Source organism: Pseudoalteromonas sp. DSM 26666 (assembly GCF_900116475.1).
GTDB classification, from domain to species: Bacteria; Pseudomonadota; Gammaproteobacteria; order Enterobacterales; family Alteromonadaceae; genus Pseudoalteromonas; species Pseudoalteromonas tetraodonis.
Genome location: NZ_FPAR01000011.1, coordinates 1 through 57,671, shown reverse-complemented (window position 1 = coordinate 57,671; position 57,671 = coordinate 1). Strand labels below are relative to the sequence as shown.

Below are 57,671 nucleotides of genomic sequence, written 5' to 3'. Positions count from 1 at the left end.
TGAATAAAATTATGGTCAGTGAAGCCGGCGCTTCGGTGTATTCTGCGTCTGAATTTGCCGCTAATGAGTTCCCAGATTTAGATGTATCTTTACGCGGTGCAGTATCTATTGCACGTCGCCTACAAGATCCATTAGCTGAACTAGTTAAAATAGAGCCTAAGTCTATCGGTGTAGGCCAATATCAACACGATGTATCACAAAGCCAACTTGGGCAAAGCCTAATTTCTGTAGTAGAAGACTGTGTAAACAGTGTGGGGGTTGATTTAAATATGGCCTCAGTGCCTTTGCTTGCACGTGTTTCTGGCTTAAACAAAACGTTGGCTCAAAACATTGTAAACTACCGTGACACGAATGGGTCATTTACAAAACGTAGTCAGTTGAAAAAAGTAGAACGCTTAGGGCCAAAAGCATTCGAACAAGCGGCCGGGTTTTTACGAATTAATAATGGCAGCGATCCGCTAGATAACTCATCAGTTCACCCTGAAGCATACCCAATCGTTAAGCGTATTTGTGAACATAATCAGGTAGACGTAAATAACTTAATTGGTAACAGTGAATTTTTAAGTAAACTCGCTGCAAACGACTATATTGACGATAGATTTGGCTTACCAACCGTGACTGACATCATTAGCGAGCTTGATAAACCAGGTCGCGATCCACGTCCTGAATTCAAAACCGCGGAGTTTAAAGCCGGTGTTGAAAAAATTAGTGACCTTAAGCCTGGTATGATTTTAGAAGGTGTGGTTTCTAACGTTGCTAATTTTGGTGCATTTGTTGATGTGGGTGTTCATCAAGATGGACTCGTGCATATTTCAGCTATTACTAACAAGTTTATTTCAGACCCACGCGAAGTGGTTAAAGCAGGTGACATTGTTAAAGTAAAAGTGGTTGAAGTCGATGCTGCCCGTAAACGCATTAGTTTTACTATGCGCCTAGATGACGACATAGACACCAGCAATAAAGCAGCTGCTGCGGCACAGCAAAAGCCTCGCAGCAATAATACCAACCAAGCACGAGCGCCTAAGCCTAAACGCGATACAGGCAATGCGATGATGGGGAATGCCTTTGCTGACGCCTTTGCTAACGCAAAAGTGAAAAAGTAATTTAAACGATATATTTAAAAATAAAAAAACCGCCTAGGCGGTTTTTTTTATGCATTTTAAATAAGCTAAATTTGCGCTGAAAATTCGCTCTGAATCGCGGGTGATGTCGCCAGTTGATAAAAGCTAGCAATGCGTCCTGCACGCGCTTCAACTTCAATATCACGCGATTGTTCTTCGCTTTTAGCGGTTTTTACTTCTGAACTTTCACTATTAGAAAACGACGCACTGACTCTACTTTTATCTTCGCTGCTGTCTTCGTCATCAGCTGAAGCTAACTCAGCTTGTGCGGCAGCCATTTTCTGTGTGGCGTCTGCCGCAATCGCTCTGTCGGCACCTGAGGGTTCTGCTGGTGCTAGTGCAGCAGCACGTACCGTTTGCATTTTATCGATGGTTGCTTGCGGATCGCCATTGATAATCCCAACATCAATCGGTACTTCACCACCTACGGCATAATTAGTGCCATCGGGGCCTCTTTGGTATTCGTAACTGGGTGAACCGGCATATTGTCCACCAACAGCGGCATGCGCTTGCTCGTGGGTTCGCACTTCGGTATCGCGAGCTTTTAGCTCTTTAATTTGTTGCTGTTCTTGCTCAAGTTGAAGCTCTTCTTGCTCACTAACTTCTTCGGCAGCTTGCTGTTTTTCTTGCTCGGCATCATCTTGATCACTATCAGCATTGTCTTCGCGTTGTTCAATAGTTTTGTTGTCTGCAATTTTGCCGCTTGCAGTATAAGTTGAACTATCGCTGTTACCAGGTAGTTTGGCTTTTTCTGCATCACTTTGAGCTTTGTTTTCAGTACTACTGGCGGTGTTTGCAGCGGCTGGGGGAATGACTTCACGTAACTGATTGTCACGCCGAGCAGTCTCCGTATAAACATTTGCAGTGTTTATATTGATAGACGGAAACGGCGTGACGATATTCATGAGGAATTACACTTTAATATCAACTAAAGTGCCTAGTACATCATCTGCAGTTTGAATTGATTGCGTGTTAGCCTTGGCATTAAACTCTTCAACTTTTAAGTTTACTAATGCATCATCAATTCGTGCAGGTTGAGATACCGGCGCGGTTACGGCTTCTTCAGGGCGAGCAGCCGTTAATTGACGTTGCTGCGCTAATTGAGAATCATCTTGCTGCTCTATGCTGGCACGGTTAATCTCAGCGCTGGCCTTTTCAATACCTTGGCTGGCTCTATTAAACCCTTCAACACCGCTATTAAATACAGATCCAATCGGCATAATAATAAACCTCCACCAAATAAATATTGTTTAATTATCGCTCAAAAATCACGCAAAATAAAGCTTTAAACCGCTGTATTCATGGCTTTGCTTCAAAGCATTGATTTAACGGCAGATAAAAATTCGTTTTTATGAGAAATAAATGGCGCATGGGATGCTTTGTCTAACACTTCGTACTCAAAGTCAGAATTAAGTGCGACCATTTTTTCAATTGCTCGATAAGGAACGAGAGAGTCTAAACGCCCAAAAATTCCACTAATCGCGACGGGACAGTGAGAAAATAATTCACGTAAGTCTTCACTTTGCAGTATATCTAACCCCGCACTTAATGCTTGATTACTCGGCGGCGGTGACTGACTCAATAGTTGTTTTAGCTGTTTTACATCATCTCGCGCCGACTCACTGCCCATCGCTTGAATCGCCAAAAAGCGCTCTATCGTTTTTGAACGCTCTTGCAATAGCTGTTCTTTAAACTGTGTGAGCACTTTAGGTTTAATACCTTCCCAGGGCAATTGCTCTACAAAAAAAGGAGTGGAGGCAACTAAAATAACTTTTGACACTTTTTCTGGCCAATGTTTGGCAATATAAATGGCAAACAAACCGCCTAAAGACCATCCCATCAAAACAGATTTTGGTTTTAATTGCTGACTCACCAACTGAGCTGCATCATGCAAAGTATACGGATCCAAAGAGACATCATGACCACCGTAACCAGGTAAGTCTAAACAACGTACTTTATCAGAATATAAAAATTCTAATTCTGGTTTTATTAACTGCCACACGCCTTGGTTCATTCCCCAACCATGCAACAACACACATTCATTTTGCATATTTGCCTAACCTTAACCAAACTTAAATCTATGATAGCGTTTTAGGGGGAGTTTGTAATGAGGAGAATCAGCGAATGAAACTTAGCCTAACTGATTGGCTGTTTCCCTCGTATTGCGTGTTGTGTCAGAATCAGATACACAGCTCAATGGGACTATGTCAGTTTTGTTTAGATGACCTGCCTTTGCTAGATTTGGCTGAGTATGACAATTTATTTTACCGCCCAGATATTGTAGAAATGTTTCCTAACTGCAGCTTTGAGAAACTATTTGCCTGTGCTTTTTATCAACCCCCTTTTGATTTATGGCTAAAACAACTCAAATTTAATAATCAAATTCATTACAAAAAAGCACTGCAGCAAGTCATCAAAAAACAACTTACTATTTTTACTAATAAACAGCATTTAGCTGCTGCTGTATTTATTATTTTACCTTTGCACAAGTCGCGTTTTTTTAGTCGAGGATTTAATCAGGTTACCCAAGTATGGCAGCCTTGTTTGTCATCCTTTAAGGTCTTGAATAATGTTTTAATACGCAATAAAAACACCTCGGCACAGTCACAACTGAGCAAAACAAAGCGGATAAAAAATTTACAGCAGGCTTTTTCATGTACTGCCAATTTAGAGGGTAAAACGGTGGTCATTATTGATGATATTATGACCACAGGTGCAACACTCAATGCAGCCACCTTGTCGCTAAAAGAAGCGGGCGCTAAACAAGTCTGGGCATTTACGACCTGTTTAACGCCACTTTAGATTTAGTTACCACTGACACGAAAGGTATGACCGAAAAATAAAGCGTTACTTAATAATCGGCTGGTGCCATACCAGTAACCTCTAAATACAGGGTTGTCTGTCATCGCAATCACACTACCTCGACCATAAGAGTGAGCCATTAGCGCAGCACCGCCGGCCACTTGCTCTACATTAACTGCATCAGTAAAACCAGCAAGTAACGGCTGTTGTGTATAGGTGAGTATATTTACAAACGGCGCTTGAGAGGCTTCAAGTAACCAGGTACTGTTTTTAAATACTGGCAGTGTGTCACGCTTAAATGAAAACGTCAGTGGGTGCGTTGTATCTACATCAGTATTAAATATAGCGCCTGCAATACGCTGGCGACCCGCTAGATGGTCTTTGTCTGCATATTTTAAACCTTGAGTATCAAATGCGCTTGCAACATCTTTACGTGATAAGTAGTTTGCTTTTAATAACTGCTGATCAGCTAAGAACTTTGCCCCGCCTTTATGACCCCAAATAACGCCGCCTTTTCTCACCCAGCTTTTAATTGCCACTTTGTCGGTATCAGATAACGTCGAATAATCGCCATGCGCCAAAACAATATGGCTGTAATTACTGAGATCTAAAGACGCTAAACGATTCATTTCAACAATGGTTGGCGCTACGCCTACAAAGCGATCTAGGTAATACCACACTTCACCTGCTTCATATTGGCTAACCCCTTTACCGCCAACTAATAACACCTTAGGCGCAGAAACAACCGCCATAGAGCGCGAGCCTAAGTCGGCACCTTTACTGGTTAAGCCTGTGGTAATTGGCTTAATTTCAATATCAAATTGGCTTTGTGCTTGATTTAGCTTTGCCACCCAATCAGTCTCTGTTTGCAGTCCTGCAGGGATAATAATACTGCCAGCATCAAAATTTATCTCATTACTCGTTAATGTTGCGGTTAATGGTTTTAATGCAACACGTGCTTTAATACCTTGCTGTAACAGACTATTGAGCATTTTTGGGGCAAGCATGTCGTCCCAAGCAAATCCGTAGGCATAGTTTTTAGTTAGCGGCGTTAAAACAGGCTGTTTTGCTTTTTGCCAAGCCGTAGTATCAACCTCTAATCCCCAGCGGCTGTTTACTTTAGCAAATGGTAAATTAAACGCATGCGCTAATGTCCAACCTGATACATCGTAAAAAGTGTTATCGGCAAAGTTTTGCTGTTCACTAAAAATAGCTTTAACTAATCGGTATTGTGGTTGCGCAAGCGGCACAAAATAGCTATTAGCGGTAAAGTTTTTACCTTCAGCTTTTAGTCCCTCTTTAACTGGATAAGCATTAATTTGGTGCTGTTTAAGTATGCTTAAAAAATCGTTAGTACGTGTTTTGTCTTCCCCACCTTGAACAATATAACCTTGATAGTCTTCATCTTTGGCAAGCTCAACCGCTTTGTTATAAAAGTTAGCCTGATACTCAAGTAAAGCTTGGCGGTTATCAATCGCCGCTTTAAACGTTGATAAGCTCGTTAAAAGTTGGTTTTTAATCGTAAACGCAAAAGTTAGCGGGCCATTGATCGTTTCTTGAATATGGCCACGAGAACTTGCTTGTTCAAATAAAATACCGACACCACCATTTACATCAGGGTAAGTTGAACCTTTGCCATAATAAAAGTCATCAAAGCTTTCTTCTGTAAAATACAGTGCGTTGTTTTCATCTAAAGTTTTTGCATGATAATTTGCAATTGCTTTTGTTAAGCTAACATTTTCTTCAGGGGTAATGGGGTGTTTACGACTTGGGATCCCTGGTTGAAAAAAGTAGCTACTGTTTGGTCCCATTTCATGAAAGTCAGTTAAAATATTAGGTTTCCAATAATGAAACTTGGCTATACGCGCTCGCGACTCAGGGTGCTGCAGTAAAAGCCAATCACGATTTAAATCAAACCAGTAATGATTGGTACGGCTACTTGGCCAGTTCTCTACATGCTCACGCGTTTGCGGATCTGACGATAAGTTCATTCCACGATTACTATTAGCCCAATTAGCAAAACGTGCTAAGCCGTCTGGGTTAAGCGACGGGTCGAGTAAAATCACCGTGTTGTTAAGTAGCTCATTTATTTCATCACCTTGCGCGGCTGCTAAATAATAAGCCACTAGCAAGGCAGCATTACTCCCTGACGATTCGTTACCATGAACGCTATAACCCATCCACACAACGCTTGGCTGCTCTGCTAATTTATTGTTTGAGTTATTTAGGCGAGCTAAGTGTGCTTGGCGAGTTTGTTTTATATTTTTTAGTTTGTTAGCTGCGGTAATAGTGAGCATAACTAGTGGGCGCTGCTCGTGGGTACGACCTATTACTTCAAAATTAACTCGATCGCTTTTTTGAGCCAAAATTTCCATATAGCGTACAAGCTGATCATGCCTTACATGCCATTCACCCACTTGATAACCAAGTACTTTTTCAGGTGTTGGAATGCTGGGATCAAATTCAACCTGTTGCTCAAAATAATACGACAGGGGCTTTGCCACACTTGAAAAACTGGCTAGTATCACCACTACTGTTAATATAAACCGCATATAAATCACTCTAAAAATGTTTGTTAATTGCACGCTACCATTGCTTAAAATAGATGCCAACTTTTTACGTTCAACACTAGCCGCAACACGATGAGCGGAGTATGATATGCAGTATCCGAGTAATTTAGTCAAGTATAGACGGTTTTATGATTTCAATTTCCGAAACAGCGCAAGCGCATTTTGCTAAGCTATTAGCAGATCAATCTCAACAAACGAATATTCGTGTGTTTGTTGTTAATCCTGGTACATCACAAGCTGAATGTGGTGTTTCTTATTGTCCAGAAGACGCGGTAGAAGAGAGCGATATTCGCCTAAACTTTAACGGTTTTGACGCTGTTGTTGATGCCGAAAGCGCGCCTTTTTTAGCCGAAGCTGAAATTGATTTTGTTACTGACAAAATGGGCACGCAGCTAACTCTAAAAGCGCCTAATGCTAAAGCACGTAAGCTAGGTGAAGACGCAAGCCTAAATGAACGCGTTCAACACATGTTAGAAACAGAAGTTAACCCACAACTTGCAAATCATGGCGGCCAAGTAAGCTTAGTAGAGATCACCGCTGCTGGTATTGCTGTGCTTCAATTTGGTGGTGGTTGTAATGGTTGCTCTATGATTGATGTCACACTAAAAGAAGGCATTGAAAAAGAAATGATTGCTAAGTTTGATGAGATCACCGGTGTGGCTGACATAACCGATCACGAAGCTGGCGAGCACTCTTATTACTAAGTATTAATCCACTATGCTAAAGCCACTCATTTACCGCTTAGGGAGCGACCCTAAGTTGAGTCTAAAGCGCTTTTTTCGCGGCCTAGCACTGTTTGTGCTGGCCGTGATATTTATCACTTTGGGTTATTACAGTCATTATAGTTTACAAGTCATTGGTATAGTAATTTTAGCGCCGGCATTGTTTTTTGCATTCTGGGGCTACGCGGGTATTTTTGCCAATCGTTTTTCGCAAGTATTGAAAAACATCCCTGCCAAAAATAACGACCCCGATCTGTGGAAATAACGGTTTAATCAAGTAATTGATTATTATTTTTTAGCTGCTGATATTTAATTATAAGTGTTACACCCCGCATTAGCATAAAGCAACTCATTGCCAACCATAAGCCATTATTTTGCCATTCCTTAAATAGCCAAAACACCCCAAAAAAACCTATTGTCGCCGATAACAGCATACTATTTCGCATTGCTTTAGCACGTGTTAAACCAACGAATATACCATCAAACAAAAAACAACTCATCGCTAAAATTGGCAGCACAATTACCCACGGTAAGTAATGAGTAGCTTCTTCAATAACCTCAGGTACATTAGTCAACAGCTTTATAATAGAGCTGCCAAATAATATAAAAAATACACTATACAAAATGCCAAACAACATGCCCCAAAATACGCTTATTTTTACCCATAGCCTTATCTTTTCAACACTTTGTTGACCTTTCGCTTGGCCTACTTTTGCCTCGCTCGCATAAGCAATTCCATCAAGCGCAAAGCTGACCAACATTAAAAAGTTGAGTAGTACCGCATTGGCTGCCAATGTAGTTTCACCTATACGTGCAGCATAAAAGGTCATAAAGCTAAAACATAACTGCAATACTAAAGAGCGAATAAAAATATCGCGATTTAAACTTAATAATCCTGCCATTTTTTCTATGCTAAACCAATTTGCAACCGCTAAACTTATGCCCTGTTTTTTAGCTAGCTGAACCACTAACAGCAAAGCAAAAATTAAAGCCGTGTAATCCGCTATTAATGATGCCCAAGCCGCCCCTGCAACCGCCCAATCAAGATAAACTACAAAATAAATGTCGAGTACAATATTGGTAATATTAGTGACTAACAATAAATAAAATGGCCCTCGCCCATAATGAACGCCGAGCATCCAGCCTAATAATACTAAGTTACATAGCGCTGCTGGGGCGCTAAAAATACGAATACTAAAATACCGATAGGCCTCATTGAGCACATCACTATTGGCAGCAGATAAATACGCAATGGCATGTTTTATAAGGGGGGATAATAAAATCAGAATTAAAGCTACGCTGCTGGCCAATAACAAACTGCGCTTAAGTAAAGCTGCAAGCTGAGTTAAATCATTTTTACCGTAAGCCTGTGCCACCAGCCCAGTGGTGCTCATTCTTAAAAAACCAGCAAGCCAAAATAAAATGGAGATCACGGTAGAACCTAAGGCAATTCCCGCTAAATAATGCGCACTCCCCAGGTGACCAATCACTGCCGTATCAACAATTCCTAACAACGGCACAGTAATATTTGATAATATCATTGGACCGGCTAACAACAACAAGCTTTTATGGTGTGCTTTATTATGTATAAGAAATTGTTTCATTTAGTATTATTGTTCCTGATTTGTGGTTCTTTACGTGCGCAAGCAGCTGTTATTCTACAGTATCATCACGTCAGTGAAACCCTTCCCGCGGTGACCAGTGTAAGCGCCAACACTTTTACTAAACACTTAAATTATTTAAAAGAGCATAACTTTAACGTTATTCCACTAAATGAGCTGATTAGCGCATTAAAACAAGGTAAGGCTTTAGACGATAAAACGCTCGCGATTACTTTTGATGATGGATACAACAATAACTACGAACAAGCTGCGCCTATTCTTGAGAAATTTGGCTATCCGTACACTATTTTTGTAAACCCAAAACTCATTGATGAACAAGCGGGTTATGTGATGGGATGGGATAAGCTCAGAGAGCTGGCAAAAAAAGGCGCCCTTATTGCCAACCATAGTGCCGAGCATAACTATCTGCATAAAAAGCGCGAAAATGAAACACAAAGCCAATGGCGTGAACGCACTAAAAACGACATTCTTAGTTCACAGCAGCGTATTAAAGAAGAAATAGGCCACGATTATAAATACCTTGCCTATCCATACGGAGAGTTTAACAATCAGCTACAAGCTCTCGTTACTGAACTAGGCTTTATTGGCATTGGTCAGCACTCTGGTGCAGTTAATCAACATTCTAATTTTAGCCGTTTACCACGTTTTCCCGCATCTGGTTTTTATAGCAAATTAGATACGTTAATTACCAAGCTCAATTCAACTGCTTTTACTATTAATAAACTAACCTATAAAGATAGTGTAACCACACAAAATCCACCGTCGTTAACTATAAATCTAGAGACTGATGACTTTCATAAAAGCCAATTTGCCTGTTATGTATCAAGCATTGGACAAGCTAATTTAAATTGGTTAAACGATAATACGGTTGAGGTGACCTCGCCAAAGCAGCTTAATAAAGGACGCTCTCGCTTTAACTGCACCGCCCCATCAATAAAAAAAGCAGGCAGTTATTATTGGTTTTCACAGCCTTGGGTGATCAATTAAATTCTATTTTTTAATCACTTGATTTAATAACCGCTGGGTCATTTTATCCAGCGGTACGACCTCATTTGCAGCCCCGAGATCAATAGCAGCCTTGGGCATTCCCCATACCACAGACGAAAACTCATCTTGTGCCAATGTATAAGCCCCTTGTTGTTTTAACGCCAGTAAACCTTTCGCGCCATCACTTCCCATACCGGTTAATAGTGTGGCAACAATATACTTAGCACCAATTTCAAGTAATGAGTTAAACAGTACATCTACTGCGGGCTTATGCCTATTTACAGGTTCACCATCATCAAGCTGACAATATAATGCACTACCTTGTTTGCTAATGCGTAAATGTAGCCCGCCAGGAGCTATATAAGCGCATCCTGCTACCAGCTTATCGCCTTGTTGTGCCTCTTTTACGTTAATGGTACAGGTGCGCTGCATTCGCTCTGCAAATGAGGTACTAAATACAGGAGGAATATGCTGCGTTATTACAATGGGTGGGCAGTTTTTTGGCATGCGTATAAGTACTTCTTTTATCGCCTCCGTGCCTCCGGTTGACGCACCAATCGCAATCACTTTATTTACTAAAAATTCGGCATTAGTGGGGATGGGTTCTGCTACAGCACTATTTTTTTTATAGCCTCGAACCCGTGCACTGGCTGCCACTCTGACTTTTTGCTGAACAATATCAGCATATTGACTCATTTGCTCCTTAACATTAACTGTTGGCTTAGCAATAAAGTCAACTGCACCAATCTCAAGCGCTTCAAGCGTAATGGGTGAACCTTTTTGTGTGAGTGTAGAAATCATCACAACCGGCATAGGACGTAAGCGCATCAGGTTTTTTAAAAAACTAATGCCGTCCATTTTTGGCATTTCAACATCCAACGTTAGTACATCCGGATTATATTTTTTGATCATCTCTCGGGCTTCGTATGGGTCTTGTGCACCCCCTACTACCACAATATCTTTTGCCTGTTGCAGTATCTCTGTTAGCAATTGTCTGATCAGTGCCGAGTCATCAATTATTAATACTTTAATCATAGCCATCCTTAAAACAGCTCTATATCAGTGGCTTTTGTTTGTTGCTCAAGATTATGTAAGTAACGCACTTCACGTTTTTCAATCGTATTATTGTGTAAGTTACGTAGCTTTTTAACTTGTACTTTTCCATTATGAGGATTAAAAAATATTTTTCGTGGCCAAGGCCCGCCCATATCATGCGCCACTAAATTTAGCGCTTCTTCTGCTATATATGCATTGGCAAAACTGATATTGCCAATACCAATATCTGTCATGGCGCTAATTATTTTGCCTCCCCCAAACAGTTTTACTTTTAAGTTTGCCCGGGATGCGCCATTTTTAAGCACTTCATTAATTAAATATTCCATAGCCCAATTACCGTAACGACAACTTAAACTATGCGCTTGCTCAATTCGCTCACCTTTTTGAATTGGTAGCATAAAGTGGTTAATCCCGCCTATGCCTAGCTTATCGTCGTAAACACAGGCAGCAATACACGATCCTAGGACGGTGGTGATTAGCTCATCATTTTTAGAAACATAAAACTCACCTGGTAATACCTTAGCGACCACACGATCTCGCGAGGCGTCCCAATAGCGTTTAATATGCTCAAAACCCGCTAATACTGGCTTAAATTGCGTGTGCATGGGCTACTTTTTGATACATGGTTTTCCCTAAGTTTTTAAATAAAACATGCTCTTTACCCATGGTTTCTGAATGCCCTAAAAATAAATAACCTTGGTCATTAAGAATATCGGCATAACGGTTAAAAAGCTGATCCTTTGTCTCTTTATCAAAGTAAATCACTACATTTCGGCACAAAATTAGGTCAAACGGCCCTTTCATTGGCCAGTCTTGTAATAAGTTTAAACGCTTAAATGAAATACATTGCTGCAGCTTAGGTTTAACCTTATAACTTTGCCCATCTTTACTGGTTAAAAACCAGCGTTTTAGTAAAGCATCATCAAGACCATTTACGTTCGCTGCGGTATAAATACCACTTTGCGCCTTCGCCAGTACATTAGAGTCAAGATCAGTGGCTAATATCTTCACATCCCAATCACTTGGAAAAGCGCCTTGCAGCGTCATTGCTAAACTATAGGGCTCTTCACCGGTAGAGCAGCCTGCAGACCAAATTCGAACGCGCTTAGTCTGTTTATTTGTCTTTAACAGGGTTGGTATTAACTGATCTTTTATAAACTCAAAGTGATGCATTTCACGAAAAAAAGAGGTTAGATTAGTGGTAATGGCATTGATAAATGCATCAAACTCCTGATCTTTATGATTTTTTAAGTAATCGAGGTAGCTTGAAAAGTTTGTTAATTTTCGCTCACGAATTCGTCTTGCCAAGCGTGAGTAGACCATCTCTCGCTTATGCTCTCCTAGTACAATACCGCAGGCGTTATAAACTAAATGAGCCACTTCCTTAAAATCACTATCCGTTAATAAAAACTCTTTCATTATTTGCTCTCATTTAAAAATAAAGCGAGGTTCACGCATACATTGCAGGTGAACCTAACTAAAGTGAGTTTAAAACTCCTCCCACTCTTCAGCCGAGTCTACAAAATTTTCACCTTTGCTTTTATTACTAACGAAGCTATTTTGTTGCTGATGAGATATTTCAGGTGTGCGAATAACAGGCGATACCACTGCCATATCTTGCTGGCCTAATGAGAAAAAGTGCAGTAAACGGCGCATTTCATTGGCTTGTTCCGCCATTGATTCACCTGCAGCCGATGCTTGTTCAACTAATGCCGCATTTTGCTGGGTCATTTCATCCATTTGCGATACAGCTTTATTTACTTGCTCAATACCTGCACTTTGCTCTTCAGAGGCTTGGGTAATATCGGCTATCATTTGTGTTACGCGTTTCACCGATACCACAATCTCTTGTAACGTCACACCTGACTCATTCACAAGCGCGCTACCGTCAGCAACTTTGCCAACACTGTCTCTAATTAGCTCTTTAATTTCTTTCGCTGCCCCTGCCGAGCGCTGCGCTAAGTTACGTACTTCACCTGCAACAACCGCAAAACCTCGGCCTTGCTCACCGGCTCTAGCAGCCTCTACGGCAGCATTAAGTGCAAGCAAATTGGTTTGGAATGCTATTTCGTCTATCACTCCAATGATGTCGGCAATTTTCTTACTCGATTCATTAATCGCAGACATGCTGGTTACCGCTTTATTAACCACTTCTCCACCCTGAATCGCCTTATCACAGGTTTCTTCAGCTAAGTCATTTGCCACTTTAGCATTATCGGCGTTTTGGCGAACCGTACTGGTCATTTCTTCCATGCTAGAGGCTGTTTCCTCTAACGATGACGCTTGCTCTTCTGTGCGCTGGCTTAAATCAGCATTGCCTTGTGAAATTTCTTCAGCTCCACTGGCCACCAAAGTGGCTGATGTATTAATTCGGTTAATAACCTCAGTTAGTTTATCTGCTGTCGCATTTGCATCTGTTTTCAGTTTTTCAAACGAGCCTTGGTATTCTTTTTCAATCCGTTTAGATAAATCACCAGTGGCCATGGCATCGAGCATATTGCCAGTATCAGTTACCGCATCGTCAACCACTTTAACTAAACTATTAAGACCCTGAGCTAAACGTAAGAAAAAGCCATCTTTACCTTGCTCAGCTACTCGTGCATTTAAATCACCTTTGCTTGCTGCGCCGACTAATTGAGCAATTTCTTTTTCAATAGCAACTTCTGCGGTTCTGTCTTCCCACTCAACTACCGTCCCAATACGCTCATTGTCTGTGGTGATTATAGGGTTTGCCACTAAACCAAAGGTTCTGCCGCCCACTTTAATTTCTGTACTGTAAGTATCCGTTAACTTAGCCAACATATTTTGCTGATGGGCTGGATTTTTATGAAATATATCAATACTTTGATTAAGTAAGTTTTTGCTATCAAAGTTAGGTAAGTCAGTGCGTATATCATTTTGCGCAACACTCATCATATTTCTCACTGCGCTATTCATATACACAATGACATTCGAGGCATCAGCAATCATGGTATTGGTTGCCACGGTATCTAATGCTTGGCGAACACGTAAGTTTTCTTGTGCTCTAGCACGTTCAGCATCCGCTTTAGACACCTCATCAGTAATATCTTGCCATTCAACAATAGTACCTAAGCACTTGCCATCTTGATTAGTCCAAGGAGAAGCAATGATGTCAAAAATAAGACCAGCTAAATTCAACGTAGTTTTATAAGGAGCATCTAAGTTTTTTAGTCGCTCTTGCTGATTAGCTAGTTCCTGATGAAACTCATCAACACGGATATCCATTAACCCAGCGACTGAAAAACTAGGTAAAACAGTTTGCAACTCTTTTTCACGTGCTTTAAACATTTTCTTGATGCAGTCATTCACAAAAATAATGTTTAAATTTTTATCAGCAATCATCACACTTGCTTGGCATACTTTTAATGCGTTAGCCAAGTCGGCCGCTTTTTTAGAGGTTTTTTCTAGCTCTTTTTGCGCTGTGATATCGGTGGCGTACTTAATCACTTTAAATGGCTTACCATTCATATCGTAAATAGGATTATAAGAGGCATATATCCAAATTTCCTCGCCTTGTTTACCTATTCTTAAATACTCACCACTGTCATACTCGCCACGCCCAAGTTTATCCCAAAACGCTTGATATTCTTGGCTGTTTGCATATTCAGAAGTAACAAACAATCTATGATGCTGCCCTTGTATTTCATTTGCCTGATAACCAAATGTTTTTAAAAAATTATCATTAGCGCCAATAATGGTTCCATCTAAATTAAACTCAATAACCGCTTGTGACTTACTGATTGCGGTAATTTGGCCTGCAGCTTCAACCGCTTTTAACTTTTGCTCAGTAATGTCTGTTGCAAATTTAACGACTTTAAGTACTTGCCCTTGCGAGTCTATAACAGGATTGTATGTTGCTTGGATCCAGACTTCTTTGCCATTTTTTCCAATACGCTTAAATTCATCTGAAATAAATTCACCCGCGTTCAAACGCTGCCAAAATTGACGATATTCATCACTTTGCGTTTCGCTAGGGCTTACAAATAAAGAATGGTGCTGGCCTTGAATCTCAGCGAGTGAGTAGCCCATTACACGAAGAAAATTAACATTGGCAGTAATGATTCTTCCATTAGGCTCAAATTCAATTATTGCTAATGATTTATGCAATGCATTTATGATCAAATCATTGCTTGATTTAGACTGTTTTGAATTACTAAACCATCCCATGCTTATCACCACCTTTAAGTTATTTGCTTTATTTAGTTACTATTACCGCTAAATATTCATGGTTGCCTGCAGGTTAATTAGCGCGACCATTTTATCACCCACATTCACTAGCCCTGCGACATATTCACTTTCATTTGTTTGGGTTAAACTCGGCACTGCTTTAGCGTCTTGCTCAGCAATACTGTAAACATCCGCTACGGCGTCTACCGTGATCCCCATCACTTTACTTTCTTGCTCAAACTCAACTTTTACAATAATGACTACCGTTAACGGTCCATACTCAATGGTGGGTAAACCAAAGCGCAATCGTAAATCAATAATTGGCACAATGGTGCCGCGTAAATTAATCACGCCTTTTACGTACTCAGGGGCATTTGGCAGTGCGGTTATATCTTCCCAGCTACGAATTTCTTGCACCGTTAATATATCTACTCCGTACTCTTCTTCAGCCATAATAAAGGTGAGAAACTGCTTAATGCCCTCTTTGCGCTGTAGTTCAATATTGCTATTTAATGCTATTGATTCAGAGAACATGAATCCTCCAAGATGGTCGATGGCTCAATACTCAATGCTTGGCTACCTGGCTTTTTTAACCCTGAAAGCTTTATCAAGCCGCTAATATCTAAAATTAACGAAACACGCCCATCACCTAAAATCGTTGCCCCCGACACACCATCCACTTTATGGTAATTAGCCTCTAAGCTTTTTATAACCACCTGCTGTTGTGAAAGTAAATCGTCGACAAGTAACCCTACTTTTTGATTATCGTTTTCCACGACAACTAGTAAGGTTTTATCTAACGATTCAATGGCATTTTGGTGATTAAAAATGTCGTATAAACGTAAAATAGGAATGTATTCATCACGTAATCTGAGTACATCTAGGTCTTTACCAACACGGCTTACTTTTGCAATATCAATTTGCAACGATTCTACAATCGAGATCAGTGGAATAATGTAAGTATGCTTGGCTACTTTGACTAATTGCCCATCTAAAATAGCTAAAGTGAGCGGTAGCCGAATAGTAAAAGTAGAACCAATTCCAGCAGCAGATGTCACTTCTACCGAGCCATTTAATGATTGAATATTACGCTTAACCACATCCATACCCACACCACGGCCAGATAAGTCACTGACCTCATCAGCGGTAGAAAATCCTGGCATAAAAATGAGTTCGTTAATTTCATCATCTGTTAGCTCACTGTCAGCGGCGATCACTTCATTGGTAATCGCTTTTTCTTTGATCTTTTGAGTGTTAAGACCTTGGCCATCATCCATAATTTCAATGACGATATTGCCGCCTTGATGAAAGGCATTTAATGTAACCTTACCCACAGGATCTTTTCCTGCTGCAATACGTTTTTCTACCGTTTCAATACCATGATCCAATGAGTTTCTTACTAAATGCACCATAGGATCGGATATTTTTTCCATAACGGTTTTATCTAATTCTGTTTGTTCTCCTATCAGCTTTAACTCCACCTCTTTATTAAGCTTTTGGGCAATATCACGTACTAAACGCGGAAAACGACTGAACACAAAGTTAATTGGCAACATGCGAATACGCATCACGTTTTCTTGTAAGTCGCGGGTGTTATGCGCTAATTGCGCAAGCCCCTCTTGAAGCGAGGTCACCGTGGTAGGCGTCATTTCTTGTTCGCTAAGCTGATTTAGCATCGCTTGGGTAATGACCAACTCTCCAACCATATTAATCAGTGAGTCGACCTTATCAATGCCAACACGAATGGAAGTTGACTCAGGCGCTGCTTTTGCACTGGTTGGTGCTTTTGGTTTATTGGTTTTGGGTTCAATAACCGCTTTTGGTGTTTCAATAACAGGTTCGTTGACCACTGCAGCTTCTGCTGCTTTACCATCATTAAATAAGCCACCACAAAGCTCAATTTTAATATCGGCATCGTCCTCAACCCACTCAAAAATTTCTCTAATTGCTTGATCGTCACGGTCAGTGTTTAAGAAAAATCGCCAATATAAAAAGCATTCATCGGTCGTTAAATCTTTAATATCAGGTATGACATCAGTAAACGCTTGTACTTCCAATTCACCAAGTTCAGCTAATTCACTGATCATAAACAGCGGTTCGTTACCCGTTTTAAACAAATGAAAATGCGGTTTAAAATCAATTTGATAAGTATTAATAATGACCTGTTCAACACTGGCTTCTACCACTACGGTTTCACTTTCAGGCATGCCAAGTAATCTTTCAAACTGCTCTCGTAATGAGTCAGCTTGGCTTAAATCAGGCTCTTCCTGTACTTTAAGCGAATGCAACAAGGCTCTTAAACAATCTACTGATTTAAGTAATAAGTTAATATGTTCACTGCTTATATTTCGCTGACCTTCACGTATTTGATCCAGTAATGTTTCTAGAACATGAGTGAAGTTTGCGATTGAATTAAACCCAAAGGTAGCACTGCCTCCTTTAATAGAATGGGCAGCCCTAAAAATAGTATTAATGGTTTCTAAGTCTTCTTCGCCCGGCACTAAGTTGAGTAATTCAGTCTCCATAACATCGAGGCCTTCAAAACTCTCTTCAAAGAACACTTCAAAAAACTGGCTTAAATCAATACTCACAGTGCACTCCTAGGTTAGCGGATTACTTTTTTTAGCACGGCTAATAGTTGATCTGGATTGAAAGGCTTTACAATCCACCCTGTTGCCCCAGCAGCTTTCCCTTCTACCTTTTTATCCATGCCCGATTCTGTGGTTAACATAAGTAGCGGTGTAAACTTGTAATTCGGAAGCCCTCTTAACTCTCTGATAAGCGTGATCCCATCCATAACAGGCATATTTACATCAGAAATAACTGCATCAAAACCTTGCTGCTTGGCAATCGCTAATGCCTCACTACCGTCTTTGGCTTCGGTAACATCAAACCCTGCTGTTTTTAACGTAAAACTCACCATTTGACGCATTGATGCAGAATCATCTACAGCTAATATTCTTTTCATATAGACCTCTAATTAGTACTTTCTGGTGCTAGGTATTCACTTAAACCGAGTTGATCAATGGCATTGGTTAATGCATCACTACTGCCAACCCAGGCAATTTTTTGATTAATAGTAAGGAGATGTTTTTGTAGGGCACATAAAAGTTGAACCGAGGCCGTATCAGCAGACATTACATCGCTAATATCTAAGCAAATATCTCGGCTATTATTAAGTTCGCTTAATAAATCTTGATGTAAAACTTCAACATGAACAATTGAAAGTTCGTTTGGTAGTTTAAGCATTTTTTAAGCTTTTCCTTATCAACTCAATCCATAACAAAAGCTTAGACCGAGATAATGAAAACGCCATAAAAACGACTAAAAAATAACTAATTAATTAAAAACCGTTAATAAAAAACGCGAAAAGGGGCATAAAACCCCTTTAAAATCGTAAAACCTTTAAAAGCTAGTTTTTGTAGTATTCGGCTATTTCAATAAATTCTGCGGTTAATTTTGTAGTATTAACCAAAGGCACATCTCCTTGTTTAAATTCAGGCTTAAAAATAGCTCTTAGTGCGCCACTGCCATCAACAAGGGCAACAGATGCACTATGATCCACCGCATAGTCGGATTCATTACTATCACTAATTGCGTAAATTAATCCAAGCTCGCGGACAAATGGAAATAAGTCTTTATGTTCACCTGATACAGCTAAAAAATCTGGATTAAAGTAATCTATGTACTCTTTACGTTTTTGAGCAATATCACGTTTAGGATCAACAGATATAAACCATACTTGTAGTGGATACTCAGCCTGCAAATTTTTATAGGCATTGTTGAGCTTAGCTAGCGTCATCGGGCAAATATCAGGGCAACTTGTGTAACCTAAAAACACTAAATTCCATTGGCCTAAAAACTGCTGTTTGGTTACTAACTTCCCTTGTTGATCACTCAACGAAAAGTCAGATAACGGTTTTGCGGTTTCATAAACTAACGCATCAAGATCTTGTAAATTATTTTTATCACTACAGGCTGATAAAAAGAGTACTGAAAAAACAACTAAACCACACCATAACTGCTTCATATAACTAGCCATTTATCTATAAATAAGATGATAAATAGTATCATCAAATGAATAATCGAAAAACGAAATAAATCCATCGCAGTGTCTTCTTTGGCGGCAAACTTTAAGTTAATTGCTTTGTATATAAATACAATATTGAGAAGACATGCCCCGCTTAGATAAATAAGCCCTGACATGCCAATCAAATAAGGAAACACACATACAATGGCGAGTAATACCGAATATGCAAGCACGCATGTTTTACAAAAATCGATACCATGGGTGACCGGTAACATGGGGATTTTAGCCCGCTCATAATCACTTTTACGCGCGATGGCGAGCGCCCAAAAATGAGGTGGGGTCCAGGTAAATATAATCATCACCAGCAACCAAGGGGCTGCCGCCATTTGATTTGTTTCAGACACCCAACCGAGTAATGGAGGCATTGCACCGGCTAATCCCCCTATAACTATATTTTGTGGTGTGGCACGTTTTAAAAATGACGTATAAATAAACGCATAACCAACAAGTGCAAATAAGGTTAGTATGGCTGTGAGCGTATTTGCCCACAACATCAGCATAATAAAGCCCGCAACGCCAATCACAGCAGCAAAGCTCAGTGCATGTAATTTACTTAAACGCCCTTTAGCAACAGGGCGATGGCGGGTGCGTGCCATTTTGCTATCAATTTCGCTATCAACCACATGATTAATGACTGCGGCGGCCGCAGAGAGTAATCCAATCCCTAATAAACTGATGAACTGAACCCCAACACCTCTGCCAACATCAGGGGCTAGCGCTAAGCCAACCCATGCTGTTAACACTAGCATAGCCACTACTTTAAATTTACTTATTGCCAAATAATCTTGGATTAAGTGGTAACTTTTAGTCAATAACGATGCGCTGTAAACGGGCTGCATTGCTTTTTTATTAATTGTAAGTGCCATAATCATTCCCCTCTAAGTACGTACTTTTAGGTAATAACATAACCTAACCATAGTTAATAACAGTATGGCAGCCATTAAGTTATGCGCCAGTGCCACGCCTAACGGAAAATGAAAATGCACCACGGCTAACCCTAAAGCTATCTGGCAGAATAACGCCACTAACACACTCACCGTACAGCTTTTAATTTTTTGCGAATAGGCATGACTGTATATACGCCACATCACCAAGGCTAAAACAATGCAAGTAACTAAGGCCCATATTCGATGCAGTAAATGAATAGACATACGCGCCTGTTGCGACAACACACCAAATTCATAATTACTGTGCTCAAGGGGGAGCTGAAAGACACTACTGAATGAAAAAGGCTGAGCGTAACTACACAGCGGTAAGCCATTACAATGTGGAGCCGCATAATTAGCCGCTAACCAACCACCAAGGGCGATTTGTAAAATCAGTACCGTTAATGCCACGAGGCTTAATTTAAAGTGAGGTTTTGCGCCCGCATCACCACCCGTTATAGGTTGGCTGGTCAGACGCAAATACAATAGCGTTAATAACGCTAAAATACTAAATCCTCCGAGCAAATGCCCCATAACTATAAGCGGCTGTAGGTTCATAGTAACCGTCCACATACCTAATGCGGCCTGAAAAATAACAAGCAGCAGCAATATCATAGGCAACCTTACAGGCGTGGTTGGGTACTGACGCTTTAGAAAAGCTAAAATAAACAACACTAAAATTAATACCCCAAGCGTGCCTGCAAAGTAGCGATGGATCATTTCTTTCCATGCTTTTGCTTTTTCAAATATCATATCGGGATAACTTTGAATCGCTTGTGCAATCTCTGCTTCGTGTTTAGGCACGGTTAAAAAGCCATAACAACCAGGCCAATCGGGACAACCAAGCCCAGCGTCACTTAAACGCGTGTATGCGCCCAGAGCCACCACAATTAATGCGAATAAACTCGTTGCTAATACCAAATTTTTATAGTTTTTATACATAGCATCCTCTACTTAGCTCGAACGAGAGTAATTGAGTAATTTTTTTAGATCTTTTAATAACCCTTTTTGGATCAAACGGTTTTCTTGTGGTTGAGAACTAAATGGATACTCCAGTACAATTAGCCCCATATGATCGATTAAATACAAACTGGCAGGCTTTAACTGCTGTTGCTCATCAATAACATGCCAACGCGTTGTAACTAGCTCAGGCTGTCCCATAATAGCCATATCAACTTTGTGTTGGTTTTTGCCAAGGGCAACATATAAGTTGTCTAAAGCGGCTAATTGCTCTGTGCAAGACGCTTTGCATTGTGCTGAATAATTTAAAGCGATGGTCCATTGCTTAGGGTTATGCTGCGCCCAATTGTCTAGCTTAATTTCACGCTCTAAAAATTCACCATGGTTAGTAATTGCTGTAGGTAGCCAATCAAGTTTTAACGCGCTGTAAGCCAGCACTAAGGGAATAGCGCAGCACACAGCAAAGAGTAACAGGGGTTTATTTTTCATTATCTATCCTCTTCCTGCTTGCAAAAATAGCGACCACCACACAGGCAACCGCAATTAAAAACCACTGTACTGAGTAGGCATAATGTTTTTCTGGACTCATAACAACGGCTTCATAATGAGGGGCAGCAATTTCATCAGCTTGACCTTGGCGGTAAGCCATAAAATTCACTAAAGGGCGATTAGATTGGCTACTCAATGCTTGTAAATCAATGATTTGAATTCGTTTGGCTAAATCCGACTGAGTATTGTTATTGGCTAAGGTAAAGCCACTTAAATTATCTTCTTTAATTTGTGCCGTTAACGTAAATTTACCACTAGGTATTGTTACGTTTGGTAGGATTTCTCTTGAACGTTCTGCTTTTACCCAGCCTAAGTTCACTAACAAAAAGCGTGATTCATCAGACAGTTTTAATAATGCCAGTAAGTCGTAACCAACCTGACCATTATAGATTTGGTTATCAAGCAACCAATAATTATTAGTGTCAAAATAACCATTTAACGAAACCAATACACCGGTTTTGTTCCACTCTTTTGGCAGCTGTTGTAACTCTGCCCAGCTCATTACGCCATGTTGTTGTATATTTTCAATGGCACTAAGCTGCTGTTGCTTTTGTTCTGCTCGCTGTAATTGCCAAAACCCTAGTCGCACACAAACCAATACCACAATAACAACCAAGCAAATTGTTATTATTGAGCTAAGCTTTTGTTTGTTAAATACAACTAACTGCATAAGGGTAAAATCCAGTGATTATTAAAATTATTATTGTTCTACTGTTATTATTTATATTATTTAATTTATTTCGTGCTTTATTAATTATGGTGTCAGGGAAAACCAATGGACGCCCTATGTCTCACTTTTTAGGGCGTCGGGTGTTATTTTCTGTTGTGGTATTAATGATGGTGATTGCCGCACTAAAACTTGGTTTTATTAAGGCAAATCAGTCCCCCTTAATCACTAAAGCACATACACAAATACAAACAAACACAGCCAAACAACATCAACAAAATGCCAGTACCAAGCTGCAGCTTGAAAGGCAAAGTGCTTATCTTTAGTGAAATGTCCTTTCATAATGCGTAAAAACACCACCAATAAAATAATTGTTCCTAAGGTGACGTGCATGCCGTGAAAGCCGGTTAACAAAAAGAAGGTATTGCCATAAATGCCCGCATCAAGGGTTAAGTTAAGATCGTTATAAGCATATATATACTCTTCTACCTGCAGCCCTAAAAAGCACACTCCGAGTAAAATGGTCGCTCCCAAGCATACTTTGAGTGGGGTACGTTTATTATTTTCCATCGCCACATGGGCAAAATGTAAAGTTACCGACGAGGCAAGCAAAATAAGGGTGTTGATAAGCGGCAACCCTTGCCAGCCCATTGCTTGGGTCGTGGTGCCTCCTGGGGTATTTAGCAATGGCCACATGGCTTCAAACGTCGGCCACAATACTTCATTTGTCATGGCGTTGTTATCCGCACCTCCAAGCCAAGGCACAGAAAACATGCGAGCATAAAAAAGCGCCCCAAAAAATGCCATGAAGAACATCACTTCTGAAAAAATAAACCAGCTCATACCTTGCCTAAAAGAACGGTCCATTTGTGCAGAATAAAGCCCTTGATCAGACTCGTGTATGACATTTTTAAACCAGCTAAACAGCATGTAAAGTAGTACAGCTATACCTACGTATAACAAGTAAACGCCATTACCACCCTCTTTGCCCATATCCATTACGGTTAAGGCTGCGCCTACCGCAATAAAAAATAACGCAACTGCCCCAACTATTGGCCATGGACTTTGCTCTGGTACATAATAATGTTCATATTTTTGATTCATTTTATTTGCTCCTAGTTTTTCACTAGTTTTATAAGCTAGTTATTACTGGCTACTAGCCTCTCGCTAATATCAAATACGGTATAAGACAGGGTTAACTCTTCTACATCACTGGGTAATTCAGTATCTACATAAAACAATAATGTAAACTCCAGCTCTTCACCTGCCTTTAACGGTTGCTGATCAAAGCAAAAACACGCTATTTTGTGTAAATACTTGGCCGCTTTTCCTGGTGCTACCGACGGTATAGCCTGCATTACTTTATCTTCATTGCTGTTATTTTTAGCGCTAAACTTAACTTCACGCATGGCCCCAGGCTTTACATCTACACTGTACTCTTTAGATTTAACTTCAAAAGGCGCACCACTTTGCGCATGCGTAGTGAAACTAACGCTGACTTCTCTATTTTCAGTGACCAAGGTACTTTGCTGTGCCTGCTCTAACGAGGGCTTACCATTAAGCCCCGTTATATCGCAAAACACGTCATACAAAGGGACCATGGCAAATGCAAATGCAAACATTGCAATGCAAATCACCACCAGCTTTTTTAATAACGGCAAGTGAGTCATTATTTAATGTCCGGCGGCGTTGAGAACGTATGATAAGGCGCAGGTGAATCAACTTCCCATTCAAGCCCCTCAGCTCCATCCCAAACTTTTGCAGGCACTTTGTCGCCCCCTTTTGCACATTTATACACAACCACCACAAATAATAATTGCGATAAACCAAAGGCAAACCCACCTATACTAATAATGGCGTTAAAATCAGCAAACTGTAGCGCATAATCTGGAATACGGCGTGGCATACCGGCTAACCCAACAAAATGCATTGGGAAAAACAGCACATTTACACTTATTAACGACAACCAAAAATGCCATTTTGCTAAGGTAATATTGAACATGTTTCCGGTCCATTTTGGCAGCCAATAATAAGCCCCCGCCATAATAGAAAACACCGCGCCCGTTACGAGTACATAATGAAAGTGTGCAACCACAAAATAGGTATCATGATATTGGAAATCGGCAGGTGTAATCGCTAGCATCAACCCCGAAAAACCACCTAAAGTAAACAACACAATAAATGCGATACTAAACAGCATTGGCACTTCAAAGCTAATAGACCCGCGCCACATAGTCGCTACCCAGTTAAATACTTTTACGCCGGTAGGTACCGATATCAGCATAGTCGCGTACATAAAAAACAACTCACCCGCCACGGGCATACCAGTGGTAAACATATGATGCGCCCACACAATAAAGCTCAACAAGGCAATGGAGGAGGTGGCATACACCATAGAGGCATAACCAAATAGTTTTTTACGTGAAAAGGTGGGAACAATCGTAGAAATAATGCCAAAGGCAGGCAAAATCATAATATAAACTTCAGGGTGACCAAAAAACCAAAAAATATGTTGGAACATCACCGGATCGCCACCACCAGCGGCATCAAAGAAACTGGTCGCGAAGTATTTATCGGTGAGCACCATAGTAACTGCACCAGCAAGTACCGGCATAACTGCAATAAGTAAAAACGCCGTGATCAACCATGTCCACACAAATAACGGCAGCTTCATCCACGTCATACCCGGAGCACGCATATTTACTATGGTGACCACCACATTAATGGCCCCCATAATCGAACTAATACCCATAATATGCACAGCAAATACAAACATTGCTGTGTTGTCGTTACTATAAGTGGTGGAAAGCGGCGCGTAAAAGGTCCAACCAAATGCAGGGCCACCACCAGGCATAAATAATGAAGCTAATAGGATTAAAAACGCAAACGGTAAAATCCAAAAGCTCCAGTTATTCATTCTCGGTAAGGCCATATCTGGCGCACCAATCATTAGCGGGATCATCCAGTTTGCCAAGCCGGTAAAGGCTGGCATAACCGCACCAAACACCATTATTAAACCATGCACTGTGGTCATTTGATTAAAAAAGTGAGGATCAACCAGTTGTAGGCCCGGCTGAAATAACTCAGCTCGAATAACCATCGCCATTGCCCCACCAATTAAAAACATGGTGAGTGAAAAAATTAAATATAAGCTACCTATATCTTTATGGTTGGTTGTAAATAACCAGCGCTTAAAGCCTGTGGCAGGTTGATGGGCATGATGAGCCTCATTGGTATTAGGTTGTTCTGCAATGCTACTCATTATTTAGCCTCCCCATCAGCATCCAGTGCCGCTTGTATCTCGCTCGGTTGAATTACATCACCAGTGTCATTACCCCACGCGTTGCGTTTATAGGTAATAACAGCTGCTATTTGCTTGATTGATAATTGCTTTGCGAAAGACTGCATAGCCGTACCCGGTTTACCGTGGAGCAAAATATCTATATGCCCTTTGATATCACCTATGACTATTGGGCTGCCTTTAAGAGCCGGAAAAACACCTGGTAAGCCTAAGCCAGTTGGTTGATGGCACGCCGCGCAGCTCGCCATATAAACCTGCTCACCAAGCGCCATCAGCTCTTCTTTTGGTACAACTTGGTCTAATAACGCAGCGTCTGCCTCAGCTGCTTTTTGTTTGGCTTGTTTAGCCTCTGCTAACCACGTTTTGAAGTCTTCTTCTGTTTTAGCTTCTACTACAACAGGCATAAAACCATGATCTTTACCGCAAAGCTCTGCACACTGCCCACGGTAAGTACCGACCTCATTAATATTGGTCCATGTTTCGTTAATAAAGCCAGGGTTTGCATCTTTTTTAACGGCAAAGTCAGGCACCCACCATGAGTGAATAACATCATCTGAAGTCATTAAAAAACGTACTTTTTGATTAATTGGTAGTACCAGCGGTTTATCTACTTCAAGTAAATAATTCGGGTTTTTATCAGCAAGGTTGGTTATTTCATTTTGAGGGGTAGCTAGCATGGAATAAAACTCAACGTCCTCCCCCATATACTCGTAATGCCACTTCCACTGTGAGCCTGTAATTTTAATGGTGAGATCAGCTTTGCTGGCATCCTCCATGGCAATTAAGGTTTTAGTCGCAGGAATGGCCATAACAATTAATATGACAAAAGGGATCGCAGTCCACAGTATTTCTACTTTGGTGCTTTCATGGAATTGGGCAGGGACAGCCCCTTTAGATTTGCGATGATGAATGAGTGCCCAAAACATAATGGCAAACACGATCACCCCAATCACACAACATATTAAAAAAATAGTCATGTGCAGTTGGTATACATTATTACTTATATCGGTTACGCCTTTACGCATATTATATTGGCTATTAGCAAGCACATTCTGCGAAAAAACAAACAATATAAGCCACAAGGAAGAACTCAGCTTACCCATGTGACGGCTCCTTTGATGCTATTGCTGACGCAAAGCGAAGAGGCATACGGCTTAAACGCCTATTCGTTATTTTTATTTTTTATAAGGGTGCTGGATTTAGTAAATGTGTGTTCTCAAAACGACTAAGCTGTGAGTTATTTTTATTCCAGCTCTTTAATAACTAGTTAAAAAATAAACAATAAGCAAGGTGAGTATGAAAAATAAACAAGGTGTATTTTTTAAAATGCGCAGCTAAAAAAATAGCAACTAGTCAGGCAATTAATCTAAGAGTCAGGTTTAGTAAGGGGTGTATTGAAATTACAGGATAGAAATATAAAAAATTGTTAACTTAAAAAAGCAGAGTAAATTTGTTTATTTATAAAGTATTTAGTGATTTTATTTATGATAGGAGAAGCACTTAACAACATATAGTCATACATTTGATAAGTTAGACATTGTGCTGCTAACAAACCCAGCGCCTAATCACTATTAAGCGCTAAATTATGCTTTAATACTACATCCAGTCAGCGTTACGAATAACACCTACCGCTAAGCCTTCAATATTGAACGACTCATTTTCTAAATCGACCTCAATAGCTGAAAACTCATCATTTTCAGCATGTAAGAGTACTTTTCTGCCCGCTTTTTCTAAACGCTTCACGGTTACATCGTCGTCAACACGGGCAACAATAACTTGTCCATTTTCGGCAACTTGGGTTTTATGCACAGCAAGTAAATCACCATCCATAATACCAATGTCTTTCATACTCATACCGTTAACACGCAATAAAAAATCGGCCGCAGGTTTAAACATTAAAGGGTCAATTTTACAGTGGCTTTCTACATGCTGTTGCGCCAATATTGGCTCACCGGCAGCCACCCTGCCAATTAAAGGTAAGCCTAACTGCTCTGGCTCCTCTTCTTCAACAAGCTGAATGCCCCGACTCGCGCCTGGCTTCATTTTAATCACACCTTTTTTGGCCAGTGCTTTTAAGTGTTCTTCTGCAGCATTCGCACTTTTAAAACCCAGTGTTTGTGCAATTTCGGCACGTGTAGGAGGCATACCAGTGTCTTTAATAAACACTTTAATGAGTTCGAGTATTTGCGCTTGGCGTTTCGTTAATGGTCGCATACAACTGGTTTTCCATACAGTACAATTAACTGTGAGTATATACAGTTATTTAAAAATCGCAAATATAAATTAATGCTTTATATGTCGTTATCATCAAACAATAACCTACTTTAAAAGCAGGGTGATAAATGTAATTATTAGCAACGCATTATCATATTAATAAATTTTAATTCTCAATTACTTATCCAAGGAGCTAGCATGAGTATTTGGCATCAACCGATTACATTAGAGTTTTGTAAGCAATTAGATCAAGGTATTACAGGCCAAGGGACACTCATGAAAACCATGGGAATAGAGATCAGTGAAATTGGTGATGACTACTTAGTGGCAACTATGCCGGCAATTCCAGAGCATCATAACCCTATGGGTATCGTTCATGGTGGTGCAAATGTGGTGCTTGCTGAAACAGTAGCAAGTTATGCCGCTAATTTTGTGGTTGATTTCAATCGATTTTATTGTGTTGGCCAAGAGATCAGTGCAAGTCATTTAAAGGCATCACGCAATGGCACATTAACGGCCACAGCGAGAGCTTATCATATCGGCAAACGCAGCTCGGTTTGGGATATTAAAATAACCAATAGCCGCAATGAGCTTTGCTGCGTATCACGGATGACCGCAGCCGTAGTTGAGCGAAAAGGCTAGTAAATCAATTAACCAAGGTTGAAGTTAAATTACTTTTCGAGAGGGTAAATAGTAATTTCTACGCCTGCACCAATTGCAGATATACGTAACAAGGTATCTGCATGTAAGGCTTGGTTAAAGCATTTTGGCGAAGTGCCAGACTCAAACCCAATATCGAAAGTTCTGCGTGAACAACTCAACCATTGCTTTAATGCATTGCGTGAACACGACTCGATTAACTCACACAAGTGATTAATCGCTTTATCTGGCGTGGTTATTTCACCTGCAACCTCAATGCGAGCAAGTTGACGGTATTCGTCTTTATCATAATGTAAAATAGTTGCGACCTTTTTTAAATCAGCAACTAATACGCTAATATCTTGCTTTGACTCAAGCTCTAGATCTACATTTAAAAATTGAATTTCCGACATTATCTCGTTTTTACCCTCTATTAATTTCATTGCAAACTTTAACGCAGTTTTACCGTTATACCAAATCAACAACGCTGGAATCACTGCATTAACGCATTTTTAGCGTTAGCCTATGAATATTGCCCACTATTTACTCCTAAAAAACGCCCTACACAAAATACGCAAATTAAAATTAAAGCATGCCGGTGGCAGTTTACTTTTTTATTCTAGGCCTTAAACTAGGCGCTCCTGTAGTTCACGTATGTGATGGATATGATTCGGTTTATTTTAGCTTTGTTGGCTTGCTGTGCTTGTTTTTCAGCAATGGGCGAACAATTTACGCGGTTTTCGAGTGCCAAAAAGCACTTAATTAATACCCTTCCCGAAAACGCTAAAAGTATTTATTGTGGTTGCGATATAAAAAAACAAGGCAAAAAGTTAGTACCCGATCCTACCCATTGTGGCTACGTGCCTCGCAACACACTAACCCGCTCAGGCAAAGTAAATCAACGTGCATTGCGAATTGAATGGGAACATATTGTCCCTGCATGGGAATTTGGTCACCAGTTACAATGTTGGCAAGATGGTGGGCGTAAAAACTGCCGCAAAGTTAGCGCTAAGTTTCGCATGATGGAAGCCGATATAAACAATTTAGCCCCTGCAATTGGTGAAATTAACGCCGATCGCTCAAACTACCGCTTTGGCATGTTAGCCCAAAACGCGACGCAATATGGTCGCTGTGAGGTTAAAGTTAATTTTAAACAACGTGTTGTTGAACCGCCTGTTCATGCACGTAAACGCATTGCCGATGCGTACGCTTACATGCAAAAAACGTATGGTTTAAAAATTTCAGCTAAACAACAAAAGCTATTTAATGCTTGGCAACAACAAGCTTATGCTGCTAACACAAATAGTAAAAAGCTGTAAGTTTAAATTAAAAGCGTGTAACACACGCTTTTAATTAACCTATAACGCTTGGTGTGGTCCAAATATTTCGTAGTGAATGTTTGAGCTTTGCACACCTAAATCAAGTAGCTGGTCTTTTACGTAAGCCATAAATGATGCTGGTCCACACAAATAAAATGCCCCTTCGCTAATAGGTAATGATGCCTCAAGCACCGTTAAATCCATTAGCCCAGTGAAATCACACTCCTCGCCACCTTGATTAAACCAAGTAAATGTTTTTAGCTGTGGATGCATTGCCGTTTGCTGCGCTAAATACCCTTTAAATGAAAATTCGCGGCTGTTTTCACACGCGTGCAAATAACTAATCGCTTGATTTTTATCACCACTAAGTAGCGTTTGCAGCATCGCCATCATCGGGGTTTGGCCAACGCCTGCTGAAATAAGTACCACTGGAGTTGCCTCATTTTTTAAAATGAAGTCTCCCGCTGGCGGGTATAACTCTACTCGTGCGCCTTGCTCTAGTGAGTGTAAATAATTAGACACCACGCCAGGCTTTGGTTGGCACTCTTTTTTAACGCTAATACGATAGTTTTTAGCATTGCTCTTTTGCGAAATAGAATACTGGCGGATCTCTTCATATTCTGCGCCCTCAGGCTTAACTTTAATGCCAATGTACTGTCCTGGCTTGTAGGTAATAACTGCTTTACCATCCACAGGTGTCAGCGTAAAACTAGTTACGAATTCAGATTCAACATGTTTATCAGTAATTTCAAACTGGCGCGTGCCTGCCCAGCCACCATGGTTGTTTTTACTGTGCGCATACAATGCCGCTTCTTCGGTAATACAAATATCAGCAAGTACACCGTAGGCCTCGCGCCACGCATATTCAACATCGGCAGTAAACTGCTCAGGAATAAGCTCTTTTAACGTACCGATTAAATGTGCGCCCACAATAGGATAATGCTCAGATAAAATATTTAAGCTGGTATGCTTATGATTAATTCGCGCTAGCGCCTCTTTTAACACGGCTAAATTATCAATATTTTGCGCGTACGCAGCCAACGCATTAAATAATGCAAATTGCTGACGACCCGTTTCTTGATTAGTCATATTAAAAATATGTTTAAGCTCGGGATTATGACTAAACATGCGCTTGTAAAAATGATCGGTTACGACCGTACCTGCCTCTGCAAGCAATGGCACCGTGCTTTTAACTATTTGTATGGTTTTATCGGATAACATGTTTATTTCCTATGTAATAACTAACTGCTTGCATTTAGCATTACACAGAGTGTGCCAACTAATTAAACCTATAATATTCAAAATGTTAAATTAACTCGCTTTACAAGATGGGTCTTTATGACCTACTATAAAACCTGTAAAAATACACTAACAGGTCATTTTGACATGAACCAACAATTCAACCTGACGCAAGTTGCATTAGAACTTGCGCAAAGTACGTTACATGCTCACAGTTTTGAGCAACTTTTAGCCACGGTTGAACGTGTTATTCCCAGCGATGCCAGTGCATTATTAATTTGCCAAGGTGAGCAATTAAAACCCTTAGCCATTAAAGGGCTTATGCCCGATAGCCTAGGACGACGTTTTGATATTGCGGAGCATCCTCGCCTTAAAGCCATCTGCAGTAGTCGTTTGGCTCTGCAATTTGCACATGACTGTCCACTACCTGATCCATACGACGGGCTACTACTGGCTAAAACCGGTGATATTCCAGTGCATGCCTGCTTAGGGTTACCCCTTTATGATAAAAACGCACTACTTGGCATTCTGACCTTTGATAGCCTTAACGCCAATGCGTTTGACGGTATTACCACTGATACACTCAACACCTTACAAACCTTGTGCAGTGCGCACTTTAAAACAGCCCTAGAGCTTGCCCATTACAAACAACATGCGCAGCACTCTAGTGAATTAGTACAAGCGTTAAACCGTGAGGCGCTCAAACGTGATGGTGGTGAAATTATTGGCCAAAGCTCTGCAATACAAACGCTTAAAAATGAGATAAAACTGGTTGCGGCATCAAACTTTAGTGTCCTTATTTTAGGTGATACTGGGGTCGGCAAAGAGTTGGTGGCACGTAATATTCACTTACACTCCGCACGTAAAGATCAGCCATTAATTCATTTAAATTGTGCATCACTGCCTGAAAACCTCGCAGAAAGTGAATTTTTTGGCCATGCAAAAGGCGCTTTTACCGGCGCCCAAAATGCCCGCCAAGGTAAATTTCAGTTAGCCGATGGCGGCACCTTATTTTTAGATGAAATCGGCGAGCTGCCTCTGGCTATGCAAAGTAAATTATTACGCGTACTGCAAAGTGGCGAAGTACAAACCGTTGGCGAAGATGAACTTAAATATGTCGATGTTAGAGTGATTGCAGCAACCAATCGCGACCTAAAACACGAAGTAACACAAGGACGGTTTCGCGCCGATTTGTACCATCGATTAAGTGTTTATCCACTCACAGTCGCTCCATTGAAAGCCCGTGATGAAGATGTTATTTTATTAGCCGGTTATTTTGCAGAAAAAACAGCCCGCAAGCTCGCTATTAAACAGCTAAAACTCAGTATTGAAACGCAACTGCTGCTTAAAAAATATGACTGGCCAGGCAATGTGAGGGAGCTTGAGCATGTGATTAATCGGGCTGCATTAAAGGCTAAACAACATCAGTGGCAGCAACCAATTATTACTATTGAACCTGCGCATTGTGAGCTAAATTTAAGCGCTGTTAACACCTTGGCTCTTGAACACTCAAACCAGCTTGTAATCCCACCTTTAGCAAACAACATTTCGTTAAAGCAAGCCACAGATACCTATACTCAGCAACTTATAATACAGCAACTTAAACAACATAATTATAACTGGGCAAGCACAGCGCGTAGTTTACAGGTCGACCGCGCTAACTTAACGCGGCTAGCCAAGCGCTTAGGTGTTTCAATAAAAAAATCGTTGTAGCCTTTTTAACTTAACTTTCGCTGCTTAAAATAATTTTTTAATAGCTGACTAAACGCTTGAACTTTTGCCGTTCGATGCACTAAATGATGCGTAACCAGCCACAAATCGGTTGGCCAACTCAGTTCATTAGGCAGTACAGGGACTAAATCAGAGTATTGCGCTGCAACATCATGCTGTAATCCGCCAATACCGAGTCCTTTAACTATGGCGCGGGTCGCTTCTGAGGTTTCTGACACTCTTAGCTTAACTTGCGACGGGGGAATATTTTCATCAACCCATGCAAAGTAAGGCACTTTGGCATTATACCCTGCTACACCTGACACAAAGCTATGCAGCGATAGTTGCGCTAATGTTTGTGGCAACCCATAACGGCTAATGTAATGCTTTGATGCATAAAATCCTGACGAGAGCGCCGCTAAATGCTGAGCAATATAATCACCCTCATCCGGTCTGGGTCCAGCTCTTACTGCGATATGTGCTTGGCCATGATCTAAACGTAAGCGTTTTTGATCCATAATCACTTGTAATTGCACTTGCGGATGCAAGGTTTGAAACTGCTCACACACCTCACTTAATACATCAATAAAGCCACTAACTGTGGTGAGTAACAAGCTACCTTGCAAGGTGCTATCTGCAGCAATAATGTCATTATGTAGGCGCTCTAGTTCACCATTAATCGCTTGTGCTGTGGTAAATAACTTAGCGCCAATTTCTGTGACTTTGTAGCCGCGAGCATGGCGATGAAATAGTCGCGCATTTAAGCTTTTTTCTAAGTTATTTATTCGCCTGAGCACCGTACTATGGTGAACATCTAACACTTCGGCCGCGGCAGTTAAAGTACCTAAGCGCGCTACCTCGTAAGCAACCTTCAGGTCTTGCCAATCATTAAATTGAATTGCCATGATAACTACTCTTTAATCTGTGCATATACGCACACAAGTTTTGCGTTTATTTGGCTTTTCTGCAAGTGATTATTTGTTAAAGTCACATTATACAAACTCATTATCAGGAGCAGCTCATGACAACACCAAAAATTATTGCCCTAGCAGGTAGCTTACGTAAAGATAGCTTTCATCAAAAACTCATTAACGAAGCGGCACGCTTTGCTTTAGAAAGTGGCGCTGAAGTAGAAGTGATTAAACTCGCAGACTTAGCCATTCCTATGTTTGATGAAGATCTCGAGGCACAAGGCACACCAGCCGGTGTACAACAACTTAAAGACAAACTTCGCGCAGCCGATGGCATTTTGCTGGCCAGCCCAGAATATAATGGCTCTATTACCGCCGTGTTAAAAAATGCTATTGATTGGGCATCGCGCACCGAACAAGGCGCAGAGCCTGCATTTGCAAATAAAGTAACCGCGTTATATGCAGCCTCACCAGGTGGGTTGGGCGGTTTACGGGGCTTAAATCATGTGCGTGATATATTATCAGGCATTGGCAGCTTAGTATTAGCGAACCAACTGGCAGTACCGGCTATTCATACTTTATTAGATGACAACGGTCGAATTAGCGACCCCGCTACCGCTGAAAAAGTGGCTGGTCTTGCACAGCAGTTAGTTAGCGTAGCAAGTAAGCTTAAATAAGCAGCAACTATAACTTTGTTGCTGCAAGCTTTGCAGCAATAAAGTCTTCATGGGTAACATACAATAAATTAGCAACACGACGAATAACGTATTCTTCTTGTGGATCAAGTTCTCCATCGGAGTACGCTAAACGCCAAAGTAATTCAACTATATCAATGCGTTGCTGTGCACTACATTGATTGTTAATTTGCTTAGAAAATTGAAAATAATCAATGGCGTCATCTAAGCTTGCACTTGCTTGCTCGGTTAACTCATCTACTGCTTCATCCGTTAAATCAAAATATTTTTTTAATGTTAGACTTAGCGTATGTTGCTCATCAGCCTGTAAATCGTTATCCGCTCGCATTACCTCAATTAATAATGCGGCAACCGCTGTTTTTAAATCATGTTGTTCAATATCATAATCTTGCTGATCAATACTCGAAAAAAGCTGTTTAATTTGCTTGAACATCACATTTCCCCTTTTTGGGTGTTAGACTTATATCATAACGGGTTTAATAGATATGCTGATCACACTACCCAAAATCAAGATGGAGTTAAAGGTTTATGAGTATAAAAGCCAATCATTACATACATGGAATTATTAGCTGGTGTTTATTAACAGGGTGTTTGAGTGTGTCGGCAGAGCAAAGTGAAATGCAGCGACTTTATGATTTTGATGAAAAGGTGCATTATAAGCAAACTCAAATAGACACTAACAATTACCACTTAGAAATACAGTCTGACGACTACCCACATTTTAGAAACCAAAGTGTGTTTTTGTTGCGCCACGCAAATCGTTTATGTCACGATAATCCTTTTATGTTAAAAGTGACTGAGGGCGTGCAGGAGTACCAACGCTTTCCAACTAAACCGCGTGCTTATCAGCCACCGCTCAGTGTATTTGTGCAGTGTGAAATGCCTGCAGAAAAAACCTCAAAAAAATAACACCTCGTTATTTTCAGTAAAACCACTGAGTATTAAAATAGCCTGTGGTTTTACTGTAGTTAACCTGAACTAAGTTAGTTAACGCCATATCCCCACGGCGCAGCCGGTGGTGTGATAGGTTTAGTTAAATCAAAATCAACACGGAATTCGCGACCTTGGCGAATAAGTCGATAAGTGAACTGTTCAGGGTAAATATACATTTGCCATGTATTGCCTACCGATTGCGGTATGCCTTGGCTAACAAATAACTCTTTTGAATAATGATCTGCAGGGAATGACTGCATATTAGCAAAACCCGCATCCACAGTATGACCGCCATACATAGTAGACACATCATCGCTGCCATCTTTATGGCGATGATCGTGCTTTAGGCTCAAACCACTACCTGTTTTAGTAATGATCCACGTACGTGAAGCATCATCACCGACATGAAACGGCACCTGTAACTCACGGTCATTACACTTACGCACATGCATAATTAACTTTTTATCGGCAAATGAACTCGGCCCTGTTGCATTATCAACCGTTACTTTACCCTCGAAAGCTTTACCGCAGTGAGCAGCAATACTATTGAAAAAGCTATCATGACTTGGAATTGATACTAAAGGCGCTGGACGTGCTAATGCAGCAGTGGATGCCAGCATAAACGCTGCAGCTGTTAATAATTTCATAATGTGTCCCTAAACATGTAAAAAATCAGCTTAGCGTTTAAGCAAAGACAAAGAAAATAATCACGATGAACAGCAATAAAAATTAACAGAACAATAGGGTTTTACTTTAATTAATTAGTAAAAAAATATCGCTTGAAAGAAAATAAGAAATTAAATATTGTTGTTTGATAAAGGGGAAATAACTAATACCAATTCGCTTAATTAAGCAGTCTATTTTGAGGCAGGAAAAACGGGGTGATAGCTAGGCAAAAAATTCGCTATTTAGTTGTTCTAAATGAGAATTTTTTAACACAGATAGCGACACGTTTAGCCCCGCAAAATGATTGAGTATTATTACGGATTGGTATAAACGTAAAGCCAGTTTTAGCGCGGAGCACATATTTAAATGGAAAAATATATCGGCTTAATAATCATCGTATTACTATTAATTATTCAAAATCGCTACACTCTGCACATATATCAACACCTTGCTAAGCAGCACCCAGAGCAATGGAAAAAATTATCACAAAATTCATTAGATGGGACACCCTATGCCAATCTTGCTGAGTCATTTAAAGATGGTTTTTTTTCGACTATCAACGACCCAAAGGTAGTCCGCTATCAGAAATTTAAAACTCTCAATTTATTACTAATGGCAATGATTACATTAGCAAGCTTATTGCGTGGTTTTTTAATATAAGCGATTAAAAAAGCGCAACCTAAGTTGCGCTCCAGTTTCATATGTAAAAGGTTACTGCCACGGTCTCTCTGCGGCTAACTGCTTTTCAAACGCATCAATTTGCGGATTGAGGGTTTCGGTTACACCAATAAAATCTAAGCCACTTAATAAACGCTCTTTCACGTCTTTGCGAATATCAAAGCGAATTGGCGCAAACTTATTGCTGGTAAGCACTTGGTTTTCAAGATCCACATCAATGTGAATATCGTCGTGCTGCTCACTTAACACAAATAACTCTTCCAGCGTTTGCGCTGGCAATGCAATAGCAAGCATTTGATTGTTACCACAGTTATTAAAGAAAATATCAGCAAAGCTTTCAGCTAAAATCACTTCAAACCCATATTGCTTTAATGCCCATGGTGCGTGCTCGCGTGATGAGCCACAGCCAAAATTATCGCGGGTTAATAATATTTGCGCGCCTTGGTAACAAGGACGGTTTAAAATAAATTCAGGGTTTGGCTCGCCATTATCTAAATAACGCCAATCGTAAAACAGTGCTGCATCAAAACCATCACGGCTTGTTGAGGTTAAAAACTGCTTAGGAATAATTTGGTCGGTATCGACGTTGTTTTTATCAAGTGGGGCCATTAAGCCGCTAAAATAGATGCTCATTAAGCTTCTCCTCTAATATCAACAAAGTGACCATGTATTGCAGCTGCTGCCGCCATTGCAGGGCTCACTAAGTGTGTACGCCCGCCGCGACCTTGGCGACCTTCAAAATTACGATTCGAGGTGGAAGCACAGCGTTTACCAGCTCCTAAACGGTCATCGTTCATAGCTAAACACATCGAACAACCCGGCTCGCGCCACTCAAACCCTGCAGCTTTAAAAATATCGGCTAAGCCTTCATCTTCAGCTTGCTGCTTAACTAAGCCTGAGCCTGGAACAATCAGCGCTTCAATACCAGCTAAAACCTGTTTACCTTCAACAATTTTTGCTGCAGCGCGTAAATCTTCAATGCGGCTGTTGGTGCATGAGCCAATAAATACCGTGTCTACTTTGGCGCTTGATAGTTTATCGCCCGCTTTTAAGCCCATGTATTTAAGCGCACTGCGAATTGCATCGGCTTTAATTAAATCGGTTTCTTTATCTGGATCTGGAATACATTCATCAACGCCAATCACTTGCTCTGGATTAGTCCCCCAAGTAACTTGCGGTTGAATACTGCCTGCATCTAACTCTACTTCTAAATCAAAATGAGCACCATCATCCGTTTTTAAAGTTTCCCAGTAGGCAACAGCGGCATCAAAATCAGCACCTTTGGGTGCAAACGGGCGGCCTTTTAAGTACTCGTAAGTGATTTTATCTGGGGCAATTAAACCTGCCTTGGCACCCATTTCAATGCTCATGTTACACAATGTCATACGGGCTTCCATTGATAGAGCTTCTATGCCTTCACCACAAAATTCAGCCACATAGCCAGTGCCACCAGCAGTGCCTAGCTTACCAATAACCGCCATAATTAAATCTTTAGCTGTTACTGTAGGGCGTAATACACCGTTAATTTGAATTTTTAACGACTTCGCCTTTTTTTGCTGTAGTGTTTGCGTAGCTAATACATGCTCAACCTCTGAGGTACCAATACCATGTGCCAAGGCACCAAACGCACCATGCGTTGAAGTATGACTATCGCCGCAGACTATAGTGGTACCTGGTAAAGTAATCCCCTGCTCTGGTCCAATAACATGCACTATGCCTTGGTTTACTGAATTTAAGTCGTATAGCAAAATACCAAATTCTTTACAGTTTGCATCCAGTGCCATTAATTGGTTTTTAGAGACTTCGCTGGCTGCATCCAGTGAACGACTTTTAGTTGAAACATTATGATCCATGGTGGCAATGGTTTTTTCTGGACAGCGCACTTTACGATTTTTTTCACGTAAGCCGGCAAATGCTTGTGGTGACGTCACTTCGTGTACTAAATGACGGTCAATATAAAGTAAATCGGTTTGCTCATTAATGCTGGCAACGGTGTGTGCTTGCCAAATTTTATTGTATAAGGTTTGGGCCACTTGCTAACTCCCTGATCTGATTGAGCCACAGCCTGACGGTGTTGTGGCTTTAATAATTAAATGCGTGAAACAATAGCCGCTGCTACATCGGTGGTGGTATAGCCGCCCTGCGGATAAATATCCGGCGTTCCCACACCAGCTTCAACCGCCTCTGCGACTGCTTTTTCAATCGTACGAGCCGCTTCGTCTTGGCCTAATGAGTAACGTAGCATTAAGGCGGCACTTAAAATTTGTGCGATTGGGTTTGCCACCCCTTTTCCGGCGATATCAGGCGCTGAACCACCCGCGGGTTCATACAAGCCAAAGCCTGATTGGTTCAAACTTGCCGACGGTAATAGACCCATTGAACCGGTGATCATCGCGCACTCGTCCGATAAAATATCACCAAATAAATTATCGCAAAGTAATACATCAAACTGGCTAGGTTGTTTAACCAGCTGCATCGCTGCGTTATCTACATAAATGTAATCTAAGCTCACTTCTGGAAAGTCTTTACTCACTTCGGTTACCACTTCGCGCCATAAAACGCTTGATGCTAAAACATTGGCTTTATCAACCGAGGTCACATGATTGCTGCGCAACTTAGCGGCCTCAAAAGCAAAACGTGCAATACGCTCTATCTCTTTACGTGAATAAGTTTGCGTATCAAATGCAGTTTCTTCTGCCCCTTCGCCACTGCGACCTTTCTCACCAAAATAAATACCACCCGTTAGCTCGCGCACACATAAAATATCAAAGCCTTTTTCGCTAATATCAGCACGTAGTGGTGATGCAGCGCTTAATGCGGGTAACAACTGAGCAGGGCGTAAGTTACAAAACAAACCAAAGTGCTTGCGCAGTGGTAACAGTGACGCGCGCTCTGGTTGATCATTCGGTGGTAAATGTTCCCACTTAGGACCACCCACGGAGCCAAATAAAATAGCATCGGCGTTTTCACATGCTTTTAAAGTGGTATCAGGAAGGGCTTTGCCAAACTCATCAATCGCTGCTCCGCCAATCGCGTGGTGTTCACGGTTCAGAGTAAAACCAAACTTATCACTTACTGCATCAAGCACTTGCTCTGCAGCTGCCATAACTTCTGGGCCAATACCGTCGCCCGCTAATACGGCAACGCTGTAATGTGTTTTACTCATCCTGCTTTCCTTTGTTGTTTTAAATCAGACACTTTTTGTGCTCGATAAATTAAGTTATAAACCCGAACCATAGCGCGTACTGAGGCTTCGACCACATCGGCCGCAATACCGGCACCGTGATAAGGACGGCCATCATATTTAGCAATAATATTTACTTGTCCCAATGAGCTTGCACCTTGGCCGGTGGCCTCTAAATTGTATTCAATCATTTCAACGCTCATACCGGTTAAGCGCTCAATGGCTGCAAATGAGGCTTCTACCGGGCCATTACCTGTGGCCGCTTCTTGTTTTGCTTCGCCATCAATCAACAAACCTATCGTTGAGCTGGCTACCGATTGAGAGTTCGACGTAGAGTGAACAAACTCTAATTGATATTTTTCATCTTTGTCGCTGATTTGATTAAAGTAAATCATTGCTTCTAGGTCGTAGTCGTATACTGTGCCTTTTTGGTCAGCTAACGCAACGAAACTTTGGTATAAGCTATCCATGTCGTAATCAGATTTTTGATAACCTAATTCTTCTAAGCGATGCTCTATAACATGACGCCCTGAACGCGAGGTCATATTTAATTGATTACTTGGCACACCCACACTTTCAGGTGACATAATTTCATAGGTATTTTGCGCTTTTAATACACCATCTTGGTGAATACCTGAACTGTGGGCAAACGCATTTTCGCCAACAATCGCTTTATTTGGCTGTACCGGCATATTACAAATTTTGGCTACTTGGCGAGAGGCGCGGTAAATTTCTTCGCTTTTTATATCGGTATATACGTTTAAATGGTCTTTGCGCATTTTCATGATCATCGCCACTTCTTCAAGTGAACAATTACCCGCGCGCTCCCCTATACCATTAATGGTGCATTCGATTTGGCGCGCACCGGCTTGAACGGCAGCAACAGAGTTAGCAACGGCTAAGCCTAAGTCGTTATGGCAATGCACACTTAAACGGGCTTTATCAATATTTGGCACGTTGTTCATTAAATGACGGATCATTGCTGCGTATTCATCTGGCGTTACAAAACCGACGGTATCTGGCAAGTTAATCGTGGATGCACCGGCATTAATAGCTTGCTCAACTATTTTGCATAAATCCCAATGTGGTGTACGTCCTGCGTCTTCACATGAAAACTCCACATCATCAGTGTAATTACGGGCTAATTTAATAGATTTAACCGCCATTGCAGTGGCATCATCAAGGCTCATTCGCAACTTGTGTTCAAGATGAAGCGGGCTGGTTGCAATAAAAGTATGAATACGGCTTTGCTGTGCACTGCGAAGCGCCTCGCCACAGGCTTCAATATCTTTGGCAACCGAGCGTGCTAAGCCACAAATAATAGGGCCTTTTACTTCAGTGGCAATTCGCTGCACTGAGCGAAAGTCAGCGGGGCTCGAAACCGGAAAGCCCACTTCCATAACATCCACATTTAAGCGGCTAATGGTATGCGCTAGTTGAATTTTATCATCTTCAGTCAGGCTTGCTTTAAGTGCCTGTTCGCCATCACGTAAGGTGGTATCAAAAATCCATACTTTATCTTGCTCTTGCATAACTGCCCCTCATTCCTGTGTTACCCAAATTTCGATTTATCCCTGCAGCGAGATAAAAAAAACCCCGCAATTGCGGGGTTTTGTTGTTTAGCTCAATGCAAACACACTAATCCCCGCTCACTTGCCACAGCAGTAAGAGGTTTAGTTTTAGTGTGATTAAACGATTAGTTTGCATTTGTTTTCTTGTGTGTGTGTCCAATGAGGCTTATTTTTATCATTGCAGCGCAGTAGGTGCAAGCATAAAAATGCCATAAAAATAATTACACAAGACTTTTAAGGGATTTTAAATTCAATAAATAGATAAAAAAGAGATAAAGAATTCAACCTTGGAGGGCGTGGCGTTTAAATTAACAAGCACCGTAAAGTACAGTGCTTATTTTAACTTTTTTTAATATTTACTCTTTCTTTTCTGCGCGTACGTAATTTGACGCACCACGAGTAATATAGCGTAACTGCCAAATAACTCGCTCAATTAATTCATCGCGTTGCTGACCTTCAATATCTAGCGCTTCGGCGCCAGCATTAAATACCAACGTAACCATAGCCTCTGCCTGAATATACGCATGAATCGCATCACAGGGCGTTTCACTTTCTAAATAATGAGCAAGCTCTAAAATAAAGTGTTTCACTTCACGTGCTACTGCCGCTCTAAATGCTTTTGAGGTACCTGAGCGTTCACGCAGCAATAATCTAAATTGATTACTAGAGTTATCAATAAACTCCATAAAAGTAACCACAGACGTATTTATTACACTGCCGCCACTGGCTATTCGCCTACGAGCTTGACGCATCAGCTGACGCAGGGTTAAACCCGCTTCATCAACCATGGTTAAACCTAGCTCGTTCATATCTTTAAAGTGACGGTAAAAAGAGGTGGGCGCAATACCCGCTTCGCGCGCTACTTCACGCAAGCTCAAATTTGAAAAGCTATGATCAGCACTAAGCTGATTAAAAGCAGCTTCTATTAATGCTTGTCGTGTTTTTTGTTTCTGTTGTGCTCTAACGCCCGACATCAACAGCTCCCTGAATGAATTTGTAATAAATTTTTAATTAAAAAAATAGCTAATAGTACAGTCTAATACTTGACGGCAGCAGATTGAAATATTATTTTAGCGTACAGTTGTACGCTGAGAAATGAGAAAGATGAAAAAACCACCACTTATATGGACCAACGTCCTGTTCTTTAGCCTGACGTTTTTGGCTGCTGTTACACTTGTACCTTGGTATGGGTTTAACTATGGCTTTACAGGCACACAATGGGCTGCTTTTGTAGCTTGCATGTTTTTTGCAGGATTATCGATCACTGCGGGTTACCATCGTTTATGGGCGCACAAAACCTACAACGCACACCCGGTCGTTGAATTTATTTTTGCCTTAGGCGGCGCGTTTGCTTTGCAAAACAGTGCGCTGCATTGGAGCAGCGATCATCGTATTCACCACGGTCAAGTTGATGACCCTGTAAAAGACCCTTATGCCGCTACCAACGGCTTTTGGTATAGTCACATAGGCTGGATGCTGCGCGACTACCAAGGCGATAGCTACGGTGATTACAGCAATTGCCGCGACCTACAACGCAATAAAATAGTGATGTGGCAACATAAACATTACTTAAAGCTGGTAGTTGCCATGAATGTTGGTTTACCACTGGTATTAGGTTTAATGTTAGGTGATGTGTGGGGCATGTTATTACTAGCGGGACTACTTCGTTTAGTACTGAGCCAGCATTTTACCTTTTTTATTAACTCTGTTGCGCACATTTGGGGTTCTCGCCCTTACACAGAAAAAAATACCGCACGCGATAATGGCTTTTTAGCCTTATTTACTTATGGGGAGGGTTATCATAACTTTCATCATATTTTTGCTAGCGATTACCGCAATGGCATTAAATGGTTTCATTACGACCCAACTAAATGGATGATCCGCTCGTTAGCTGCACTTGGTTTAGCGAGTAAATTAAAGCGCACACCGGTTGAGCGCATAGAAAAAGCTAAAGCAGAAACCTTGATGAGCAAAACGCAAGGTCGCCTCGCAAAATTGCCTTTAGCGCAAGATAAGCTTACATTATTACAACAAGAGTACGATTTGTTGCTTAAAAAACTGCAAAATTATTGCTCATTACAAAAACAAGTGTTGGAAGCTAAAAAAAATAATATGGCAAAGCAGTGTGAAAAGTCGGCATTAATGGCACAATATCACGAGCTTGAGGCCGCCTGGGAAACACAAAAACAGGCATGGCTAGCACTTAATGCGAGGTTATTAAAAGCCTCTTTTAGTTAAAATAGGAGTGGCTGTGGCCAAACAACCAGAAAAGAAAAAAGTACCCGTGACATACCAATATGATGCAATCATTATTGGCACGGGTCCTGGCGGTGAAGGGACCGCTATGAACCTCTCTAAAAGTAACAAAAAAGTAGCGGTTATTGAACGCCAAACAGCCGTGGGTGGTGGCTGTGTACATTGGGGTACCATTCCTTCAAAGGCACTTCGTCATTCTGTTAGTCGCTACATTGAATACAAAGCAAATCCTTTATTTAACGTAGGCGAGCGTCCGGTAAGACTTACCTTTCCTGATATTTTACGCCATGCCAGTTCGGTAATTTCAAAGCAGTCAAACTTACGCAGCAGTTTTTACGATCGTAACCGCATTCATATGTTTCAAGGCGACGCTAGCTTTGTTGATAACCACACTATTGAAATTAGACGTAATGACGGTTCTACTGAGCGCCTTACTGCACAAACGATTGTCATTGCCACAGGCTCACGACCTTATCGCCCACCAGGGGTTGATTTCACCCACTCACGAATTTACGAAAGTGACACTATTTTAGGCCTTGAACACGACCCTCATCGCGTACTTATATACGGCGCGGGTGTAATTGGTTGTGAATATGCGTCTATCTTTAAAGGGCTAGGTGCCAAGGTTGATTTAGTCAATACTCGCGATCGCTTATTGGCGTTCATGGATGCTGAAATATCTGATGCATTAAGCTATCACTTTTGGAATAGCGGTATTGTAATTCGTCATAACGAAGAATTTGATCGCATTGAAACCCGTGATGACTGCGTTGTTATGCATTTAAAATCGGGCAAACGTGTTAAAGCTGACTGTATTTTATTTGCCAATGGCCGAACCGGTAACACTGATACCCTTAATTTAGAAGCCATTGGCTTAAAAGCAGATAGCCGCGGACAGATAAAAGTAAACGAAACCTACCAAACAGAAGTAGACAATGTATACGCGGTAGGTGATGTTATTGGCTATCCAAGCCTTGCTAGTGCTGCCTTTGATCAAGGTCGAATTGCCGCAGATGCCATCGCGTGTGGTAATTGTGATGAAAAGCTGATTATTGATATTCCAGCCGGTATTTATACTATTCCTGAAATGAGTTCTGTCGGTAAAACAGAGCAGCAATTAACTGCTGCAAAAGTACCGTATGAAGTGGGACGTGCGCAATTTAAACATTTAGCCCGCGCGCAAATTGCAGGCACCGATGTGGGCAGTTTAAAAATATTATTTCACACTGAAACCAAAGAAGTACTCGGCGTGCACTGCTTTGGTGAGCGTGCCTCTGAAATTGTGCATATTGGCCAAGCTATTATGGAACAAAAAAATGGTGGCAACACCATCGACTACTTTGTAAATACCACGTTTAACTACCCAACGATGGCAGAAGCCTACCGAGTTGCGGCGTTAAATGGTTTAAATCGCTTGTTTAAGTAATATTAAGCACTAGGTAACAAAAAGCCCGCTTGAATCAAGCGGGCTTTTTTAATAACTCATCGTTATTTAGAAACTATTTATGATATTGCGCACTTAATTCATGCACGGCGTTAATGAATACACCGGCATTTTCTGGGTCAACATCTGGCGTAATACCGTGGCCTAAATTAAATACATGGCCATTGCCAGTACCAAAGTCTTCTAAAATAGTACCAACCTCTTGGCGAATACGATCAGGCGTACCATGAAGCATTGATGGGTCCATATTACCTTGCAGTGCTACTTTATCGCCAACACGACGTTTAGCATCACCAATGTTAATAGTCCAATCTAAACCTACTGCGTCACAGCCCGTTGCGGCAATCGCTTCAATCCACTGACCACCATTTTTGGTAAATAAAGTAACCGGTACTTTACGGCCATCGTATTCACGAATTAAGCCATCAACAATTTTATGCATGTATTGCAATGAAAACTCATTGTAATCACGCGGGCTTAGTACACCGCCCCATGAGTCAAATACCATTAGCGATTGCGCACCCGCTTTAACTTGCGCGTTTAAGTAATCTATCACCGAATCAGCTAGTTTATCGAGTAATAAATGCAGTGTTTGTGGCTCAGCAAACGCCATTTTTTTGATTTTACCAAATACTTTACTGCTACCACCTTCAACCATGTAAGTTGCAAGTGTCCAAGGCGAACCAGAAAAACCAATTAATGGCACTTCGCCTTTAAGTTCACGACGAATAGTGCTCACTGCGTTCATTACATAGCCAAGCTCATCGGTAGGATCAAGTTTAGGAATTTTTTTAACATCAGCTAGTGACGAAATTGGGCGTTCAAACTTAGGGCCTTCGCCTGTTTCGAAGTACAAGCCTAATCCCATTGCATCTGGAATAGTTAAAATATCACTAAACAAAATAGCTGCATCTAATGGGTAACGGCGCAAAGGCTGTAATGTTACTTCACAGGCTAACTCAGCATTTCTACACAGGCTCATAAAATCGCCCGCTTGTGCACGTGTAGCACGGTATTCAGGTAAATAACGTCCTGCTTGACGCATCATCCATACTGGCGTGACATCAACAGGTTGCTTGGCAAGGGCACGTAAATAACGGTCGTTTTTTAATTCGCTCATAGCGTATAGAGTCCTAGGGCTTTTAGAAATTGTGCAAGATTGTACCACCATATTTGCGCCCCCTCTATCGCTAAGCGATTAAATCGCTACAGAGTAGCGCTAGATCAAGTAATTTTTAATTTTCATTTCGTTTTGTATATAAAACAACCAAACAAACGTTAATAATAAAAACTTTTCATTAAACTATTTGCAACATCTAAAAAAGCTTGATATTGTATCTCCCGCGTTAACAAAACAATAACAAAAATTGTTAATATAAAAATAATAAAAATCTCTAATAAAAATAAGAATGCTTGTTTAAACAAGTCTAATAAAGAAATTAAACCACCGTAATAGGTGGTTTTTTCTTGCCTGGAATAAATTACTTACAACTTATACCCTTAAACAAAATTCCCTCTGGTATTACATCTATTTTACTTGTTGATATACACGCCAATTAAATATATCTTGGATAACATAAGTTTTATTTTTAATTTAAAAAATCCAACCCAGCTTAGGAGAAGAATTATGCTGAAGCGTGTAGAAAAAGCTCAACAAAAGTGGGGGGGTAGCCATACGGTCATCGATAATTGGTTAAACGAACGCCAAGAGCTGATTGTGCTTTACTGTAAAATTGCAGGCTTTTCACCTTATGAGAAAAAAGATCAGTCTTTGCCTGAACCATCACAAATTCAGGCATTTTGCCAAATTTTAATGGATTATTTATCGGCCGGCCACTTTGAAGTGTACGACGATATTGCTAAAGCCTGCGAAAAGAAAGGCCTAGAAAGCCAGCAACTCGCTAATACGATATACCCACGTATTTCAGATACCACTGACATCGCTCTGGATTTCAACGATAAGTACGCTGAGGTAGACGCTGAAGATTTACTAGAAGGCTTTGATAATGATCTTTCAGTAATGGGTGAAGCACTCGAAGCGCGCTTTGCACTTGAAGATGAGCTGATTGATAACTTATTTTCTAATCACACTGACTAATTAGTTATTCAACGTAATAAAAAAGGGACCTAAGGTCCCTTTTTTATTATCTATAACGCTTATTCTGCAGCGGTAGCTTCTGCATCATTTTGAATTTCTAATAATTCAACTTCAAAAATAAGTGTTGAATTAGCAGGAATTTTACCTAAGTCACGATCGCCGTAAGCAAGGTCTGAAGGAATAGTAAATTTGTACTTAGACCCTACAGGCATAAGTTGTAAACCTTCAGTCCAACCAGGAATTACACGGTTTAGTGGGAACGTTGTCGGCTCGTTACGTGAGTAAGAGCTATCGAACTCAGTACCGTCTAACAATGTGCCTTTATAATGTACTTTAACCACATCAGTTGCTACTGGTTTTGCGCCTTCGCCTTCGCTCATTACTTCGTACTGTAAACCAGACTCAGTAACCATCACGCCTTCTTTTTTAGCGTTATCAGCTAGGTATTTTTCACCTTCAGCTTTGCTTTTTTCAGACTCTACTTTTGCTTTTTCTTCTTGTTTAGTACGCACTGATTCGTCTAATGCTGTTAGTACTTCACGAATTTTCTCTTCGTCAATTTTTGCATTACCCGCAAGTGCATCTTCAAAGCCTCGCATTAATAAAGCTTGGTCTAATTCAATACCAATTTCTTTTTTATCCGCTAGGTCTTTATTTAAAAAGTTACCCACAGATGCACCAATACCGTACGCTTGTTGCTGTGCTACAGTATCTAGCTTAACGTCTGCTTGCTCTTTTTTTGCTTCTTGATTACAAGCTGTAAGCGCTAAAACTGACGCTGCAATCAATGACAATTTAATCGTCTTTCTCATTTTAAATCTCCGACACACTTTGCAGTTGCCATTTATTGTAATATTACTAGTTAAAGATTAACGGCCTACATGGTAGGCTGCTTGTTTAATAGCTAAACTAAAAACATATCCAGTGATTAGACAAACAACCTAGGCGTTTAACGAGACCTAGTCTAACCTCTCAGTCACTAAGAGTTAAGAGGAAATACCTGTAATATGTCGTTATTTCGTACTTTTTTAGTCGCCACTTGCTGTTTATTAACAATTGCATGTAGTGATGAAAAACAACAAGCAGTGGCCAGTTTTGAGCACACTGCACAGGGCGCCTTTTCATCTGCGTTATCGCACGATGGTCAATACAGCTTAGTGTCTTCTATCCATCATGGGGTCGCCCTTTGGGATAATCAACAGCAAGCGCTTAAATACCAATGGTTTCAACAGCAGGCTGAAGATAGCTTAGTTTATGCCGTAGCCATTGCTTTTGATAATAGCGTGGCTGTTACCGCCGAAAAAACCACCTTTGCGGTCTGGGATATTGCCACCGGCAAAAATAAAGGCTTTTATAAAATACAAAAAGCCAGCATTCGCGATATTGCCATTAGCAACCAAGGCCAAAGTGTTGTTTACGGGCGCAGCGATGGCGTTGTGGTATTTATAAACCTTAACACAGGTAGGCGCATTGAATTTTTAGGCCATCAAGAAAAAGTAAATACCGTTGACCTATCACCCAACGGGCGCTATGCACTAAGCGGCTCTAACGATTATGTTGCCTACTTATGGGATACTCAAAGTGGGCAAGTAGTTCATCGCTTTAATCACCCAACCCGAGTAACGCAGGTCGCTTTAGATCCTCAAGGGCGCTATGCTTTTACCGCCGACAGTATGGCACAAGCAAATGTATGGAAGCTGACTACAGGTGACCTTGTTAGTAAACTAAAGTATATTGCGCGTCAGAAAATTTTTACCGCAGTGCGCTTTAACGATCAAGGCACTTTATTAGCAACCGGTTCACCCAATAAACGGGTTGATTTATGGCAGCTAACCAGCGGTGAAAAAATTCAAACATGGCAAGTCACTCCGCGAGAAGGCAGTAAGCCCAAATCGGCAGTGGTACTTGATGTGGCATTTACAGATAACGGTAAATCATTGTTAACTGAAAGCTCGAGCGGAATCGCTGAGCGCTTTATTATACGAGAACCAAATGAACACAATTGAACATCGGCTAATGGAACTTGAGGCTAAAGTGGCTTTTCAAGACGAAACAATTGAAATTTTGAATGATGAAATAAAAGTTCACCAGCAACAGTTGGCAAAAATAAAGCGCCAAACCGAGTTGCTGGCTGAAAAACTTAAAGAGTCGCAAGCATCGCAACCTATGATGTCGAATATGCCGGAGCCTCCGCCACCGCATTACTAAACTGTTTAGGTTTAGTCGCCTGGATTAAACACGCCAATGATCTGTTCAAATTGGCGTGTTGATGCCTGCACAGCCTGCTCTGGTTGAGCCATTTTGTGACCACACTGCATACATTCAACTTTTTCTACGTCATGCTCTTTGTAGAGCATTAACATATCCATGGTTTTACACTCAGGACACGTTGCTCCAGCAATAAATCGTTTTTTATGTTTCACTTCGTTTTTCCTACCATTTTAACTGACGTTATTTTATCGCAATATTTGCCTACTTGATACGATTGATATAGCTAATAAGATCCGTGTTATAATGGCCGCAATTCAATCAAGGCACAGTAAAGTAACGTATTTATGATCCAAATCTCAGAAATAGAACTGCTTCGCGGTGGCAAAGCTTTATTAAAAAATGCATCGGCTACATTATTTCCAGAGCACAAAGTAGGCCTTGTTGGTGCTAATGGCTGTGGTAAGTCAACGCTATTTAGTTTATTAAAGTCTGAGCTTTCGTTGGATGGCGGTAATTGCAGTATTCCTAAAGATTGGTCACTGGCCTCAGTAAAACAAGAAACCCCCGCCCTTGAAATAAGCGCTATAGATTACGTACTGCAAGGCCACCCTGAATATTATGTGCTACGAATTGCTTTGCGTGAAGCTGAGCAAACCAATGATGGCGACACTCAAGCTAAAGTGCATATTCAACTTGAAAATATTAAAGGCTATAGCATAGAAGCCAAGGCAGGAGAGCTATTACATGGCTTAGGGTTTGCTAATAACCAAATAGAAAACCCAGTAAGTGCGTTTTCAGGTGGTTGGCGTATGCGTTTAAACTTAGCCCAAGCGCTTATTCGCGATGCCGACTTGCTGTTACTGGATGAGCCTACAAACCACCTTGATTTAGATGCTGTGTATTGGCTTGAGCGTTTTTTACGTGCCTACACTGGTACATTGGTACTGATATCTCATGACCGAGAGTTTTTAGATGCGGTGGTTGATCAAATTTGGCATATAGATAAACAACTTATCAATGTATATAAAGGCAATTACTCGCAGTTTGAACGCCAAAAAGCTGAGCGTTTATTACAGCAACAAGCCATGTTTGAAAAACAACAAGATCAAATTGCCCACTTAGAGCAATTTATTACTCGTTTTAAAGCCAAAGCCAGTAAAGCCAAGCAAGCGCAAAGCCGCGTAAAAGCGCTAGAGCGTATGGAAAAGCTTGCCCCTGCGCATGCTGACTCCCCATTTGATTTTGAATTTGCCGAGCCAACCGCTCTGCCTAACCCGCTAATGACACTCGACAAAGCTAAAGCCGGTTATGGCGATGTGACCATTTTAAACAGTATTAAGCTGAACTTAGTGCCTGGTAGCCGTATTGCGCTGCTTGGTAGAAATGGCGCAGGTAAATCAACACTTATTAAACTGCTTTCTGGTGATTTACAACCTCAAGCGGGCGAAGTATTTCAGCATCAGGGGTTAAACATTGGCTACTTTGCGCAGCATCAATTGGAATCACTTGATTTAAAAGCCAGTGCCGTCACTCACCTGCAACGTTTAAACCCTAAAGCCAGCGAACAATCACTGCGTGACTTTTTAGGGGGCTTTGCCTTTGTAGGCGATAAAGCACTCGACCCAGTTGCCCCCTTTTCAGGCGGCGAAAAAGCCCGTTTAGTGCTGGCTATGTTAGTCTATCAAAAGCCAAACTTACTGTTACTGGATGAGCCAACCAACCACCTTGATTTAGAAATGCGCCATGCATTGGTTATGGCATTACAAGGCTTTGAAGGTGCCATGGTCACAGTATCGCATGACCGCCACATGCTTAAAAACACCGCTGATGAATTTTACTTAGTTGATAACGGCGAAGTTACTCAGTTTGGCTACGACTTAGACGCGTATTATCAGTGGCTGCTTAATGCTAATAAAGAAGCCGCTAAAAGCGACACCGACGACGAGCCAAAAGCCCACTCACAAATAAACCGAAAAGAGCAAAAGCGCTTAGAGGCCGAGTTTAGAAAAGCGATCCAACCGCTTAAAAAGCAAATTGAAAAGCTTGAAAAACAATTGGATAAATTCGCTGCTGAACTAGCTGACGTTGAAGAGGCGCTCGGCGACAACACACTTTATAACGACGAAAATAAAGCTAAGCTCAAAGAGCTAATTACCAAGCAAGCCACGCTCACGCCAAAGCTTAACGATGTTGAAGAAGAGTTATTAATGTCGCTTGAAGAAATGGAACAAAAAGAGCAGGCATTCGCCGATGAACTTGCTCAATAGCGACAACTTTTGGCAATTTGCATGTCAGCTTTATAGCGAAGATGGCATGCAAGCGCGCCTGTTAGATTACCAAAACCAGCAAGGTAAAAACGTGAATCTGTGCTTGCTACTGTACTATTTAGATTCTCTCAATCTAGCAATTAGCCAAACTCAGTTAAACAAACTTGAGCAATGTATTAGTGAATTTGATAAACAGCTATTAAAGCCCCTACGTGCTACCCGCGCCTATTTAAAAGCAAATCAAACCGAGATTACAGATTACGCCGTAATTCGTAAACAACTGCTCAGCGCAGAGCTCAAGCTAGAAAAACAACAACAGCACATACTAATTAATACTGTTAATGGATTTGAGTTAGTAGCATGTACAGCACCGAATAATAATGCGCTGTATTTATAAACTATCCTTAATTAGCAGCCAGCGTTCAGCAGCCTGGTTATCCTCATTTACCGCTCATTCTGTTCTCGTTGTGTATAAAGATCTTAAGTAACTTATTCACAAAGAGTGTAAGGGGCGCTGCGCTTTTAGAGGAAAAATAGTCCCCAGTCGTGAACTTTCACTACCTAATACCTTTAATCTGACACCTTTCTCCCTTCAAATCCCGCTCAAAATATGATCCATATCAACTTCTAATCCACTGTTAAACAACTTAGGAAAATAGCTTGATCTGGATCATATCAAGCCCTGCCAAGCCAGCCTATGATTAACCCATAGACATCAGGAGGCCATTATGGACGTATTCTTTAGAGATTTTTTTAGCGACCCAGTACTATTTTTATCATTTGGATTTTTAGGCGTCGTTATTAGTTTATGCCTCTTCTTTGTGTATTTTTTCATGAAAAAAGTACACGATGCAGATATTAAAGAACAGCATTAAGCACGACGCACAAAGCGCCTTATTAGTTTACTGATTAGGCGCTTTTTATTTTTAAATATAAAAAATTTGCTACACTAGCGCTTCGTTTATTGCAAAGTGCGTAGTACAGACATGATCCCTAAGTTCAAACCCGCATGGTGGATGACCAACCGACACGTTCAAACCATAATGCCGCGTTTTTTTCGCCCTTTTCACCATACTCGCTACGAACTTGCGCAACTTGATACACCCGATGGTGACTTTATTGAGCTTGCTTGGTCACTCCCGCATAACGAAACGGCGCCGCTCGCAGTAGTACTTCATGGACTTGAAGGCAACATAAATAGTTTTTATGCCAAAGGCATGATGAAAGCATTAAAAAAGCAAGGGTTTGCAGTGGTGCTAATGCACTTTAGAAACTGCTCAACCGAAGTCAATCGCCTGCCAAGAGCCTACCATAGTGGCGACACTGCCGATTTAGCTTTTTTTATAAACCATTTAAAACAGCAATTTCCAAAGCGCCCGATTGTGGCGGTTGGCTTTTCATTGGGTGGTAATGTGCTGGCTAAATATTTAGGGGAAGAACACATTCACTGCCCGCTTAGTGCAGCCGCCGTGATATCTGCGCCCTATGATTTGTCATCATCTAGTGATGTTATTCGTAAAAGCTTAGGTAAAATTTATCAAAAATATTTGCTCGATCGGATGAAAAAGTCGATGCAACGCAAACTCCCGCAAATTAAACAGCAGATACCGATCACCACTGATCAGTTAATGGAAATTGATGATTTATTAGAGTTCGATAACCAGCTTACAGCACCGCTACATGGCTTTGAAAATGCGCACGACTACTACAAAAAAGCCAGTGCCATGCCGTATTTAAAAGATATTGCGACACCCACACTAATTATTCATGCCAAAGACGACCCTATGCTGTCGATTAAAGCAGTTCCAAGTAGTCAGGATGTAAGTGAGCATGTTACGCTGCGCATCTCAGAGAGGGGCGGCCACGTAGGTTTTATTAGCGGTAACAACCCATTTAAACCCGTGTTTTGGTTAGAGCAAGTGGTGCCTGATTATTTTAAGCAATGTGTATTTAATAACACCGATAAAGAGTGGCTATGATTATTCCTTTTGAACAACTTGATAAAGACACACTGTACAACCTAATTGAAAGCTACGTTTTGCGCGAAGGCACTGACTATGGCGAACAAGAGTTCAGTATTGAAAGTAAAGTAGCGCAAGTAAATCAGCAATTAAAAAGCGGCGAAGCTATGGTATTTTTCTCTGAGCTACATGAGTCGGTCACCATAATTTCTAAAAGTGAATTCAAAGCACTACAGAGTGAAGCGCAATTCGACGAGTAAACTTGTCAGACACGGCGTAAAAATAGACAATGGCTTTTTTAACTTAAAGAGCCATTATAAATGATAAAACTAAGCTCAATAGTTATTGCAATGTCGATTGCATTAACAGGTGCAGTACACGCAGAAATTACTCCCTCGGATAAAGCAATTAAGCTTACACACGATACCATTTTAATCGATACCCACATTGATGTGCCTTACCGTATTCATGATAAATGGGCGGATGTAACTAAAGCCACTGATGGCGGCGATTTTGATTACCCTCGTGCAGTAAAAGGCGGCTTAAATGCGCCATTTATGTCGATTTATATTCCTGCTCATTTAGAGTTTGAAGGCAAAGGCAAAAGCTTTCAATTAGCGAATCAACTTATTGATGGTATGGAAGCAATTGCACAACGTGCACCTGACAAGTTTGCCATTGCCAGCTCAACAAGCGATATAGAAGCACAATTTGCGCAAGGTAAAATGTCGATTGCTATGGGCATGGAAAACGGCTCACCCATTGAAGGCGATTTAAACAACCTACAGCATTTTTTTGACCGTGGTGTGCGCTATATCACCCTTGCTCACTCGCAAAGCAACCATATTTCTGACTCATCATACGATATTCGTCGCAAGTGGAAAGGCCTAAGCCCATTTGGTAAAGAGCTAGTAAAAGAGATGAATAACATCGGCATGCTGATTGATGTGTCTCATATCTCGGACGATGCGTTTTATCAAGTGATGGAACTGTCTAACACCCCTGTGATTGCATCACACTCATCACTACGTAAATACACACCAGGTTTTGAGCGTAATATGAATGACGACATGTTATTAGCTCTTAAAAAGAACGGTGGTGTGATTCAAATTAACTTTGGTTCAAGCTTTGTTACTGCTAAAGCAGGTACGTGGGGCAAACAGTTAAAAAGTAAAAAAGAAGCGGTAAAAAAAGATGGTACTAAGTTAAGTAAAGATTTTGATGCGATGTACCGCGCTAAAAACCCTTACCCATTTGCAAGCTTAGAGCAAGTGCTTGATCATATTGATCACGTTGTGAAGTTAATTGGTATCGAGCATGTTGGTATTGGCTCTGATTACGACGGTGTAGGTGACTCACTGCCTATCGGCTTAAAAGATGTGTCTAGCTACCCAAACCTTGTACAAGGCTTAATGGATAGAGGCTACAGCGATAGCGATATTAAAAAGATTTTAAGCGGCAATACGCTAAGAGTGTGGAAGCAAGCTGAGCAATACGCAAAATCTCATTAAGCTTTACGCGCTAGGCTTAGGTCTAGCGCTTATAGCCACTTTAAACACCGCATTTCGCCACTCACGCCCCGCATTCTTAATTACCCCGTATATTTACCCCTCATTTAACACACTTTTTAACAGACTTATATTTCGAAAACAGATAAATTACCCATTTTAGAGGCTGATTATTTTATGACTATAAACAAAGGAACTATTGCGATTGCTATAGCAACACTTGCCTTGGTAATTTCATGCTACGGAACATTTTTTAAAGATCAGGCCAGTTCGCTTAATAAACCCAACCAGCAACAGCTAAGCTCCACAGTTTCTATTAGTACTCCTGCAGAATACCAGCAATCAAATGAAGCCCTAATTGACGAACTAAGCAAGAAAGTAAGTTCGCTACAACGCAAAATAGCAAACTTAAAACTGCACGCTAATGACTCTTATCAAGAACAAGATACCGACGAATTTAAGGAGCTTGTTCTTGACGTACTAGAGGAAAAACAGCAGCAAGAAGATGAAAAACGACGTGAGCAAAATCCTCTTTATAGCTTTTATGCAGATTTACCAGAAGACTATGATTTAAGGATCAAATCAGAACCTGATTATGCTAAACAAATAAACTCTCAATTAAGAGAGCAAACTTTAGATCCAAGCATCTCTGATTTAAATAGGTTAGCTGCACTGAGCCAACTGCAAATGAATATGTATATTCTAAATAAATCTACTATGCCTGAGTATGACTATGAAGTAGTGGGTAACATTTTAAATTTAGCGAACAACAGTAGTGACGAAAAATTTAAAATTCAAGCTGTTGAGCTATCAACTCAAACACCGGTACTTGATTACCGCCTTGCAGAGCAGTTTACAAACTTGTTAGAGCAAGACTCGAATGATTATATCCGTCGCTTAGCTGCACAAGGGTTGATGGCGCAATACTACCAAGCTCAAAATAAACAAGGTGGTTATACGAAGCAAATGGCGCAACATCTACTTTCAGTTTATGACAACAGCTCTGACAATGCAGTCAGGGCAACGCTTGACGAAATGATGGGTAACCAAGATATGCTTGATGAATTACGTAAGAATGCTGGTTACTAACTAATTAAGTCCATACTCCTACTTTGTTACAGCGATAACATTAATAATTACACTTTACCTCAGGCATAAAAAACCGAGACTGAGCTCGGGTTTTATTAATGCTTAATGCATTACAACTAATGATTACTCTACGATAGTTGCTACAAAGCACCGATGCCTAAGTAAGTGCGCCACCTTCATGCTTTATCCTCTGAGTTCGATAAAACTCAACCCATGCTACGATGATCAAATTAACACCGCTCTGCTCTGCCTTAAGCCTCGCACCTAATACCTGAAACCTGTATTTTTCTTGAGACATTAAAAAGCCCGACGCTAAGCTCGGGTTTTTTCGTATTAATTAGCTAGGCTAATTATTACTCGTTGAACGTTGCTACAAAGCACCTACGCCTAAGGTAACTGCGCCACCTTCACATGATGTAAATCGCAGCCATTAAAAAAGGCCACCTAAGTGACCTTTTTCTAACAATTAACTTAAACGTTAATTATTACTCTACGATAGTTGCTACAACACCAGCACCTACAGTACGGCCACCTTCACGGATAGCGAAACGAAGACCTTCGTCCATCGCGATTGGCGCGATTAGCGTTACTGTCATCTTAACGTTATCACCAGGCATTACCATTTCTACGCCTTCTGGTAACTGTACGTCACCTGTTACGTCAGTTGTACGGAAGTAGAACTGTGGACGGTAACCTTTGAAGAATGGAGTATGACGACCACCTTCATCTTTCGAAAGTACGTATACTTCTGAAGTGAATGTAGTGTGTGGCTTGATTGAACCAGGCTTAGCTAGTACTTGACCACGTTCAACGTCTTCACGCTTAGTACCACGTAAAAGTGCACCAATGTTCTCACCAGCACGACCTTCGTCAAGAAGCTTACGGAACATCTCAACACCAGTACAAGTAGACTTAGTCGTCTCTTTGATACCAACGATTTCAACTTCGTCGTTCACGTTGATGATACCAGCTTCAACACGGCCAGTTACAACAGTACCACGACCTTGGATTGAGAAAACGTCTTCGATAGGCATGATGAATGGCTTATCGATGTCACGCTCTGGCTCTGGAATGTAAGTATCTAGTGCTTCTGCAAGCTCTACGATTTTAGCTTCCCATTGCTCTTCGCCTTCAAGTGCTTTAAGTGCAGAACCTTGAATTAGTGGTAAGTCATCACCTGGGAAGTCGTATTCAGAAAGAAGTTCACGAACTTCCATTTCTACTAGCTCAAGTAGCTCTTCATCATCAACCATGTCACATTTGTTCATGAATACAACGATGTAAGGAACGCCAACTTGGCGAGAAAGTAGGATGTGCTCACGAGTTTGTGGCATAGGGCCGTCAGTCGCAGCTACTACTAAGATAGCGCCGTCCATTTGAGCAGCACCAGTGATCATGTTTTTAACATAATCGGCGTGACCAGGACAATCTACGTGTGCGTAGTGACGAGTAGGAGTATCGTACTCAACGTGTGAAGTTGAGATTGTGATACCACGCTCGCGCTCTTCTGGAGCGTT

General features: G+C 40.9%; 59 protein-coding genes and 1 pseudogene (1 of these 60 running past the window's edge). 23 read left to right on the top strand and 37 right to left on the bottom strand.

Features of this window, described 5'->3' with window-relative positions:
* Window positions 1-1,103, top strand: the 3' portion of a protein-coding gene (locus BM380_RS16110) for a Tex family protein (RefSeq protein WP_090495189.1). It extends 1,222 nt beyond the left edge of the window; only the last 1,103 of its 2,325 coding nucleotides appear in the window; its start codon lies off the left edge, out of view; the stop codon is at window positions 1,101-1,103.
* 65 nt (window positions 1,104-1,168) lie between these two features.
* On the opposite strand, the gene BM380_RS16105 is transcribed toward BM380_RS16110, so the two are convergent.
* The 3 genes from BM380_RS16105 to bioH form a co-directional block, all read right to left on the bottom strand.
* On the bottom strand, window positions 1,169-2,026 hold the full coding sequence (locus BM380_RS16105) for a putative metalloprotease CJM1_0395 family protein (RefSeq protein ID WP_090495188.1): 858 nt from the start codon (window positions 2,024-2,026) through the stop codon (window positions 1,169-1,171).
* Between the two features lie 6 nt (window positions 2,027-2,032).
* On the bottom strand, window positions 2,033-2,341 hold the full coding sequence (locus BM380_RS16100) for a hypothetical protein (RefSeq protein WP_008112879.1): 309 nt from the start codon (window positions 2,339-2,341) through the stop codon (window positions 2,033-2,035).
* A 92-nt stretch (window positions 2,342-2,433) separates the two neighbouring features.
* Window positions 2,434-3,171 (bottom strand): pimeloyl-ACP methyl ester esterase BioH, encoded by a 738-nt coding sequence (gene bioH, locus BM380_RS16095; RefSeq protein ID WP_090495186.1) that lies wholly within the window; start codon window positions 3,169-3,171, stop codon window positions 2,434-2,436.
* 74 nt (window positions 3,172-3,245) lie between these two features.
* On the opposite strand from bioH, the gene BM380_RS16090 reads away from it, so the two are divergent.
* Complete coding sequence (locus BM380_RS16090) at window positions 3,246-3,923, top strand: ComF family protein (protein WP_090495185.1); 678 nt, start codon at window positions 3,246-3,248, stop codon at window positions 3,921-3,923.
* A gap of 2 nt (window positions 3,924-3,925) precedes the next feature.
* Here the strand turns inward: BM380_RS16090 and BM380_RS16085 are convergent, their stop codons facing one another.
* A complete protein-coding gene (locus BM380_RS16085) occupies window positions 3,926-6,475 on the bottom strand; it encodes a M14 metallopeptidase family protein (protein ID WP_090495219.1) in 2,550 nt (849 codons plus the stop codon).
* 146 nt (window positions 6,476-6,621) lie between these two features.
* Here BM380_RS16085 and nfuA point away from each other — a divergent pair, with 146 nt between their 5' ends.
* Together nfuA and BM380_RS16075 are read left to right on the top strand one after the other, a co-directional pair.
* Complete coding sequence (gene nfuA / locus BM380_RS16080; RefSeq protein WP_013466120.1) at window positions 6,622-7,197, top strand: Fe-S biogenesis protein NfuA; 576 nt, start codon at window positions 6,622-6,624, stop codon at window positions 7,195-7,197.
* A 13-nt stretch (window positions 7,198-7,210) separates the two neighbouring features.
* Window positions 7,211-7,480 carry a hypothetical protein gene (locus tag BM380_RS16075; protein WP_016900082.1) on the top strand — a complete coding sequence of 90 codons (270 nt, stop codon included), beginning with the start codon at window positions 7,211-7,213 and terminating at the stop codon, window positions 7,478-7,480.
* Window positions 7,481-7,484: 4 nt separating this feature from the next.
* On the opposite strand, the gene dinF is transcribed toward BM380_RS16075, so the two are convergent.
* Window positions 7,485-8,819: an MATE family efflux transporter DinF gene (gene dinF / locus BM380_RS16070; RefSeq protein ID WP_139232434.1), complete on the bottom strand. Its 1,335-nt coding sequence runs from the start codon at window positions 8,817-8,819 to the stop codon at window positions 7,485-7,487.
* Between dinF and BM380_RS16065 the strand changes: the two genes are divergently transcribed.
* On the top strand, window positions 8,799-9,824 hold the full coding sequence (locus BM380_RS16065) for a polysaccharide deacetylase family protein (protein ID WP_033102770.1): 1,026 nt from the start codon (window positions 8,799-8,801) through the stop codon (window positions 9,822-9,824). The genes dinF and BM380_RS16065 overlap by 21 nt on opposite strands.
* 3 nt (window positions 9,825-9,827) lie before the next feature.
* Here BM380_RS16065 and BM380_RS16060 read toward each other — a convergent pair whose 3' ends face one another.
* The 13 genes from BM380_RS16060 to BM380_RS16000 all read right to left on the bottom strand — a co-directional run bounded on the left by BM380_RS16060 (window position 9,828) and on the right by BM380_RS16000 (window position 22,263).
* A complete protein-coding gene (locus BM380_RS16060; RefSeq protein ID WP_058155345.1) occupies window positions 9,828-10,859 on the bottom strand; it encodes a protein-glutamate methylesterase/protein-glutamine glutaminase in 1,032 nt (343 codons plus the stop codon).
* Between the two features lie 8 nt (window positions 10,860-10,867).
* Window positions 10,868-11,485: a chemoreceptor glutamine deamidase CheD gene (cheD, locus tag BM380_RS16055; protein WP_024602188.1), complete on the bottom strand. Its 618-nt coding sequence runs from the start codon at window positions 11,483-11,485 to the stop codon at window positions 10,868-10,870.
* Complete coding sequence (locus BM380_RS16050; protein ID WP_024602187.1) at window positions 11,469-12,299, bottom strand: CheR family methyltransferase; 831 nt, start codon at window positions 12,297-12,299, stop codon at window positions 11,469-11,471. Before BM380_RS16050 ends, cheD begins: the two co-directional genes overlap by 17 nt.
* A gap of 69 nt (window positions 12,300-12,368) precedes the next feature.
* Window positions 12,369-15,068 carry a methyl-accepting chemotaxis protein gene (locus tag BM380_RS16045; RefSeq protein WP_090495183.1) on the bottom strand — a complete coding sequence of 900 codons (2,700 nt, stop codon included), beginning with the start codon at window positions 15,066-15,068 and terminating at the stop codon, window positions 12,369-12,371.
* A gap of 48 nt (window positions 15,069-15,116) precedes the next feature.
* Window positions 15,117-15,602: a chemotaxis protein CheW gene (locus BM380_RS16040; RefSeq protein WP_013466129.1), complete on the bottom strand. Its 486-nt coding sequence runs from the start codon at window positions 15,600-15,602 to the stop codon at window positions 15,117-15,119.
* Entirely contained in the window at window positions 15,584-17,659 is a 2,076-nt protein-coding gene (locus BM380_RS16035) for a chemotaxis protein CheA (protein WP_090495182.1), read from the bottom strand. Before BM380_RS16035 ends, BM380_RS16040 begins: the two co-directional genes overlap by 19 nt.
* 14 nt (window positions 17,660-17,673) lie before the next feature.
* Window positions 17,674-18,036: a response regulator gene (locus BM380_RS16030; RefSeq protein ID WP_013466131.1), complete on the bottom strand. Its 363-nt coding sequence runs from the start codon at window positions 18,034-18,036 to the stop codon at window positions 17,674-17,676.
* An 8-nt stretch (window positions 18,037-18,044) separates the two neighbouring features.
* Window positions 18,045-18,317 carry an STAS domain-containing protein gene (locus BM380_RS16025; protein ID WP_024602184.1) on the bottom strand — a complete coding sequence of 91 codons (273 nt, stop codon included), beginning with the start codon at window positions 18,315-18,317 and terminating at the stop codon, window positions 18,045-18,047.
* A gap of 163 nt (window positions 18,318-18,480) precedes the next feature.
* A complete protein-coding gene (locus tag BM380_RS16020) occupies window positions 18,481-19,098 on the bottom strand; it encodes an SCO family protein (RefSeq protein WP_090495181.1) in 618 nt (205 codons plus the stop codon).
* Window positions 19,095-20,024, bottom strand: coding sequence for a heme o synthase (gene cyoE, locus BM380_RS16015; RefSeq protein ID WP_013466134.1), 930 nt, complete (start codon window positions 20,022-20,024; stop codon window positions 19,095-19,097). The genes BM380_RS16020 and cyoE overlap by 4 nt, the downstream gene beginning before the upstream one ends.
* Before the next feature lie 12 nt (window positions 20,025-20,036).
* Window positions 20,037-21,026 carry a COX15/CtaA family protein gene (locus BM380_RS16010; RefSeq protein ID WP_024602181.1) on the bottom strand — a complete coding sequence of 330 codons (990 nt, stop codon included), beginning with the start codon at window positions 21,024-21,026 and terminating at the stop codon, window positions 20,037-20,039.
* Window positions 21,027-21,038: 12 nt separating this feature from the next.
* Window positions 21,039-21,533, bottom strand: a complete 495-nt coding sequence (locus BM380_RS16005; protein ID WP_013466136.1) for a hypothetical protein — start codon at window positions 21,531-21,533, stop codon at window positions 21,039-21,041.
* Complete coding sequence (locus BM380_RS16000) at window positions 21,523-22,263, bottom strand: SURF1 family protein (RefSeq protein WP_013466137.1); 741 nt, start codon at window positions 22,261-22,263, stop codon at window positions 21,523-21,525. The genes BM380_RS16005 and BM380_RS16000 overlap by 11 nt, the downstream gene beginning before the upstream one ends.
* A 14-nt stretch (window positions 22,264-22,277) precedes the next feature.
* On the opposite strand from BM380_RS16000, the gene BM380_RS18500 reads away from it, so the two are divergent.
* Window positions 22,278-22,586, top strand: a complete 309-nt coding sequence (locus BM380_RS18500; protein WP_090495179.1) for a DUF2909 family protein — start codon at window positions 22,278-22,280, stop codon at window positions 22,584-22,586.
* On the opposite strand, the gene BM380_RS15990 is transcribed toward BM380_RS18500, so the two are convergent.
* From BM380_RS15990 to lexA, 5 genes are all read right to left on the bottom strand, one after another.
* A complete protein-coding gene (locus tag BM380_RS15990) occupies window positions 22,489-23,364 on the bottom strand; it encodes a cytochrome c oxidase subunit 3 (protein WP_013466138.1) in 876 nt (291 codons plus the stop codon). The genes BM380_RS18500 and BM380_RS15990 overlap by 98 nt on opposite strands.
* A 35-nt stretch (window positions 23,365-23,399) precedes the next feature.
* A complete protein-coding gene (locus BM380_RS15985; RefSeq protein WP_013466139.1) occupies window positions 23,400-23,930 on the bottom strand; it encodes a cytochrome c oxidase assembly protein in 531 nt (176 codons plus the stop codon).
* Window positions 23,930-25,522, bottom strand: a complete 1,593-nt coding sequence (gene ctaD / locus BM380_RS15980; RefSeq protein ID WP_028834828.1) for a cytochrome c oxidase subunit I — start codon at window positions 25,520-25,522, stop codon at window positions 23,930-23,932. The genes BM380_RS15985 and ctaD overlap by 1 nt, the downstream gene beginning before the upstream one ends.
* Window positions 25,522-26,664, bottom strand: a complete 1,143-nt coding sequence (gene coxB, locus BM380_RS15975) for a cytochrome c oxidase subunit II (protein WP_036980527.1) — start codon at window positions 26,662-26,664, stop codon at window positions 25,522-25,524. Before coxB ends, ctaD begins: the two co-directional genes overlap by 1 nt.
* A gap of 493 nt (window positions 26,665-27,157) precedes the next feature.
* The gene (gene lexA, locus BM380_RS15970) at window positions 27,158-27,775 is read right to left on the bottom strand and encodes a transcriptional repressor LexA (protein ID WP_008114166.1); all 618 of its coding nucleotides are present in this window, start codon (window positions 27,773-27,775) and stop codon (window positions 27,158-27,160) included.
* A gap of 198 nt (window positions 27,776-27,973) precedes the next feature.
* Here lexA and BM380_RS15965 point away from each other — a divergent pair, with 198 nt between their 5' ends.
* Window positions 27,974-28,417 carry a PaaI family thioesterase gene (locus BM380_RS15965; RefSeq protein WP_013466144.1) on the top strand — a complete coding sequence of 148 codons (444 nt, stop codon included), beginning with the start codon at window positions 27,974-27,976 and terminating at the stop codon, window positions 28,415-28,417.
* 29 nt (window positions 28,418-28,446) lie between these two features.
* On the opposite strand, the gene BM380_RS15960 is transcribed toward BM380_RS15965, so the two are convergent.
* Window positions 28,447-28,827, bottom strand: a complete 381-nt coding sequence (locus BM380_RS15960) for a hypothetical protein (RefSeq protein ID WP_024602174.1) — start codon at window positions 28,825-28,827, stop codon at window positions 28,447-28,449.
* A 252-nt stretch (window positions 28,828-29,079) separates the two neighbouring features.
* On the opposite strand from BM380_RS15960, the gene BM380_RS15955 reads away from it, so the two are divergent.
* Complete coding sequence (locus BM380_RS15955; protein ID WP_013466146.1) at window positions 29,080-29,733, top strand: endonuclease; 654 nt, start codon at window positions 29,080-29,082, stop codon at window positions 29,731-29,733.
* Window positions 29,734-29,772: 39 nt separating this feature from the next.
* Here the strand turns inward: BM380_RS15955 and hmpA are convergent, their stop codons facing one another.
* Window positions 29,773-30,954, bottom strand: coding sequence for an NO-inducible flavohemoprotein (gene hmpA, locus BM380_RS15950; RefSeq protein ID WP_090495177.1), 1,182 nt, complete (start codon window positions 30,952-30,954; stop codon window positions 29,773-29,775).
* A 165-nt stretch (window positions 30,955-31,119) separates the two neighbouring features.
* On the opposite strand from hmpA, the gene norR reads away from it, so the two are divergent.
* Window positions 31,120-32,685 (top strand): nitric oxide reductase transcriptional regulator NorR, encoded by a 1,566-nt coding sequence (gene norR / locus BM380_RS15945; protein WP_171048702.1) that lies wholly within the window; start codon window positions 31,120-31,122, stop codon window positions 32,683-32,685.
* 5 nt (window positions 32,686-32,690) lie between these two features.
* On the opposite strand, the gene BM380_RS15940 is transcribed toward norR, so the two are convergent.
* A complete protein-coding gene (locus BM380_RS15940; protein WP_028834824.1) occupies window positions 32,691-33,587 on the bottom strand; it encodes a LysR family transcriptional regulator in 897 nt (298 codons plus the stop codon).
* Window positions 33,588-33,703: 116 nt separating this feature from the next.
* On the opposite strand from BM380_RS15940, the gene BM380_RS15935 reads away from it, so the two are divergent.
* Window positions 33,704-34,270: an NADPH-dependent FMN reductase gene (locus BM380_RS15935; protein ID WP_013466150.1), complete on the top strand. Its 567-nt coding sequence runs from the start codon at window positions 33,704-33,706 to the stop codon at window positions 34,268-34,270.
* Between the two features lie 7 nt (window positions 34,271-34,277).
* Here the strand turns inward: BM380_RS15935 and BM380_RS15930 are convergent, their stop codons facing one another.
* A complete protein-coding gene (locus tag BM380_RS15930) occupies window positions 34,278-34,721 on the bottom strand; it encodes a tellurite resistance TerB family protein (protein ID WP_013466151.1) in 444 nt (147 codons plus the stop codon).
* 95 nt (window positions 34,722-34,816) lie between these two features.
* Here BM380_RS15930 and BM380_RS15925 point away from each other — a divergent pair, with 95 nt between their 5' ends.
* The gene (locus BM380_RS15925; RefSeq protein WP_013466152.1) at window positions 34,817-35,197 is read left to right on the top strand and encodes a hypothetical protein; all 381 of its coding nucleotides are present in this window, start codon (window positions 34,817-34,819) and stop codon (window positions 35,195-35,197) included.
* A 74-nt stretch (window positions 35,198-35,271) separates the two neighbouring features.
* Here BM380_RS15925 and BM380_RS15920 read toward each other — a convergent pair whose 3' ends face one another.
* Window positions 35,272-35,868: a hypothetical protein gene (locus BM380_RS15920; protein WP_090495175.1), complete on the bottom strand. Its 597-nt coding sequence runs from the start codon at window positions 35,866-35,868 to the stop codon at window positions 35,272-35,274.
* A gap of 385 nt (window positions 35,869-36,253) precedes the next feature.
* Here BM380_RS15920 and BM380_RS15915 point away from each other — a divergent pair, with 385 nt between their 5' ends.
* Window positions 36,254-36,547, top strand: a complete 294-nt coding sequence (locus BM380_RS15915; RefSeq protein ID WP_090495173.1) for a hypothetical protein — start codon at window positions 36,254-36,256, stop codon at window positions 36,545-36,547.
* A gap of 51 nt (window positions 36,548-36,598) precedes the next feature.
* Here the strand turns inward: BM380_RS15915 and leuD are convergent, their stop codons facing one another.
* The 5 genes from leuD to fabR form a co-directional block, all read right to left on the bottom strand.
* Window positions 36,599-37,198, bottom strand: a complete 600-nt coding sequence (gene leuD / locus BM380_RS15910; protein ID WP_013466155.1) for a 3-isopropylmalate dehydratase small subunit — start codon at window positions 37,196-37,198, stop codon at window positions 36,599-36,601.
* Complete coding sequence (leuC, locus tag BM380_RS15905) at window positions 37,198-38,598, bottom strand: 3-isopropylmalate dehydratase large subunit (RefSeq protein WP_008465616.1); 1,401 nt, start codon at window positions 38,596-38,598, stop codon at window positions 37,198-37,200. Before leuC ends, leuD begins: the two co-directional genes overlap by 1 nt.
* Before the next feature lie 56 nt (window positions 38,599-38,654).
* Window positions 38,655-39,731: a 3-isopropylmalate dehydrogenase gene (gene leuB, locus BM380_RS15900; RefSeq protein WP_013466156.1), complete on the bottom strand. Its 1,077-nt coding sequence runs from the start codon at window positions 39,729-39,731 to the stop codon at window positions 38,655-38,657.
* A complete protein-coding gene (gene leuA / locus BM380_RS15895) occupies window positions 39,728-41,281 on the bottom strand; it encodes a 2-isopropylmalate synthase (protein WP_013466157.1) in 1,554 nt (517 codons plus the stop codon). The genes leuB and leuA overlap by 4 nt, the downstream gene beginning before the upstream one ends.
* A gap of 395 nt (window positions 41,282-41,676) precedes the next feature.
* Window positions 41,677-42,294, bottom strand: a complete 618-nt coding sequence (gene fabR / locus BM380_RS15890; protein WP_013466159.1) for an HTH-type transcriptional repressor FabR — start codon at window positions 42,292-42,294, stop codon at window positions 41,677-41,679.
* A 130-nt stretch (window positions 42,295-42,424) separates the two neighbouring features.
* On the opposite strand from fabR, the gene BM380_RS15885 reads away from it, so the two are divergent.
* Together BM380_RS15885 and sthA are read left to right on the top strand one after the other, a co-directional pair.
* The gene (locus BM380_RS15885; protein ID WP_024602170.1) at window positions 42,425-43,558 is read left to right on the top strand and encodes an acyl-CoA desaturase; all 1,134 of its coding nucleotides are present in this window, start codon (window positions 42,425-42,427) and stop codon (window positions 43,556-43,558) included.
* Window positions 43,559-43,571: 13 nt separating this feature from the next.
* Window positions 43,572-45,002, top strand: coding sequence for a Si-specific NAD(P)(+) transhydrogenase (gene sthA / locus BM380_RS15880; RefSeq protein ID WP_175527473.1), 1,431 nt, complete (start codon window positions 43,572-43,574; stop codon window positions 45,000-45,002).
* 73 nt (window positions 45,003-45,075) lie between these two features.
* On the opposite strand, the gene hemE is transcribed toward sthA, so the two are convergent.
* Complete coding sequence (hemE, locus tag BM380_RS15875) at window positions 45,076-46,140, bottom strand: uroporphyrinogen decarboxylase (RefSeq protein WP_013466162.1); 1,065 nt, start codon at window positions 46,138-46,140, stop codon at window positions 45,076-45,078.
* A gap of 507 nt (window positions 46,141-46,647) precedes the next feature.
* Between hemE and BM380_RS15870 the strand changes: the two genes are divergently transcribed.
* Window positions 46,648-47,118: an Rsd/AlgQ family anti-sigma factor gene (locus BM380_RS15870; protein WP_013466164.1), complete on the top strand. Its 471-nt coding sequence runs from the start codon at window positions 46,648-46,650 to the stop codon at window positions 47,116-47,118.
* Between the two features lie 59 nt (window positions 47,119-47,177).
* On the opposite strand, the gene fkpA is transcribed toward BM380_RS15870, so the two are convergent.
* Complete coding sequence (gene fkpA / locus BM380_RS15865; RefSeq protein WP_090495172.1) at window positions 47,178-47,930, bottom strand: FKBP-type peptidyl-prolyl cis-trans isomerase; 753 nt, start codon at window positions 47,928-47,930, stop codon at window positions 47,178-47,180.
* A 195-nt stretch (window positions 47,931-48,125) separates the two neighbouring features.
* Between fkpA and BM380_RS15860 the strand changes: the two genes are divergently transcribed.
* Both BM380_RS15860 and BM380_RS15855 read left to right on the top strand, forming a co-directional pair.
* On the top strand, window positions 48,126-49,124 hold the full coding sequence (locus tag BM380_RS15860) for a WD40 repeat domain-containing protein (RefSeq protein WP_013466166.1): 999 nt from the start codon (window positions 48,126-48,128) through the stop codon (window positions 49,122-49,124).
* Entirely contained in the window at window positions 49,111-49,326 is a 216-nt protein-coding gene (locus BM380_RS15855) for a SlyX family protein (protein WP_013466167.1), read from the top strand. The genes BM380_RS15860 and BM380_RS15855 overlap by 14 nt, the downstream gene beginning before the upstream one ends.
* An 11-nt stretch (window positions 49,327-49,337) precedes the next feature.
* Here the strand turns inward: BM380_RS15855 and BM380_RS15850 are convergent, their stop codons facing one another.
* Entirely contained in the window at window positions 49,338-49,541 is a 204-nt protein-coding gene (locus tag BM380_RS15850) for a YheV family putative zinc ribbon protein (RefSeq protein ID WP_008114218.1), read from the bottom strand.
* Window positions 49,542-49,673: 132 nt separating this feature from the next.
* Between BM380_RS15850 and BM380_RS15845 the strand changes: the two are divergent.
* The 6 genes and pseudogenes from BM380_RS15845 to BM380_RS15820 all read left to right on the top strand — a co-directional run.
* Window positions 49,674-51,038 (top strand): annotated as a pseudogene (locus BM380_RS15845) (ATP-binding cassette domain-containing protein); the annotation flags it as partial.
* 541 nt (window positions 51,039-51,579) lie between these two features.
* Window positions 51,580-51,993, top strand: coding sequence for a TIGR02444 family protein (locus BM380_RS15840; RefSeq protein ID WP_090495168.1), 414 nt, complete (start codon window positions 51,580-51,582; stop codon window positions 51,991-51,993).
* 589 nt (window positions 51,994-52,582) lie between these two features.
* Window positions 52,583-53,575, top strand: a complete 993-nt coding sequence (locus tag BM380_RS15835) for a hydrolase (RefSeq protein WP_090495166.1) — start codon at window positions 52,583-52,585, stop codon at window positions 53,573-53,575.
* Complete coding sequence (locus tag BM380_RS15830) at window positions 53,572-53,817, top strand: YheU family protein (RefSeq protein WP_008114225.1); 246 nt, start codon at window positions 53,572-53,574, stop codon at window positions 53,815-53,817. Before BM380_RS15835 ends, BM380_RS15830 begins: the two co-directional genes overlap by 4 nt.
* A gap of 60 nt (window positions 53,818-53,877) precedes the next feature.
* The gene (locus BM380_RS15825; protein WP_090495164.1) at window positions 53,878-55,068 is read left to right on the top strand and encodes a dipeptidase; all 1,191 of its coding nucleotides are present in this window, start codon (window positions 53,878-53,880) and stop codon (window positions 55,066-55,068) included.
* A gap of 174 nt (window positions 55,069-55,242) precedes the next feature.
* Window positions 55,243-56,154 carry a hypothetical protein gene (locus BM380_RS15820; protein WP_028834811.1) on the top strand — a complete coding sequence of 304 codons (912 nt, stop codon included), beginning with the start codon at window positions 55,243-55,245 and terminating at the stop codon, window positions 56,152-56,154.
* 485 nt (window positions 56,155-56,639) lie between these two features.
* Here BM380_RS15820 and tuf read toward each other — a convergent pair.
* The coding region (gene tuf / locus BM380_RS15815) for an elongation factor Tu (RefSeq protein ID WP_090494895.1) at window positions 56,640-57,671 on the bottom strand (1,032 nt) is incomplete at its 5' end.

Coding starts and splice junctions, on each gene's coding strand:
- bioH (WP_090495186.1), bottom strand. CDS start 3,171: ATGCAAAATGAATGTGTGTTGTTGCATGGTTGGGGAATGAACCAAGGC.
- coxB (WP_036980527.1), bottom strand. CDS start 26,664: ATGGGTAAGCTGAGTTCTTCCTTGTGGCTTATATTGTTTGTTTTTTCG.
- BM380_RS15990 (WP_013466138.1), bottom strand. CDS start 23,364: ATGAATCAAAAATATGAACATTATTATGTACCAGAGCAAAGTCCATGG.
- BM380_RS15885 (WP_024602170.1), top strand. CDS start 42,425: ATGAAAAAACCACCACTTATATGGACCAACGTCCTGTTCTTTAGCCTG.
- BM380_RS15915 (WP_090495173.1), top strand. CDS start 36,254: ATGGAAAAATATATCGGCTTAATAATCATCGTATTACTATTAATTATT.
- leuB (WP_013466156.1), bottom strand. CDS start 39,731: ATGAGTAAAACACATTACAGCGTTGCCGTATTAGCGGGCGACGGTATT.
- BM380_RS16085 (WP_090495219.1), bottom strand. CDS start 6,475: ATGCGGTTTATATTAACAGTAGTGGTGATACTAGCCAGTTTTTCAAGT.
- BM380_RS16005 (WP_013466136.1), bottom strand. CDS start 21,533: ATGAAAAATAAACCCCTGTTACTCTTTGCTGTGTGCTGCGCTATTCCC.
- BM380_RS16105 (WP_090495188.1), bottom strand. CDS start 2,026: ATGAATATCGTCACGCCGTTTCCGTCTATCAATATAAACACTGCAAAT.
- hmpA (WP_090495177.1), bottom strand. CDS start 30,954: ATGTTATCCGATAAAACCATACAAATAGTTAAAAGCACGGTGCCATTG.
- BM380_RS16025 (WP_024602184.1), bottom strand. CDS start 18,317: ATGCTTAAACTACCAAACGAACTTTCAATTGTTCATGTTGAAGTTTTA.
- BM380_RS16100 (WP_008112879.1), bottom strand. CDS start 2,341: ATGCCGATTGGATCTGTATTTAATAGCGGTGTTGAAGGGTTTAATAGA.
- fabR (WP_013466159.1), bottom strand. CDS start 42,294: ATGTCGGGCGTTAGAGCACAACAGAAACAAAAAACACGACAAGCATTA.
- hemE (WP_013466162.1), bottom strand. CDS start 46,140: ATGAGCGAATTAAAAAACGACCGTTATTTACGTGCCCTTGCCAAGCAA.
- BM380_RS15940 (WP_028834824.1), bottom strand. CDS start 33,587: ATGGCAATTCAATTTAATGATTGGCAAGACCTGAAGGTTGCTTACGAG.
- BM380_RS15860 (WP_013466166.1), top strand. CDS start 48,126: ATGTCGTTATTTCGTACTTTTTTAGTCGCCACTTGCTGTTTATTAACA.
- lexA (WP_008114166.1), bottom strand. CDS start 27,775: ATGCGACCATTAACGAAACGCCAAGCGCAAATACTCGAACTCATTAAA.
- BM380_RS15935 (WP_013466150.1), top strand. CDS start 33,704: ATGACAACACCAAAAATTATTGCCCTAGCAGGTAGCTTACGTAAAGAT.
- BM380_RS15925 (WP_013466152.1), top strand. CDS start 34,817: ATGAGTATAAAAGCCAATCATTACATACATGGAATTATTAGCTGGTGT.
- ctaD (WP_028834828.1), bottom strand. CDS start 25,522: ATGAGTAGCATTGCAGAACAACCTAATACCAATGAGGCTCATCATGCC.
- BM380_RS15955 (WP_013466146.1), top strand. CDS start 29,080: ATGATTCGGTTTATTTTAGCTTTGTTGGCTTGCTGTGCTTGTTTTTCA.
- BM380_RS16030 (WP_013466131.1), bottom strand. CDS start 18,036: ATGAAAAGAATATTAGCTGTAGATGATTCTGCATCAATGCGTCAAATG.
- leuA (WP_013466157.1), bottom strand. CDS start 41,281: ATGCAAGAGCAAGATAAAGTATGGATTTTTGATACCACCTTACGTGAT.
- BM380_RS15930 (WP_013466151.1), bottom strand. CDS start 34,721: ATGTTCAAGCAAATTAAACAGCTTTTTTCGAGTATTGATCAGCAAGAT.
- BM380_RS15830 (WP_008114225.1), top strand. CDS start 53,572: ATGATTATTCCTTTTGAACAACTTGATAAAGACACACTGTACAACCTA.
- BM380_RS16090 (WP_090495185.1), top strand. CDS start 3,246: ATGAAACTTAGCCTAACTGATTGGCTGTTTCCCTCGTATTGCGTGTTG.
- BM380_RS16010 (WP_024602181.1), bottom strand. CDS start 21,026: ATGTATAAAAACTATAAAAATTTGGTATTAGCAACGAGTTTATTCGCA.
- cheD (WP_024602188.1), bottom strand. CDS start 11,485: ATGCACACGCAATTTAAGCCAGTATTAGCGGGTTTTGAGCATATTAAA.
- BM380_RS15870 (WP_013466164.1), top strand. CDS start 46,648: ATGCTGAAGCGTGTAGAAAAAGCTCAACAAAAGTGGGGGGGTAGCCAT.
- cyoE (WP_013466134.1), bottom strand. CDS start 20,024: ATGGCACTTACAATTAATAAAAAAGCAATGCAGCCCGTTTACAGCGCA.
- BM380_RS16040 (WP_013466129.1), bottom strand. CDS start 15,602: ATGTTCTCTGAATCAATAGCATTAAATAGCAATATTGAACTACAGCGC.
- BM380_RS16065 (WP_033102770.1), top strand. CDS start 8,799: ATGTATAAGAAATTGTTTCATTTAGTATTATTGTTCCTGATTTGTGGT.
- nfuA (WP_013466120.1), top strand. CDS start 6,622: ATGATTTCAATTTCCGAAACAGCGCAAGCGCATTTTGCTAAGCTATTA.
- BM380_RS15855 (WP_013466167.1), top strand. CDS start 49,111: ATGAACACAATTGAACATCGGCTAATGGAACTTGAGGCTAAAGTGGCT.
- BM380_RS16050 (WP_024602187.1), bottom strand. CDS start 12,299: ATGAAAGAGTTTTTATTAACGGATAGTGATTTTAAGGAAGTGGCTCAT.
- BM380_RS15835 (WP_090495166.1), top strand. CDS start 52,583: ATGATCCCTAAGTTCAAACCCGCATGGTGGATGACCAACCGACACGTT.
- BM380_RS16060 (WP_058155345.1), bottom strand. CDS start 10,859: ATGATTAAAGTATTAATAATTGATGACTCGGCACTGATCAGACAATTG.
- BM380_RS16075 (WP_016900082.1), top strand. CDS start 7,211: ATGCTAAAGCCACTCATTTACCGCTTAGGGAGCGACCCTAAGTTGAGT.
- BM380_RS15960 (WP_024602174.1), bottom strand. CDS start 28,827: ATGTCGGAAATTCAATTTTTAAATGTAGATCTAGAGCTTGAGTCAAAG.
- BM380_RS16000 (WP_013466137.1), bottom strand. CDS start 22,263: ATGCAGTTAGTTGTATTTAACAAACAAAAGCTTAGCTCAATAATAACA.
- BM380_RS15920 (WP_090495175.1), bottom strand. CDS start 35,868: ATGAAATTATTAACAGCTGCAGCGTTTATGCTGGCATCCACTGCTGCA.
- BM380_RS16020 (WP_090495181.1), bottom strand. CDS start 19,098: ATGAAGCAGTTATGGTGTGGTTTAGTTGTTTTTTCAGTACTCTTTTTA.
- leuD (WP_013466155.1), bottom strand. CDS start 37,198: ATGAGCATCTATTTTAGCGGCTTAATGGCCCCACTTGATAAAAACAAC.
- BM380_RS15825 (WP_090495164.1), top strand. CDS start 53,878: ATGATAAAACTAAGCTCAATAGTTATTGCAATGTCGATTGCATTAACA.
- BM380_RS15820 (WP_028834811.1), top strand. CDS start 55,243: ATGACTATAAACAAAGGAACTATTGCGATTGCTATAGCAACACTTGCC.
- dinF (WP_139232434.1), bottom strand. CDS start 8,819: ATGAAACAATTTCTTATACATAATAAAGCACACCATAAAAGCTTGTTG.
- BM380_RS15840 (WP_090495168.1), top strand. CDS start 51,580: ATGAACTTGCTCAATAGCGACAACTTTTGGCAATTTGCATGTCAGCTT.
- norR (WP_171048702.1), top strand. CDS start 31,120: ATGAACCAACAATTCAACCTGACGCAAGTTGCATTAGAACTTGCGCAA.
- BM380_RS15985 (WP_013466139.1), bottom strand. CDS start 23,930: ATGACTCACTTGCCGTTATTAAAAAAGCTGGTGGTGATTTGCATTGCA.
- BM380_RS16045 (WP_090495183.1), bottom strand. CDS start 15,068: ATGGGATGGTTTAGTAATTCAAAACAGTCTAAATCAAGCAATGATTTG.
- BM380_RS15965 (WP_013466144.1), top strand. CDS start 27,974: ATGAGTATTTGGCATCAACCGATTACATTAGAGTTTTGTAAGCAATTA.
- fkpA (WP_090495172.1), bottom strand. CDS start 47,930: ATGAGAAAGACGATTAAATTGTCATTGATTGCAGCGTCAGTTTTAGCG.